This is a genomic window from Kitasatospora sp. NPDC101176 (assembly GCF_044768035.1).
GTDB lineage: Bacteria > Actinomycetota > Actinomycetes > Streptomycetales > Streptomycetaceae > Kitasatospora.
The window spans coordinates 52,142-107,370 of sequence record NZ_JBIWPA010000024.1 but is presented as its reverse complement, the minus strand read 5'-3'; the positions used below and the strand labels follow the sequence as shown (position 1 = coordinate 107,370).

The 55,229-nt window shown below is 73.3% G+C and carries 54 protein-coding genes and 2 pseudogenes (1 of these 56 cut by a window edge); 33 read left to right on the top strand and 23 right to left on the bottom strand.

The window, feature by feature from the left end:
- Positions 1-2,773, top strand: the 3' portion of a protein-coding gene (locus ACIRS1_RS27795) for an AAA family ATPase (protein ID WP_402844666.1). 8 nt of this gene lie to the left of the window's left edge; only the last 2,773 of its 2,781 coding nucleotides appear in the window; the start codon falls outside the window, past its left edge; the stop codon is at positions 2,771-2,773.
- A 192-nt stretch (positions 2,774-2,965) separates the two neighbouring features.
- On the opposite strand, the gene ACIRS1_RS27790 is transcribed toward ACIRS1_RS27795, so the two are convergent.
- Complete coding sequence (locus tag ACIRS1_RS27790) at positions 2,966-4,186, bottom strand: alpha/beta hydrolase family protein (protein ID WP_402844664.1); 1,221 nt, start codon at positions 4,184-4,186, stop codon at positions 2,966-2,968.
- A 105-nt stretch (positions 4,187-4,291) separates the two neighbouring features.
- Here ACIRS1_RS27790 and ACIRS1_RS27785 point away from each other — a divergent pair, with 105 nt between their 5' ends.
- From ACIRS1_RS27785 to ACIRS1_RS27770, 4 genes and pseudogenes are all read left to right on the top strand, one after another.
- Positions 4,292-4,879: a TetR/AcrR family transcriptional regulator gene (locus tag ACIRS1_RS27785; protein WP_402844723.1), complete on the top strand. Its 588-nt coding sequence runs from the start codon at positions 4,292-4,294 to the stop codon at positions 4,877-4,879.
- A gap of 137 nt (positions 4,880-5,016) precedes the next feature.
- A complete protein-coding gene (locus ACIRS1_RS27780; protein WP_402844662.1) occupies positions 5,017-5,667 on the top strand; it encodes a hypothetical protein in 651 nt (216 codons plus the stop codon).
- A gap of 207 nt (positions 5,668-5,874) precedes the next feature.
- A pseudogene (locus ACIRS1_RS27775) lies at positions 5,875-6,459 on the top strand (HD domain-containing protein); the annotation flags it as partial.
- A gap of 363 nt (positions 6,460-6,822) precedes the next feature.
- Positions 6,823-7,254, top strand: coding sequence for a hypothetical protein (locus ACIRS1_RS27770; RefSeq protein ID WP_402844660.1), 432 nt, complete (start codon positions 6,823-6,825; stop codon positions 7,252-7,254).
- Positions 7,255-7,367: 113 nt separating this feature from the next.
- Here the strand turns inward: ACIRS1_RS27770 and ACIRS1_RS27765 are convergent, their stop codons facing one another.
- Positions 7,368-8,069, bottom strand: a complete 702-nt coding sequence (locus tag ACIRS1_RS27765) for a FadR/GntR family transcriptional regulator (RefSeq protein WP_402844658.1) — start codon at positions 8,067-8,069, stop codon at positions 7,368-7,370.
- Between the two features lie 68 nt (positions 8,070-8,137).
- Here ACIRS1_RS27765 and ACIRS1_RS27760 point away from each other — a divergent pair, with 68 nt between their 5' ends.
- Complete coding sequence (locus ACIRS1_RS27760) at positions 8,138-9,007, top strand: alpha/beta fold hydrolase (RefSeq protein ID WP_402844656.1); 870 nt, start codon at positions 8,138-8,140, stop codon at positions 9,005-9,007.
- Between the two features lie 211 nt (positions 9,008-9,218).
- On the opposite strand, the gene ACIRS1_RS27755 is transcribed toward ACIRS1_RS27760, so the two are convergent.
- Complete coding sequence (locus tag ACIRS1_RS27755) at positions 9,219-9,602, bottom strand: winged helix-turn-helix transcriptional regulator (protein WP_402844654.1); 384 nt, start codon at positions 9,600-9,602, stop codon at positions 9,219-9,221.
- A gap of 112 nt (positions 9,603-9,714) precedes the next feature.
- Here ACIRS1_RS27755 and ACIRS1_RS27750 point away from each other — a divergent pair, with 112 nt between their 5' ends.
- Positions 9,715-10,563: an SDR family oxidoreductase gene (locus tag ACIRS1_RS27750; protein WP_402844652.1), complete on the top strand. Its 849-nt coding sequence runs from the start codon at positions 9,715-9,717 to the stop codon at positions 10,561-10,563.
- Positions 10,564-11,399: 836 nt separating this feature from the next.
- A complete protein-coding gene (locus ACIRS1_RS27745) occupies positions 11,400-13,655 on the top strand; it encodes a hypothetical protein (RefSeq protein ID WP_402844650.1) in 2,256 nt (751 codons plus the stop codon).
- A gap of 96 nt (positions 13,656-13,751) precedes the next feature.
- Here the strand turns inward: ACIRS1_RS27745 and ACIRS1_RS27740 are convergent, their stop codons facing one another.
- Positions 13,752-13,976: a hypothetical protein gene (locus ACIRS1_RS27740; RefSeq protein ID WP_396317146.1), complete on the bottom strand. Its 225-nt coding sequence runs from the start codon at positions 13,974-13,976 to the stop codon at positions 13,752-13,754.
- A gap of 238 nt (positions 13,977-14,214) precedes the next feature.
- Between ACIRS1_RS27740 and ACIRS1_RS27735 the strand changes: the two genes are divergently transcribed.
- On the top strand, positions 14,215-14,649 hold the full coding sequence (locus ACIRS1_RS27735) for a hypothetical protein (protein WP_402844648.1): 435 nt from the start codon (positions 14,215-14,217) through the stop codon (positions 14,647-14,649).
- Between the two features lie 158 nt (positions 14,650-14,807).
- On the opposite strand, the gene ACIRS1_RS27730 is transcribed toward ACIRS1_RS27735, so the two are convergent.
- Entirely contained in the window at positions 14,808-15,929 is a 1,122-nt protein-coding gene (locus ACIRS1_RS27730) for a fatty acid desaturase family protein (RefSeq protein ID WP_402844646.1), read from the bottom strand.
- Positions 15,930-15,936: 7 nt separating this feature from the next.
- Positions 15,937-17,004: a ferredoxin reductase gene (locus ACIRS1_RS27725; protein WP_402844643.1), complete on the bottom strand. Its 1,068-nt coding sequence runs from the start codon at positions 17,002-17,004 to the stop codon at positions 15,937-15,939.
- Between the two features lie 88 nt (positions 17,005-17,092).
- Between ACIRS1_RS27725 and ACIRS1_RS27720 the strand changes: the two genes are divergently transcribed.
- Positions 17,093-18,259 carry a helix-turn-helix domain-containing protein gene (locus ACIRS1_RS27720; protein ID WP_402844640.1) on the top strand — a complete coding sequence of 389 codons (1,167 nt, stop codon included), beginning with the start codon at positions 17,093-17,095 and terminating at the stop codon, positions 18,257-18,259.
- Between the two features lie 206 nt (positions 18,260-18,465).
- On the opposite strand, the gene ACIRS1_RS27715 is transcribed toward ACIRS1_RS27720, so the two are convergent.
- Positions 18,466-18,639 carry a CsbD family protein gene (locus ACIRS1_RS27715; RefSeq protein WP_396317143.1) on the bottom strand — a complete coding sequence of 58 codons (174 nt, stop codon included), beginning with the start codon at positions 18,637-18,639 and terminating at the stop codon, positions 18,466-18,468.
- A gap of 132 nt (positions 18,640-18,771) precedes the next feature.
- Here ACIRS1_RS27715 and ACIRS1_RS27710 point away from each other — a divergent pair, with 132 nt between their 5' ends.
- The gene (locus ACIRS1_RS27710; protein WP_396317175.1) at positions 18,772-18,942 is read left to right on the top strand and encodes a hydrophobic protein; all 171 of its coding nucleotides are present in this window, start codon (positions 18,772-18,774) and stop codon (positions 18,940-18,942) included.
- Positions 18,943-19,037: 95 nt separating this feature from the next.
- Here the strand turns inward: ACIRS1_RS27710 and ACIRS1_RS27705 are convergent, their stop codons facing one another.
- From ACIRS1_RS27705 to ACIRS1_RS27695, 3 genes are all read right to left on the bottom strand, one after another.
- Positions 19,038-20,027, bottom strand: coding sequence for a BtrH N-terminal domain-containing protein (locus tag ACIRS1_RS27705; RefSeq protein WP_402844637.1), 990 nt, complete (start codon positions 20,025-20,027; stop codon positions 19,038-19,040).
- Positions 20,024-20,827, bottom strand: coding sequence for a MerR family transcriptional regulator (locus tag ACIRS1_RS27700; RefSeq protein ID WP_402844634.1), 804 nt, complete (start codon positions 20,825-20,827; stop codon positions 20,024-20,026). Before ACIRS1_RS27700 ends, ACIRS1_RS27705 begins: the two co-directional genes overlap by 4 nt.
- Before the next feature lie 98 nt (positions 20,828-20,925).
- Positions 20,926-21,198, bottom strand: a complete 273-nt coding sequence (locus ACIRS1_RS27695; RefSeq protein ID WP_402844632.1) for a hypothetical protein — start codon at positions 21,196-21,198, stop codon at positions 20,926-20,928.
- A gap of 155 nt (positions 21,199-21,353) precedes the next feature.
- Here ACIRS1_RS27695 and ACIRS1_RS27690 point away from each other — a divergent pair, with 155 nt between their 5' ends.
- From ACIRS1_RS27690 to tgmC, 7 genes are all read left to right on the top strand, one after another.
- Entirely contained in the window at positions 21,354-22,574 is a 1,221-nt protein-coding gene (locus ACIRS1_RS27690; RefSeq protein ID WP_402844630.1) for a helix-turn-helix domain-containing protein, read from the top strand.
- 94 nt (positions 22,575-22,668) lie between these two features.
- Complete coding sequence (locus ACIRS1_RS27685) at positions 22,669-22,992, top strand: hypothetical protein (RefSeq protein ID WP_402844627.1); 324 nt, start codon at positions 22,669-22,671, stop codon at positions 22,990-22,992.
- Positions 22,989-23,246, top strand: coding sequence for a hypothetical protein (locus ACIRS1_RS27680; protein ID WP_402844624.1), 258 nt, complete (start codon positions 22,989-22,991; stop codon positions 23,244-23,246). The genes ACIRS1_RS27685 and ACIRS1_RS27680 overlap by 4 nt, the downstream gene beginning before the upstream one ends.
- Positions 23,243-23,575 carry a hypothetical protein gene (locus ACIRS1_RS27675; RefSeq protein WP_402844621.1) on the top strand — a complete coding sequence of 111 codons (333 nt, stop codon included), beginning with the start codon at positions 23,243-23,245 and terminating at the stop codon, positions 23,573-23,575. Before ACIRS1_RS27680 ends, ACIRS1_RS27675 begins: the two co-directional genes overlap by 4 nt.
- A gap of 233 nt (positions 23,576-23,808) precedes the next feature.
- Entirely contained in the window at positions 23,809-24,081 is a 273-nt protein-coding gene (tgmA, locus tag ACIRS1_RS27670; RefSeq protein ID WP_402844618.1) for a putative ATP-grasp-modified RiPP, read from the top strand.
- Positions 24,081-25,043, top strand: a complete 963-nt coding sequence (tgmB, locus tag ACIRS1_RS27665) for an ATP-grasp ribosomal peptide maturase (protein ID WP_402844615.1) — start codon at positions 24,081-24,083, stop codon at positions 25,041-25,043. Before tgmA ends, tgmB begins: the two co-directional genes overlap by 1 nt.
- Positions 25,040-26,182: an ATP-grasp peptide maturase system methyltransferase gene (tgmC, locus tag ACIRS1_RS27660; RefSeq protein ID WP_402844612.1), complete on the top strand. Its 1,143-nt coding sequence runs from the start codon at positions 25,040-25,042 to the stop codon at positions 26,180-26,182. Before tgmB ends, tgmC begins: the two co-directional genes overlap by 4 nt.
- A 132-nt stretch (positions 26,183-26,314) precedes the next feature.
- Here the strand turns inward: tgmC and ACIRS1_RS27655 are convergent.
- The 4 genes and pseudogenes from ACIRS1_RS27655 to ACIRS1_RS27640 form a co-directional block, all read right to left on the bottom strand.
- A pseudogene (locus tag ACIRS1_RS27655) lies at positions 26,315-26,593 on the bottom strand (VOC family protein); the annotation flags it as partial.
- 241 nt (positions 26,594-26,834) lie between these two features.
- Positions 26,835-27,773 carry a MerR family transcriptional regulator gene (locus ACIRS1_RS27650; RefSeq protein WP_402844609.1) on the bottom strand — a complete coding sequence of 313 codons (939 nt, stop codon included), beginning with the start codon at positions 27,771-27,773 and terminating at the stop codon, positions 26,835-26,837.
- Between the two features lie 137 nt (positions 27,774-27,910).
- The gene (locus ACIRS1_RS27645) at positions 27,911-29,221 is read right to left on the bottom strand and encodes a cation:proton antiporter (RefSeq protein ID WP_402844606.1); all 1,311 of its coding nucleotides are present in this window, start codon (positions 29,219-29,221) and stop codon (positions 27,911-27,913) included.
- A gap of 174 nt (positions 29,222-29,395) precedes the next feature.
- Positions 29,396-30,142 (bottom strand): hypothetical protein, encoded by a 747-nt coding sequence (locus ACIRS1_RS27640; RefSeq protein WP_402844604.1) that lies wholly within the window; start codon positions 30,140-30,142, stop codon positions 29,396-29,398.
- Positions 30,143-30,230: 88 nt separating this feature from the next.
- Here ACIRS1_RS27640 and ACIRS1_RS27635 point away from each other — a divergent pair, with 88 nt between their 5' ends.
- The 3 genes from ACIRS1_RS27635 (at position 30,231) to ACIRS1_RS27625 (ending at position 31,598) form a co-directional block, all read left to right on the top strand.
- Positions 30,231-30,740, top strand: coding sequence for a DinB family protein (locus ACIRS1_RS27635; protein WP_396317132.1), 510 nt, complete (start codon positions 30,231-30,233; stop codon positions 30,738-30,740).
- A gap of 178 nt (positions 30,741-30,918) precedes the next feature.
- Entirely contained in the window at positions 30,919-31,209 is a 291-nt protein-coding gene (locus ACIRS1_RS27630) for a hypothetical protein (protein ID WP_396317131.1), read from the top strand.
- Positions 31,206-31,598 carry a hypothetical protein gene (locus tag ACIRS1_RS27625; protein ID WP_402844600.1) on the top strand — a complete coding sequence of 131 codons (393 nt, stop codon included), beginning with the start codon at positions 31,206-31,208 and terminating at the stop codon, positions 31,596-31,598. The genes ACIRS1_RS27630 and ACIRS1_RS27625 overlap by 4 nt, the downstream gene beginning before the upstream one ends.
- Positions 31,599-31,653: 55 nt before the next feature.
- Here the strand turns inward: ACIRS1_RS27625 and ACIRS1_RS27620 are convergent, their stop codons facing one another.
- From ACIRS1_RS27620 to ACIRS1_RS27605, 4 genes are all read right to left on the bottom strand, one after another.
- Positions 31,654-32,016 carry a hypothetical protein gene (locus ACIRS1_RS27620; RefSeq protein WP_402844597.1) on the bottom strand — a complete coding sequence of 121 codons (363 nt, stop codon included), beginning with the start codon at positions 32,014-32,016 and terminating at the stop codon, positions 31,654-31,656.
- Positions 32,017-32,382: 366 nt separating this feature from the next.
- Positions 32,383-32,856: a DIP1984 family protein gene (locus ACIRS1_RS27615; protein WP_396317128.1), complete on the bottom strand. Its 474-nt coding sequence runs from the start codon at positions 32,854-32,856 to the stop codon at positions 32,383-32,385.
- Positions 32,857-32,968: 112 nt separating this feature from the next.
- A complete protein-coding gene (locus tag ACIRS1_RS27610) occupies positions 32,969-33,655 on the bottom strand; it encodes a hypothetical protein (protein WP_396317127.1) in 687 nt (228 codons plus the stop codon).
- A 102-nt stretch (positions 33,656-33,757) separates the two neighbouring features.
- A complete protein-coding gene (locus ACIRS1_RS27605) occupies positions 33,758-34,174 on the bottom strand; it encodes a hypothetical protein (RefSeq protein WP_402844595.1) in 417 nt (138 codons plus the stop codon).
- 107 nt (positions 34,175-34,281) lie between these two features.
- Here ACIRS1_RS27605 and ACIRS1_RS27600 point away from each other — a divergent pair, with 107 nt between their 5' ends.
- From ACIRS1_RS27600 to ACIRS1_RS27575, 6 genes are all read left to right on the top strand, one after another.
- On the top strand, positions 34,282-34,626 hold the full coding sequence (locus tag ACIRS1_RS27600) for a hypothetical protein (RefSeq protein ID WP_396317125.1): 345 nt from the start codon (positions 34,282-34,284) through the stop codon (positions 34,624-34,626).
- A 249-nt stretch (positions 34,627-34,875) separates the two neighbouring features.
- Complete coding sequence (locus ACIRS1_RS27595; RefSeq protein ID WP_396317124.1) at positions 34,876-35,325, top strand: nitroreductase family deazaflavin-dependent oxidoreductase; 450 nt, start codon at positions 34,876-34,878, stop codon at positions 35,323-35,325.
- Positions 35,326-35,480: 155 nt separating this feature from the next.
- A complete protein-coding gene (locus ACIRS1_RS27590; protein ID WP_360222004.1) occupies positions 35,481-36,122 on the top strand; it encodes a dihydrofolate reductase family protein in 642 nt (213 codons plus the stop codon).
- Positions 36,123-36,136: 14 nt separating this feature from the next.
- On the top strand, positions 36,137-36,979 hold the full coding sequence (locus ACIRS1_RS27585; protein ID WP_402844721.1) for an alpha/beta fold hydrolase: 843 nt from the start codon (positions 36,137-36,139) through the stop codon (positions 36,977-36,979).
- Between the two features lie 114 nt (positions 36,980-37,093).
- Entirely contained in the window at positions 37,094-37,777 is a 684-nt protein-coding gene (locus tag ACIRS1_RS27580) for a hemerythrin domain-containing protein (protein ID WP_402844591.1), read from the top strand.
- Positions 37,778-37,908: 131 nt separating this feature from the next.
- On the top strand, positions 37,909-38,856 hold the full coding sequence (locus ACIRS1_RS27575; RefSeq protein ID WP_402844588.1) for a TIGR03619 family F420-dependent LLM class oxidoreductase: 948 nt from the start codon (positions 37,909-37,911) through the stop codon (positions 38,854-38,856).
- 7 nt (positions 38,857-38,863) lie between these two features.
- Here ACIRS1_RS27575 and ACIRS1_RS27570 read toward each other — a convergent pair whose 3' ends face one another.
- The gene (locus tag ACIRS1_RS27570) at positions 38,864-42,277 is read right to left on the bottom strand and encodes a BTAD domain-containing putative transcriptional regulator (protein WP_402844585.1); all 3,414 of its coding nucleotides are present in this window, start codon (positions 42,275-42,277) and stop codon (positions 38,864-38,866) included.
- A 155-nt stretch (positions 42,278-42,432) separates the two neighbouring features.
- On the opposite strand from ACIRS1_RS27570, the gene ACIRS1_RS27565 reads away from it, so the two are divergent.
- Positions 42,433-42,726, top strand: coding sequence for a hypothetical protein (locus ACIRS1_RS27565; protein WP_402844582.1), 294 nt, complete (start codon positions 42,433-42,435; stop codon positions 42,724-42,726).
- Positions 42,727-43,045: 319 nt separating this feature from the next.
- Here ACIRS1_RS27565 and ACIRS1_RS27560 read toward each other — a convergent pair whose 3' ends face one another.
- The 4 genes from ACIRS1_RS27560 to ACIRS1_RS27545 all read right to left on the bottom strand — a co-directional run bounded on the left by ACIRS1_RS27560 (position 43,046) and on the right by ACIRS1_RS27545 (position 49,097).
- The gene (locus tag ACIRS1_RS27560) at positions 43,046-44,575 is read right to left on the bottom strand and encodes a glycosyltransferase family 39 protein (RefSeq protein ID WP_402844579.1); all 1,530 of its coding nucleotides are present in this window, start codon (positions 44,573-44,575) and stop codon (positions 43,046-43,048) included.
- Complete coding sequence (locus ACIRS1_RS27555) at positions 44,572-45,783, bottom strand: acyltransferase family protein (protein ID WP_402844577.1); 1,212 nt, start codon at positions 45,781-45,783, stop codon at positions 44,572-44,574. The genes ACIRS1_RS27560 and ACIRS1_RS27555 overlap by 4 nt, the downstream gene beginning before the upstream one ends.
- 456 nt (positions 45,784-46,239) lie before the next feature.
- A complete protein-coding gene (locus ACIRS1_RS27550) occupies positions 46,240-47,817 on the bottom strand; it encodes a hypothetical protein (RefSeq protein WP_402844575.1) in 1,578 nt (525 codons plus the stop codon).
- 188 nt (positions 47,818-48,005) lie between these two features.
- Positions 48,006-49,097 (bottom strand): hypothetical protein, encoded by a 1,092-nt coding sequence (locus ACIRS1_RS27545; protein ID WP_402844572.1) that lies wholly within the window; start codon positions 49,095-49,097, stop codon positions 48,006-48,008.
- A gap of 560 nt (positions 49,098-49,657) precedes the next feature.
- Between ACIRS1_RS27545 and ACIRS1_RS27540 the strand changes: the two genes are divergently transcribed.
- From ACIRS1_RS27540 to ACIRS1_RS27520, 5 genes are all read left to right on the top strand, one after another.
- Positions 49,658-52,036, top strand: a complete 2,379-nt coding sequence (locus ACIRS1_RS27540) for a hypothetical protein (protein ID WP_402844570.1) — start codon at positions 49,658-49,660, stop codon at positions 52,034-52,036.
- 115 nt (positions 52,037-52,151) lie between these two features.
- Complete coding sequence (locus ACIRS1_RS27535) at positions 52,152-52,421, top strand: hypothetical protein (protein WP_402844568.1); 270 nt, start codon at positions 52,152-52,154, stop codon at positions 52,419-52,421.
- Positions 52,422-52,514: 93 nt separating this feature from the next.
- Positions 52,515-52,784: a DUF1049 domain-containing protein gene (locus tag ACIRS1_RS27530; protein ID WP_402844566.1), complete on the top strand. Its 270-nt coding sequence runs from the start codon at positions 52,515-52,517 to the stop codon at positions 52,782-52,784.
- Positions 52,785-53,035: 251 nt separating this feature from the next.
- Positions 53,036-53,914, top strand: a complete 879-nt coding sequence (locus ACIRS1_RS27525) for a S1 family serine peptidase (RefSeq protein ID WP_402844563.1) — start codon at positions 53,036-53,038, stop codon at positions 53,912-53,914.
- Positions 53,915-54,699: 785 nt separating this feature from the next.
- Positions 54,700-55,098, top strand: coding sequence for a hypothetical protein (locus ACIRS1_RS27520; protein WP_402844560.1), 399 nt, complete (start codon positions 54,700-54,702; stop codon positions 55,096-55,098).
- The last annotated feature ends 131 nt before the right edge of the window (positions 55,099-55,229 follow it).

Genomic DNA, 55,229 nt, shown 5'->3' with positions numbered 1-55,229 from the left:
GGCGGACACGCCCTTGATCGGCCGGGAGCACGAACTGGCCCTGCTGCACTCGTTCGTGACCGCCCCCGAAGGGCGGGCCCTGGTACTGCGCGGCGAGGCGGGCGTGGGCAAGAGCGCACTGGTCGACCGCGCGGCCCGCACGGCGGCCGAGGCGGACCACGCACTGGTGCGGGCCACCGGGGTCGAGGCCGAGTCGGAGCTGCCGTTCGCCGGCCTGCACCAGTGCCTCCACCCCCTGCTCGACCGCACCGCCAGCCTCGACCCGCGCCAACGCACCGCCCTGGACGTGGTGTTCGGCGGCGGCAGCGGTGCGCCGCCGTCCGTGCTCTCCCTCGGCATCGCCGTGCTGGACCTGCTGGCACTCGCCGCCGAACGGCCGCTGACGCTGCTGATCGACGACGGCCAGTGGCTGGACGACGCCAGCGTCGAGGTGTGCGGATTCGTGGCACGCCGGCTGGCGGACCTCCCGGTGAAGATGCTGATCGCCCTGCGCTCCGAGGTGCGCTGCGCCTTCGACCACGCCCGGCTCCCCGAACTGCCGGTCGAGGCCCTGGCGGAGGAGGCCGCCGGGCGCCTGCTGGAGCTGCGCCACCCCCGGCTCGACGCCCGGGTGCGGCGGGCCGCCCTGGAGCACGCCCGGGGCAACCCGCTGGCCCTGCACGAGCTGCCGCCCTACCTGACCGCGCCCGACCTCGCCGGTGACCTGCTCGCCACCCCCGGGGTACCGCTGCCCCGGCGCCTCCAGCAGCTGTACGGCACGCGGATCGAGCGCCTGGCCCCCGCCGTCCGGGCGGAGCTGCTCCGCGGCGCCCTCGACGGCGCCGCGGCCGGCCGGCTCCGGGGCCGCGTCCACGCCACGCGGTACCGGATGCGCGGGGTCGAACCGGCCGTCGAGTCGGGGCTGCTCGACGTCGACACGGCCCTCGGTGACTTCGTCTTCCGCCACCCCCTGGTGCGCTCCGCCGTCATCCAGCTGGCCACGCCCGACGAGCGCCGGTCCGCCCACGCCGAACTGTCCCGGGTGCACCGGGCCGACACCGAGCGGCACGCGGGCCACCTGGCCGCCGCGGTCGTCGACCCGGACGAGGCAGTGGCCGCGGTGCTGGAGGCGGCGGCCGACTCCGCGACCCGGCGCGGTGGCGCGGCAGCCGCCGTGGCCTGGCTGACCCGCGCGGCGGAGCTGAGCGAGCGGCCCGCGGACCGCTCCCGGCGCCTCGGTGACGCGGCCTACCTCGCCGGGCAGGCCGCGCTGCTGGACGAGGCGCAGCGGCTGCTCCACCGCTCGGACCCGGAGCCCGGCCCGGCCGGTTCGCTGGCCGCCGTCCTCACCTCCGCGCACGCGGACTTCGTCCGGGCCGGAGCGGTCCGGCCGGCCTTCCAACGGCTGGCGGCGGCGGTCGAGCGGTGGTCGGACGGCGGCACTCAGGGGGAGGCAGGCGACGGGGCCACCCTGGCCCGGGCGGCCGACACGCTGGTCACCATGGCCCACTACGCGGGCGACCCCGCCCTGTGGCAGCGCGTCGAGCGGATCCTCGACGCGCTCGGCGACCGGGTGCATCCGCTGACGGCGCTGTACCGGGACGCGAGCGCCGTGGCGCGCAGCGGTGCGGGGCTGCGCGAACGTCTGGAGCGGGCGTTCGCCGCCGAGGCGCACCTCGCGCCGTGGGACCTGGCCCGGCTGGGTGTCTGTGCCTCCCACGTCGACGCGCTGGGCCAGTACCGCGTCCAGCTGCGGCACGCCGTCGAGCGGGAGCGGGAGGAGGGCGCGGTGTCGAGCGTGATGACCATGCTGCGGATGCTGATGCTCGACCAGATGTACTCCGGCGAGTGGGCGGAGGCGGAGCGTACCGGGCAGCAGGCGCTGGAGCTGTGCACCGCGCACGGTCACGTCCTGCTCGCCTACCACACCCGGGCGGTGCTGGGGCAGTTGGCGGCCCGGCGGGGGCGGCTGGGTGCCGCGCGGGAGCTGCAGTCCGCGGTGGACGCCTGGGCCCGTCCGCGCGGGGTGGGTCTGCTCACCCAGATCACGGAGGCGATCGCCACCGGGGTGGCGCTCACCGAGGGGGACTTCGAGGCGGCCTACCTGTACGCGATCGGGATGACGCCCCCGGGCAGCTTCGAGCACCACGCCCACCAGATCGCCCCGCGCGCGTTGCTGGAGCTGGTGGAGGCGGCGCTGTACAGCGGCCGCCGGGAGCAGGCGCGGCGGCACGCCCTGGCGGCGTGCGAGGCCGGGCTGCCGGAGGCGTCGCCCCGGTTGGCCCTGTCCGCCTACGGCGGCCTGGCGATGACCGCGGAGGATGCGGCGGAGGCGGCGGCGATGTACGCGCGCGTCGAGGCGCACCCGGCGGCCGGGGACTTCCCCTTCGAGGTGGCTCGCGTCCGCCTGGCCTACGGCATCACGCTGCGGCGGCTGAGGGAGCCGCGGGCGGCCGGGCAGGCGCTGACGCTGGCCGTCGGGACGTTCGACCGGCTCGGCTGCACGGCGTGGGCGGACCGGGCCCGCGCCGAACTCCGGGCCGGCGGCCGGCCTGCGGCCCCGTCGGGCCCGTCGGCCCCGGACGCCGCGGCGCTGACCTGGCAGGAGCGGCGGATCGCCGAACTCGCCGCGACCGGGCTGACGAACAAGGAGATCGGCGAGCGGATCCGATTGTCCCCGCGGACGGTCAGTTCGCACCTCTACCGGGTCTTCCCCAAGCTCGGGGTCACCTCCCGCGCCGCCCTGCGCGACGCGCTGGGCGGCACTCCGGGCGGCGGCACCGGGCGGGGGTGAGGCGGCAGCCGTTCGCGCTCTCCGACGGGCTGAGCAACCCCCGCACCAGACGTTGCGCCGGTCTCTCTCCCGCCCGCCGAACGGCGGACACCCCGGCGCTCGAGCACGTGGCACGTCGGCGCACCCGCGCCGCCCTGCCCACGGGGAAGGGCCGTCGACGTCGTGTCGACGGTCCTTCCCCGGGCCGGCCCGTCACCAGGTGGTGTTGAGGGTGTCGTCGAGCCAGTCGTAGATGCGGGTTTGGGTGAGGCGCATGGCGCCGGGGTGGCAGTGGGCGCCGGCGCCTTCGTCGTTGGTGAAGTGCATGTGGGTCTTGGGGCAGGTGAGGTGGTCGTAGAGCTGTTCGGGCTGGCCGTGGAAGAACATGTCGTCTTCGGCGTCGCAGACGAGGGTGGGGCACTGGATCTGTTCGGCGATGCCGTCGGCGAGGGTGTAGTCGAGGTAGGAGGCGTTGAAGGCGCGGGGGGTGTCGACGCCCATGACGTACATGCCGTGGTTGATGGCCCAGCGGGAGATGGGGTCGGTGGCCATGAGCCGCTGGAGGGCGGCGTCGAGTTCGGGGGCGGACTCGGCGCGCAGGAGGTGTTCGGCTTCTTCGCGGGTGCCGGGGATGTTGCGGGTGGTGGTCTGGCCGAGGTCGTAGAGGCCGTCGACGGCGATGAGGGCGGCGAGGCGGTGTTCGAAGGCGGCGGCGCGGGGGGCGAGGATGCCGCCCATGCTGATGCCGAGCAGGGCGATGCGGTCGTCGTCGACGTCGGGCAGGGTCTGGGCGTAGTCGACGACGGGGGTGACGACGTTCTCCCAGTCGGGGCGGAAGGGCAGGTTCTGGTGGTGGCGGGGGCCGGGCATGCCGGGGCCGTCGAAGGTGAGGACGGTGTAGCCGCGCTCGACGCCGGCCATGGCGCCGAAGTAGTGGAGTTCCTCGGCGGTGCCGTCGAAGCCGTTGTGCATGATGAGGGTGGGGCGGGGGGTGGCGGTGTCGTCGACGCGGTAGAGGTAGCCGGGCAGGGTGGTGTCCTCGTAGGGGATCTGGACGGGTTCGATGATCGGGGTGAACAGGGCGGCGGCGGCGCGGAAGGTGTCGACGCTGCGGTCGTAGGCGTGGTCGTGGCGCGGGTCGCAGGGGTGGCCGTGGAGGAAGAACTCGGCGGAGCGGTAGTAGTTGGAGGCGCGCAGGAAGCCGTCGCGGGCGCTGACCCGGTGGCCGGCGGCCAGGGACTTCTCGGCCTGGCCGGCGACGCGGTCGGCGGTGGCCATCCACTCGGTGTACCAGCTGCCGTAGTCGCCCTCGGTGATGCGCTCGGCGGTGGAGACGACCTCGCCGAAGTCCGCGCCGCCGTAGGCGATGTGGCTCATCGAGCGCAGGGTCTCGTACCAGAACTGGATGTTGTTCGGGAACAGCAGGGGCTTCATGGGGGTCTCCTCGATCCGGAAGCACACATTTGTGCTTGCGAGGAAGACTGTAGACCCTCCGGGCAGCAGGAAGCAAACATCTGTGCTTACGATGTGGGGGTGACGATGAAAGAACCGACCACACGCATCCGCAGGAGCCCCGAACAGGTCCGTGCGGCCGTCCACCAGGCGGTCCTCGACCTGCTCTGCGACCCGGAGGGAGAAGACCTCACCATCCCCGCGATCGCCCAGCGCGCCGGCGTCAACCACACCAGCGTCTACCGGCGCTGGGGCAGCCTCGACGCACTCCTGGCCGACATGGTGACCACCCGCCTCGAACGCGACTCACCCCTGAAGGACACCGGCAGCCTGCGCGGGGACCTCCTCGCCTGGGCCGAAGCCAGCGTCAGGAGCATCCGCACCCCCCAGGGACGCGCTCTCGTGCGCGCCGTCATCCTGTCCATGCCGAACCACCCCCAGGACCAGACCGAGCGGACGCAGCACTTCCAGCGCCGCGTGCGCTCCATCGAACAGATCCGCCAGCGGGCCATCGCCCGGGGCGAGGACCCGCCGCCCGTGGAGCAGATCCTCGACCAGCTCATCGCACCGTTCTACGTCCGGACGATCTTCGGCATCGACCTGCCGGACACCGGCTACCCCGAGCTCCTCGTCGACCGACTGCTCGGCCCCGCGGGCGCACCGGGCACGGACTGAGCCCGGCCCACCGGGCCCGGGCCCACCCTCCCCCACCCACCGGACCCGTGGTCGGCGACCGCCCCGTCGTCGCCGACCACGGGTCCCCACCACCAGCACCCCCGGCGCTGTCGGTGCGGCGTGGGAGGGTGCCGCCCATGGACGAGAGCATGCACGGAGCAGCACTGATCGACCGGGTGATCGCCCGGGTCGGGCAGGACGGCTGGCCCACCACGGACGCGCCGGACATCACCGCGCCGGTGCCGCTCGCGCCCGGGGCGATCGAGCGCCTGCGGCTGGCCGGGGGCCGGCCGCTGCCGCCGAGCCTGCGCCGGTGGCTCGCCTTCGACAGTTCCTGGCTGAGCGCGCTCGGCTGGTACGACGACGAGCACGCGCCCGCCTTCGAAGGCCGCACGCTCGGCGGGACGGCCGAGTGGATGTACGGCCCCGGCGACGCCATGGCCGGCATGTTCGCCGACTTCGAGGCGCTGCTGCCCTCCCCGTGCCTCCCCCTCGTCGGCGGCAGCGACTCCCGCCGCCTGCTCTACCTGGGCCGGCCCGACTCCACCGGCGAGTACCCCGTCCTCGTCATCGACACCGACGACCTGCCCTACGTCGCCGTCACGTACCCCGGCCTCGACGTCTACCTCGCCGACCTCGCCGGCGTGATCGACCTGGACTTCGACACCTACACGGGCCTCATGGACCACCCCGAGTACGGCCCCCGGATGCAGGAGCACGCCGCGAACACTCGGCTCGGCCCCGACGGCCTCGAACTCCAGGACCTCGACTGGGGCGCCGAGGCTTGAAACGTCCTGACAGGAGGATGCGGAGGCGCGGGGTTCCCGGTCATGGCAGGTCCTTTCCGCACGGCCTCCCCCGAGACGGAACCTGCAGCCAGCCGGGGTTGTTCCCGCGGGCCGACTCCCGGGAACAACCCCGGCTGGTGGGGAGCGGCCGCCTCCCGCCCCTCGCTGGCCGAACCACCCGTGGAGTGCGACGGCTAGCCTGTCGCGGTGACGACCTCGCGAGTACTGTCGATCGCCCTCCGGGACACCGACCGGCCCCCGCTGCGCCCGCTGCCGATCGCAGCAGCCGAACTGCTCCACGACCTCGACGCTCCGCCACGCCTGGTCGCCCATCTGCGCGCGGTCCACGACGTTGCGGGGCAACTCCTCGAATGGATCGCTGCACGCGGCTTCGATCTGGGCATCGATCCGCAGGCCGTTCTCTTCGGAGCCGCCACCCACGACATCGGCAAGGTGCTGCACCCCGCCGAACTGTCCGCTCCCGGTGCGCAGCACGAGGAGGCCGGCCGCGAGCTGCTCATGGCCCGCGGAGTCGGTCCCGTCCTGGCGCGATTCGCCGGGACGCACGCCGCCTGGACGGCCGCGGAGGCCGGGACGGAAGACCTCCTGGTCAGCCTCGCCGACAAGATCTGGAAGAACCAGCGGGTCCCCGAGCTCGAGGACCTGGTCGTCGCCAGGCTCGCAGTGGCGAGCGGGAGGTCGGTCTGGGAGGAGTTCCTCGATCTGGACACCCTGCTCGCCCGCATCGGTGACCAGGCCGACGGACGCCTGGCCTTCCAGATGTCCCACCCCACGGCCGGGAACGGCCATCGACTGCCGGACTTCCCGGGCGCGTTGGCGACATGGTTCGCCGCGCAGGACGCGGTGTTCCGCGCGCGTGGGATCACCGCCGAACTGGGGCGCTCCCCGGAGGACGGCCGGCCCAAGAAGAGCGCGTGGCTGACCGTCGAGGCCGGGAACCGGATCGTCCAGATCACCGTCTGGAACAGCGGCGAGGCCGAACTCGACTACGCGGACCTCGGCAGTGAGAACCACCGTCCTGAGCACCGGGATCTCGAAACCGGCCGGGAACTCCATGATCTCCTCAGGTCCGCGCTCGACTGGGTCGCGCCCGGCACGGACGGCTGATCACGACACATGGGGAGGCCCGGGGGCATGGAACTGACGACACGCGACAAACGCTGGCTGGCCGCCGTGGGGCTGGTCGGGGCCGGGATCGCGGTGTGCTACCTCGGGTGGGGCGACGAGGCCGACTACCCGCTGCCCTACACGCGGCGCGACGCCTCCGTCCTCGGCCGCATCGCGCTCGAGGACCCTTCCACGAGGAACACCGCCGTCGCGGCGGACGACCGCACGATCACGATGGACGTCGCCTGGAGCGGCTGCGACTACAAGCCCGACCTGGTGGTCCGGGAGACCGACGGGCAGGTCACGCTGCTGCTCAGGCGCCGCGACGCCTCCGGCCCGAACATCGGCTGCGAGGACGGCGGCATCGCCCGGCTCAAGGCCGTCCTGCACCGGCCCCTCGGCACCCGCGCCCTGAACGACGCACTCACCGGAAAGCCCGTCCCGCACGCCCACGCCTGACTGTCGGCCACGCACCCACCCGCCGAAATGAGCCGCAGGACAGCACAAGCCACCGTCGAGACCACGAGCGGAGGGCTTCTGGCCTCCAGCGTCAGAACCCCCGGCCCGACCTCCTAAGCCGTGTGCGTCGTCCTCGCCGCCTCCGCCCCGAGCAGGTCGATCATGGCGTCGAGGGGCTTGGCCGCCTCCGCCGCCGCCAGGGCCGGATCACCGGAGCGGATCGCCTCGTACAGGCCCCGGTGCAGGTGGACCGGCGGTCGGGGCAGGTCCTCGAGGACGTTCGCGCGCCGCAGGCTCTCGGCCACCGCACTGACCAGCCCCTGGTACAGCTCGATCAGGACGACGTTGTGCGAGGCCTCCAGCACCGCGCGGTGGAAGGCGACCCCGGCGGCGACCCGGTCGACCTCCCCCTCCCCCTCGCCGGCGCCGTGGAGCCGGTGCCAGGCGTCGGCGAGCCGGTCGAGGTCCTCGGGCGTGCGGCGTTCGGCCGCCGCCCGCGCCGCTTCCACCTCCAGGGCCCGACGCGCGGCGAGGATCTCGCGCAGGTCCACCGCGCCGAAGCGCCGCCGCAGGATGCCTTCCGTGTCGGTGCGCGCCCGCACGTAGACGCCGTCCCCGTGCCGGATCTCCAGCACGCCGGCGTGGGCGAGCGCCCGGACCGCCTCGCGCATCGTGTTCCTGGCCACGCCGAGGAGTTCCATCAGCACCGGCTCCGGCGGAATGCGTTCGCCCACCTTCCAGCGTCCGGCGGCGATCTCCGCCAGCACGGTCTCCGCGATCCGCTCGACGCGCGAGCTCGACCCGACCTTCACCATCCACTCCCCGAGATCACTAGAGGGTCAATGATTGACGCTCTGACAGGCGACATGATTCCCTTCCCGGCATGGATCTCGCAACCCGGGCAACTCCCCCGGCCACCACCACCGTTCACCGCGCCGGGTGTCTCCGGACCGGCGGCGCCGAGCTGAGCTGGCACGCGGACCAGGCCACGACGCCGGTGGTGTTCGTCCACGGCTCCTTCGACGACCACACCAGCTGGGACGGCGTCGTCCCGCTGCTCCCGCCCGGCGTCACGGCCGTCCGCTACGACCGCCGTGGCCACTCCGGCAGCGGCGCGCCGGGCCGGAGCGTCATCCACGAGCACGTCGGCGACCTGGTCTCGGTGATCACCGAGGTCTCCGGCGGCAGCGCCCACGTGGTCGGCCACTCCTACGGCGCCCTCGTCTCGCTCATGGCCGCCGCCCGCCACCCGGAGCTGGTCCGCGGCGTGCTGGTCCACGAGCCGCCCGCCTTCCCCCTGCTCACCGGCGACCCGGTCGGCGAACCGATGCGCGACGCGGCCCGGACCCACGTCGTCACGGTGGCCGAGCACATCGAGGCGGGCCGCACCGAGGAGGCCGTCGCCCTCTTCGCGGAGCAGGTCGCCTTCGGCGAGCGCTGGCGGGACCTGTTCGACGAACCGCAGCGCGCCATGCTCGCGGCCAACGCCCATACGTTCCTGGACCAGTTCCGCGACCCCGACCACTACGCGCTGGACCTCACCGCACTGGCCGCGAGCCCCGTCCCGATCACCCTCACCGTGGGCACCGACGGCCCGCCCGCCGTGCGCCGGATCACCGAGCTCCTCGCCCGACGGCTGCCCGCCGCCACCGTCCACACCATCACCGGCGCCGGCCACGCACCCCACCTCAGCCACCCCGCCGAATTCGCGGCCGCCCTCACCCACCACCTGGACCGCACCCGCGGGGCCTGATCCTGCAGCCCCCAACGAGCGGGGCGATGGACGTGCATGCGAGCACCGCGACCGACAGCCGGGCGACCAGCACCGCCACGCCTGTTCGAACGGACGCGCTTCGGTATCCCACGGCCCCGACCCCCCAAGGTTGAACACGTTCAAATCCATCCTGCAGCTCCGGACCACAGGGTCCGGGGCCATCCGGGGGGCGTCCCAGCGGGCGTCCCGACTAGGGCTCGGCCCGCGAGGCGGCGGGCGGGGGCAGGCGGCGGGTGATCCGGTCGAACAGGTCGAGGAGCGGTTCGCCGACGTCCCGGCCGAAGTCGGTGAGTCCGTAGGTGACCTGGGGCGGCGTCGTGGGCTCGACCTTCCGCCACAGCAGGCCGTCCTGGACCAGCGCGCGCAGCGTCTGGGCGAGCATCTTCTCGCTGATGCCGCGGATGCCGTCGCGCAGTTCGTGGAAGCGCAGGTCGTCGGACTGCAGTGCGATCAGCACCCAGACGCCCCACCGGCTGGTCACGTGGTCGACCGTGTCGCGTGCGGCGCAGTCGGTGTGAAACACCTCATACCGCTTGGCGGTGTCACCGCGTCCTGGCTGCAGACCTTCCGTCATGTCCGGAGCTTACCTTCAGGTATGTCCTTACGATCGGTAAGCCCCTCGTCCTAGCGTCAGCGTCGGCATCAACACCGCAGAGCAACACGGACGTTCGAGCGAGGAGCAGATCATGATCGTGGTGACCGGGGCCACCGGCAACATCGGCCGGCCGCTGACGCAGGCGCTGGCCGCGGCGGGGAAGCCGGTGACGGCGGTGTCGCGGCACGCGGCGGCCGTGCCGGACGGCGTCCGGCACGTGGTGGCCGACCTGGCCGGGCCGTCCGGGCCGGACGCCCTGGAACCCGCGCTCGCCGGGGCGCAGGCGCTGTTCCTGCTGCTCTCGGGGGACCTGCACGGCCCCGGGACGGCCCCGGCCGACCTCGTCGGACGGGCGGTGGCGGCCGGGGTCCGACGGATCGTCCTGCTCTCCACGCAGGGCGTGTCCACCAGGCCGTTCGGCCCGACCAGGGTGGCGATGAAGGCGCTGGAGGACGTGGTCCGGGAGTCCGCCCCGGAGTGGGCGGTCCTGCGACCGGGCGGCTTCGCCTCCAACGTGCTCTGGTGGGCCGAGTCCGTCCGGACGCGGCGGACGGTCGTGGCACCGTTCGGCGACGTCGGCGCGCCCGTCGTCGACCCGGCGGACATCGCCGATGTCGCGGCGGCGTGCCTGCTGGAGGAGGAGCACAACGGCGGCGTGTACGACCTGACCGGCCCGGGGGTGATCACCCCGCGCCAGCAGGCGCAGGCCCTGGCCGCCGCCCTGGGCGCGCCCCTGCGCTTCCACGAACTCACCCGCGACGAGGCCCGGACGGCGATGGCCCGCACCATGCCGGTGGAGCTGGCCGACGACACCCTCGACATCCTCGGCGCCCCGACCGAGGCCGAACAGCGGGTGAGCCCGGCCGTCGAGCAGGTGCTCGGCCGCCCGCCGCGCCCCTTCGCCGCCTGGGCCGCCCGCAACGCCGCCGCCTTCCGCTGAGCACGGCGCGAGGGCGCCGGTCCGGTTGGCACGGGGCTCCCGGCCCGCCACCTCGTCACCCGGGCACGGATTCGTCACGTACTGCGGCCGCTCTGCGGCCCTGCCCACCGCTGGGCGCGGCCGCCATGGCTTGTGGCACGGCCGCCGCGCCCGGCATCAGGCCTGCCACGGCCGCCGCAGCACCCGATCGGGACTCCCGTTCGCCCGGGACTCCCGTTCGACCGGGACTCCCGTTCGACCGGCGCCCCTCAAGGTCGGAACGACGCCAGCCGCTCAGGGCCGGTCGACGGCGCCATCGGCGTGCTCCTCGAGGAATGCGCCCGCAGGGGCCGCGGCTTCCTCCGCGGTCGCGCAGCAGGCCCCATCGCCGGCCGCACCGGATATGCCGTCGGCGCCCTTGCCCGTCCAGTTCCAGCTGCAGGACAGCGTCTGGACCAGTTCGGCCGTCCCGCCGACGATGCCAAGGCTGCCCGGACGCGCCACCGGGGGCGCCGGGCGGGTGACGGCGTCGGGCCACTTCTCCGGTCACCGACCGGCGGGTGGTCACCGGCAGAACCGACCACTCGACGACCCGACCGCTGAAACAGCTGGTCAGACGGGGTTTCAGGCAGGCTCCTCGAAGTCGTCGAAAAAGTTTCGATCTCACCTGCAACCCCCACGGGCCCCGCACGTCTATGTGAGTGAGCGGCGGGGAAGCCCGCCGCGGCGGACCGCAGGCACACGGGGAGCACGGACTCCCGGGCCTCGGATCCTGCCACCGCACTCATCGCAACCCATCGAGCAGCGACACACGTCTGCCGATGAAAACACCCCGGGGGGTATTCAGAATGTCCATTGTGCGCGCACGTCGTTCCCGCTCCGCCGTCCTCACCGCCGCCACCCTCGGCGCGCTGCTCGCCACCGGCGCCGTGGTGGCCTCCCCGGCCGCCTACGCCGCCGACGCCCCGGCCCCGGCCGTGAGCACCACCGCCACCCCTGCCGTCACCGCCGCTGCCCCGACCGCGGCCGCCCCGACCACGAAGCCGACGGCCGCCACCCCGGCCCCCACCGCCACCACCACCCCCGCCGCGAAGCCGACGGCCAAGGCCGCCGCCAAGGCCACCACCGACGACAAGCCGTCGCTGACCGTCACCCCGCCGGCGTCGGTCGGCCGCGGCGGCCAGCCGGTCGAGTTCACCGAGACCGTCACCAACCCGGGCAGCACCGCGGCCACCTACAAGCTGAAGATCACCACCAGCGGCGCGGGCCCCGTCTCGGTGAACGCCATCAAGGTCGACTACCGCGACGCGGACGGCACCTGGAAGCCCGTCACCGACACGGTCCCCGGCCTGACCGTCGCCGCCGGCGCCACCACGACGATCCGGCTGCGCCTGACCACCGAGCTCGCGACCTACTGGTCCAACACCGACTCCACCGTCACGCTCCGCTCCGCAGTGCTCGACGAGGCCGGTGCCGTCCTGGCCGAGAGCACCAAGGAGGTCGCGGCCAGGGCCATCACCCTGCAGGTCCAGAACGCGCCGACCACCGCCGTCGCCGGCGGCGACCCGGTCGAGTTCGACGTCGCCATCGCCAACCGCAGCGCCTCCGCCTACACCAACGTCGACAAGGTCATCGAGGCCGACCAGCACACCACCCTCCAGGTCCGGAAGGCCGACGGCAGCTGGCAGAACATCACCGGCGTCCCCGGCAGCAACCCGACCGTCGCCGACCGGGTCACCTACCACCTCTCCGACGACCGGACCATGGCACCGGGCGAGACCTTCACCAAGCACGTCCGGCTCGCCTTCACCGCCGACGCCCCGACCGGCACCGGCTACATCCACCCGTGGGCGAAGCTCGACATCGGCAGCGGCTACTCCCCCGTCACCGTCGGCCCCCAGTACCTCCTGATCAACGTCGTCAGCGCAGCGCCCACCCTGTCGCTCCAGGCACCCGCCTCGATCGGCAACGCCGGCGGGCCGGTCGAGTTCACCCAGACGGTCACCAACCCGGGCAACACCCAGGCGACCTACAACCTGGAGTTCGACGCCAGCAACCAGTACGCCCGCGGCGAGGGCCGCATCGCCATGGACCTCCTCGACGACGAGGGCGCCTGGAAGCCGGTGCTGACGACCTTCCGGCAGCAGAACGACGGGTTCCACTTCAAGGGCGGATACGCCCGTGTGACCGTCCCCGCGGGCGCGACGAAGACGTTCCGGCTGCGCCTGTCCGCTCCCGTCAACAACGACTGGGCCGGCGCGAGCGGCACCATCAAGCTCTCCTCCTCCGTCCTCGAGCAGACGGGGCAGTACACCGTCGCCGAGAGCACCGCGGAGGTCGCCCTGAAGGCCCTCGACGTATCGGTCAGGAACGCCCCCGCCACCGCCGTCACCGACGGCGACCCGGTCGAGTTCGACGTGACCGTGGCCAACGCCAGCGCCTCCCGCTACGACAACGTCCGCCCCGCCGTACTGGCGGACCGGAACAGCGCGCTCCAGGTCCAGCAGGCGGACGGCAGCTGGCAGAACGTCTTCGGTGTGCCCAGCCGCCAGAACGGCGGCCCGGTCACCTACTACCTCACCGAGGACCGGGACCTGGCGGCCGGCGCCTCCGTCACCCGGCACGTCCGCCTCGCCTTCACCTCCCTCGCCCCCGTCGGCACCACCCACGTCGACGCGGAGGTCGTCTTCGAGGGCGGGCAGGGCGCACCCGCGAGCGTCGGCCCGCGGAGCTTCTCGCTCGACCTCACCGCGGGCTTCCCCACGGACGACTCCGGCAGCACGGCCGACTCCGGCGCAGGCGGCACTGTCGGCGCTGCCGGCAACAGCGGCAACAGCGGCAACAGCACCGTCGCCGCGGCCGGTCTGACCAGCGCCTCCGACACGAAGTCCGACACGGGCTCCGCCGGCGGCACGGTCGGCGGGTCCGGCTCCAACGGGACCACCGAGACCGCCGGGACCACCGGGGCCGCGGCCTCCTCCGACACGATCCAGACGGCCGCCGGCGAGCTCGCCCGCACCGGCTCGGACGGCACGCTGAAGGTCTCGCTGGGCGCGGCCTCGCTGCTCGCCGGCGGCATCGCGCTCATCGCCCGCCGCCGACGCAGCGCCTGACCCTCGGGACACGGGCGCACCGCCCCGGGCCCGGCCCCTCCGTCCGGTCTCTCACCGCCCGTCCCGGCGGCGAGGGACCGGGAGAGGGGCCGGGCCCTACCTGCGGTACCGTTCCAGCTCGTCGACGGTCAGACCGTGGGTGCTGTGCATGGCGATCGAGCTGTAGGAGGAGCGGGCGGCCCGCAGGCGGGCCGTGCGCTCCTGTTCGACCAACAGCCCTTCGACGGTCTCGGTCCGGCCGTCGGGCCGCCGGTGCAGGTAGACCGCGAGGCCGGTCACGATGACGGCGAGGCTCGCGAACAAGGCGATCAGCGTGGCCATGGCCACCCCCTCGGGGAGCTGTTCAGCTGCCTGGACGTCCGGCTGTCGAAGCCGCCGAACAATCGGTACGTACCCGCACGGTCGGGTGGTCGAACCTCAGGGGCGCCGCTCCGTGGCCCTTCGGACACGGTGCGCAGCGTGCCGGCCCGGCTCCCGGCACACGGGCTGCCCGGGGCCGCCGGCGTGAGGAAAGGCCCTGGTCACGAGCCTTCCGGTCGCCCCTGAGAGGATCTGCGCCATGACAAGCACCATCCGCCGCTCCGCGGGCACCAGAACCCTCTCCGACACCCTGCTCTCACTGTTCGGCATCCGGCGGCTGAGCACGGAGAAGGACCTGGCCGACCTCCGGGCGGGCACCACCCTGCAGGTGTTCTGTTCGAGCCCGACGCTGGGCACGGTCAGGATGCTGTCGGTCGGCAAGGGCCGCACCGTCCCGCACACGGCCTCCGGCCACCTCTACCTGGCGGCCGACCGGGTGACCTGGCGCAACCGGCGCACCGGCGAGGACGTCGCCCTGACGGGTCCGTTCCGCCTGTCGCCGTCGGAGCAGAAGTCCCCGCTCCCGAAGATGGCGCGCCTGGACCTGGCGGCGGGCGACGCGCAGCACGTGATCGTGATCCCCAAGGCCGACACCGCCCTGGTCACGCAGGTGCTGGAGGCGGCCGGCCGGTAGCGCGGCGCCGGCACCGCCGGGGTCCCCCTCGGCACGGGTGCCGAACGGCCCCGCGGCCGGTCTCGGCAGCGGGGCCGTTCGGTATGGGACGTGCCGACCGTTCCGCCTCGGCCCAGCGGCCGGGCGGCCCAACGGCCGGGAGGTCGGGAGGTCGGGAATCAGACCGCGACGAGCTCCCGCTCGCGCTGCGGCGTCCCGGCCGCGGGCTGCTTCCTGTTCGGCAGGGAGAGCCGGAAGACCTTGTGCCACGCGGAGAGCACCTGCTTGGGCAGCGGCCCGGTGACGTACTCCAGCTCGTACTTCTCGAACAGTGCGCGCACCTTCACCGCGACCTCGGCGTACCGGTTGCTCGGCAGGTCCGGGAACAGGTGGTGCTCGATCTGGTGCGACAGGTTGCCGGTCATGAAGTGCATGGCCCTGCTGCCGCTGATGTTCGCCGAGCCCATCATCTGGCGCAGGTACCACTGGCCGCGCGTCTCGCCCTCGATCGACCGGCGCTCGAAGACCTTGACGCCCTCCGGGAAGTGCCCGCACATGATCACCGAGTGGGACCAGATGTTGCGGACCAGGTTCGCGGTGAACGTGGCGGCGAGCGTGGTGGGGAACGACGGGCCCGACAGCAGCGGGTGGATCACGTAGTCCTTGAGCACCTGCTTGCGGATCTTGCGGCCCACGGCCCTGGCCCGCGCGCGGAACTCCGGGTTCCTGCGGCGGCGCTTGCTCAGGTTCTTGCCGAGCTCCAGGTCGTACGCCGCGATGCCGTACTCGAAGAAGCAGGCGTTGAGGAAGTTCCACAGCGGCTGGCCGAGGTGGAAGGGGTGCCACTTCTGGTCCTCGTCGACGCGCATGATGCCGTAGCCGAGGTCGTTGTCCTTGCCGATCACGTTGGTGTAGGTGTGGTGCAGCTCGTTGTGCGAGTGCTTCCACTGGTCGGACGGCGAGACGTGGTCCCACTCCCAGGTGGTGGAGTGGATCTTCGGGTCCCGCATCCAGTCCCACTGGCCGTGCAGGACGTTGTGGCCGATCTCCATGTTGTCCATGATCTTCGCCACGGACAGGCCTGCGGTGCCGATCAGCCAGGCGGGCGGGAAGATCGAGAACAGCAGGACGCCCCGGCTGGCCATTTCGAGCTTGCGCTGCGCCGAGATGACCTTGCGGATGTAGGCGGCGTCCTTCTCGCCGCGGTCGGCGATCACCTCGTCGCGGATCGCGTCCAGCTCGCGGCCGAGCTCCTCGATCTGCTCCGCGCTCAGGTGGGCGGTGGGGTCGATGGCGGTCAAGGTGCTCCTACCGTTCGATGTCGCAGGCACCCGCTGCCGCGGACACGCAGGTCTGGATGAGGACGCCCGGCTCGGCCTCGGTGATCTCGCCGGTGCGCAGGTCGCGGACGGCGCCCGCCTTGAGCGGCGTGACGCAGCCGAAGCAGACGCCCATGCGGCACCCGGAGGGCATGAGCACGCCGGCCTCCTCGCCGACGTCCAGCAGCGGCGTGGCGCCGTCTGCCTCGACGGTCCTGCCGGTGGCGCTGAACGTGACCTCACCGCCGTCACTGCCGTCGCCCACGACGACGGAGGCGGCGGGGCGGAAGCGTTCGGTGTGCAGGCGCTCCCGGACGCCGTGCTCGCTCCAGCGCTCCTCCGCGGCGTCGAGCAGGCCCGCGGGCCCGCAGGCCCAGGTCTCGCGCTCGGCCCAGTCGGGCACGAGCTCGTCGAGCCGGGCGATGTCGAGCCGGCCGTCGGTGCCGGTGTGCACCTCGGTGAGGCGCAGCTTCCCGTCCGCGACCAGGCCGTGCAGTTCGTCGCGGAAGATCACGTCGTGCGGCTGCGGCGCGCAGTGGACCATGACGACGTCGTCGAACTCGGCGTCGCGCAGCATGCCCATCACGGGCGTGATGCCGCTGCCCGCCGTCAGGTAGAGCACCTTGGCGGGCCTGGTCGGCGGCAGCACGAAGTCACCGGCCGGCTGGTCGAGCTGGATCAGGGTGCCCGGCGCCGCCCTGCGGACCAGGTGGTTGCTGACCTTGCCGCCCGGGATCGCCTTCACGGTGATGGTGACGCGGCCGTCCCGCCGGTTCGTCGGCGAGGTGATCGAGTAGGAACGCCACAGGCGCCTCCCGTCGACGTCGACCCCGATGCGCACGTACTGGCCGGCCGTGTGGCCGCGCCAGCCCCGTCCCGGCCTGATCACGACGGTCGCGCAGTCACCCGTCTCGGGGTGCACGGCTTCGATGCGCCCCCGCAGGTCGGCGCCGGCCCGCAGCGGGCTGACCAGGTCGAGGTAGTCCGACGGCAGCAGCGGCGTCGTGACCATCTCCAGCAGTTTCCACGCCCTGCTGCGGAGGGCTGTACTCGTCATGGTTCCCAGCTTGCTGCGCCTCAGGGCGTAAAGTCCTGACCGTAGGACGTAAATCTGTTCGGCCGAATTGTTCGCAGGGAACAAGAACGTGAGCCATGCCATCCGGAGGGCCAGTGGACTGGCCCTGGACGAGACGACGGTCACCGCGCTGCGGGCCACGCTGAGGAGCACCGCCGACGAGGTCGTCCAGGCGATCATCGACGAGGTCCCTTCGTACGCCAACGCCCTGTCGGGCCGCATGGGCGCCACCATCCGCCGGGCCGTCCGCACCGCCCTCGGGAACTACCTGGACCTCGCGAGCGGGAACGCCACGGGCGGCGACGCCGGTGACGCGGCCTACGAACTGGGCCGCGGCGAGGTGCGCGACGGCCGTTCGATGGACGCCCTGCTCAGCGCCTACCGGGTCGGCGCCCGGGTGGCCTGGCGGTGCCTGGCAGCGGGTGCCGTACCGGCCGGTCTGCCCGCCGCCGAGGTCGCCAAGTTCGCCGAGCTGACCTTCGCCTACATCGACGAGCTCTCCGCCGCGAGCGCGGCGGGCCACGCCGACGAACTGGCCGCCCGGGGCCGGGCCCAGGAGCGCCATCTGGAACACCTGGCCCGCGACCTGCTCGCCGGCGCGGGCCCGGACGTGCTGCTGGCCTCCGTCCAGCGGGCCGGGTGGCAGCCTCCGGTCTCGCTGACGGCGGTCCTGCTGCCCGCCGCCCAGACCCGGCCCGCCTACCGCGTGCTCGACCCGGGCACCCTCGTCCTCGACGACCTGCCGGACGCCACTGGTGTGCTGCTCGTCCCCGACGCCGACCGGCCGCACCTCCTGCGGCAGCTGACCGACCGCACCGCCGTGGTCGGCCCGGCCCGGCCGTGGGCCCGGGCGTCCGCCTCGTACGCACGGGCCGTACGCGCGCGCTCCCTCTCCCCCGACATCCGCGACACCGAGGACCACCTGCCCGAGCTGGTGCTGAGCGCCGACGCGGACGCGTTCGCGGACCTGCGCGCCCGGGCCCTCGCACCGCTGCGGACCCTGCCCGCCGCGACCGCGGCGCGGCTGGAGGAGACCCTGCGGGCGTGGCTGCTGCACCAGGGCCGGCGGGACGAGGTGGCGGCGGCGCTGTTCGTCCACCCCCAGACCGTCCGGTACCGGATGTCGCAGCTGCGGGGGCTGTTCCCGGATCTCGCCTCGCCGCACCGGGTCCTCGAACTGACGCTGGCGGTGGGCCTCGGGGCCCCGGAGGCCGCCGGGGCCGGGCCGGCGGGGTGATGCGGGCGGCCCGGTCGGCCGCTCCCCCGCCCGTCGGCGGCCGGACGGCGGACACCGCGCCACCTGCCCTGGGCGAGACCCTGCTCTCCGGGTGAGGTCGCGGTTGTCGCGGCGGAGACGCCGCCGGGGTCTTCGGGCCGGAACGTGGTGCGGTGCGGGACCGTCCGGTGACGGGCCCGCACCACGGGGTACGACAGGCGTCGGGGTCAGTGCTTGAGGGCGTCCTTGACGTGCTCGCCAGCCTGCTTGATGTCGCCCTTGACCTGGTCGGCCTTGCCCTCGGCCTCCAGCCGCTCGTTGCCCGTGAGCTTGCCCGCGCCTTCCTTGGCCACGCCCTTGATCTTCTCCCCGACGTTCCCGATCTTGTCACCCGTGCTCATGACGCCCTCCTCGGTACGGCTGCTTCGTGGTCGTTGCAACGACCCGGGTGCCCCGGCATGTGCGAAACATGCCGGTGAATATGTCGCCGCCGGCGGGGCAGTTGCGTGGCCACACTCACTCTGGAGGTCACCGTGGTCCCCCTTCTGCTGGTCCTGCTCCTGGCCCTGATCCTCTTCGGCGCGGGCTTCGCCCTGAAGGTCCTCTGGTGGGCAGCCGTCGTCGTCCTGGTGATCTGGCTCGTCGGCTTCGTCGCCCGCGGCACGCACCCCTCCGGCAGCCGCCACCGCTGGTACCGCTGGTGAGCCACGCCCCTGCGGCTCCGGCCACGGCGAACGCGGCCCGCGCCGCTCGGACGCACCGAGCCGGCGTGGGCCGCTGACGCGGCACGCCCGGGACCTCATGCCTCCAGGCGGATCAGCGCCCGCATGGCCTCGCGCTCCACGCGCGCGAGGTCGTCGAGGACCGAGCCGGCCTCGGCCAGGCACCGGGCGTCGCCCGACTCGCCGGCCTCCTCGATCAGTGCCGCCGTCCGCGTCCACAGGACGGCCGCCTCGGCGTACAGCGCGTGGCCGGTGCGCAGGTGGACGCTGTCGAGCAGGCCGGTGCACTCGGCGAGGAAGTCGCGGTAGAGGTTGCGGAACAGGGCGCCGCCGGTGCCGGCCCGCTCCATCAGCAGAGCGGCCCGCGGCAGGTCCCGCCGGGGGTCGTCGGTGCGCTGGAGCCAGGTGCGGACCAGCTTGCCGGCCTTCTCGATGCCGCGGTGACCGAGGTTGGCGATGGGCGGGTCGAGGAAGGCGCCGGCGCAGGCGGTGATGGCGGGGACGATCCGTGCGTGCGGGGCGGGCAGGTCCCGCACGACGGTGAGGGTGAAGGAGCGGTGCCGGGCGGTCATCGGGCCGCGCTCGGCCCGGGCCCGGGCGAGGCTGCTCAGGCCGCAGGAGACGGCTCCGCCCTGCTGGTCGGTGTCCACCAGGTGGGCGTCGTGGTCGTCGTAGCCGTACATGGCGACGACGTGGCCGCCGAAGTGGACCTTCGTGTCGAAGTAGTCCAGGTGGTAGCTGTCGAGCTGGAGTCCGACGGGGCGGCCGGAGTCGACGGCGGACGCCACGTTCCGCCACGCCCTGCGCGGCGAGGTCGTCTCCTGCACCAGGAGGTCCAGCCCGAGTCCGGCGGCCAGGTTCCTGGTGAGGTCGAACGGCCTGACCCGTCCCCCGAGGAACGGGAAGTCCGCGTTCCTGGCGTCCCAGTAGACGAACGACAGGCCGGAGCCGAGGCCGAACAGCATCGGCTCGGACAGGTCGACTCCCTGGTGCCGCAGCAGCACCCCCAGGGCCGACGACTCGCAGTGCTGCGTACCGCGGGCGTCGATGCCCGCGACCGTGGTCATGCGCCCTCCTGGACGGGGACGACCAGCCGGGTCGTCAGTTCTTCCTCCGGTGCTTCCGCCGGGCCGACGAGATACGCCTCGCGCACGGGCGCCTGCGGGCGCAGCCCGCGCTCGTGGACGGCGGCGAGGAGCGCGTTGTAGGCCAGCCGCAGGTGCGCGTAGGGCCCGGTGTGCGTGGTCTCGGCGACGAGTCCGCCGGGCAGCACCACGATGTCCAGGCCGGGCACGGTTTCCCCGCGCGGAACCTGTGCTCCGACGGCGATCTCCACCCGCTCGTCCAGGTCCAGCGGGTACAGCCCCCACAGCGGCGGCTCCCACGCGGCCGCCGCCCCGCCGAGCGCGGGCAGCAGCCGGCCCACGCACTCCCCGACCCCGGCCCCGATCCCGGCAGGGGCGCAGGTCGCCCGCAGCACCGCCAGCCGCCGCTCCGGCTCCGTGCCCACGGTCACCTCGTAGTCGGGCAGACCGCCCTGCGCCAGCCGCTCCAGGGTCTTCAGCCGGGCCTGGTCCCTGCCGATCCGCTCGGCCAGCCGGTCCCGCTCGGCGCGCAGGATCCGCGCCCGGTGCTCCGGCCCGGCGGCCAGGGCCCGGGCGATCACGGCCAGGGGAAGGTCCATCTCGCGCAGCAGGGCGATGGTCAGGGCGTCACGGGCCTGTTCGGGCGCGTAGTAGCGGTAGCCGGAGCCCGCGTCCACGTGGACGGGAGCCAGCAGCCCTGTGTCGTCGTAGTGCCGTAGTTGCTTCACGCTGAGGCGGCACAGGCGCGCGAAGCGCCCGATGGTGAGGAGTTCGTCTCGCACGCCGCCATCGTGGACCCTCCCACGGGGGGAGGGTCCAGCGCCGGGGTCGACGGGCCCGGGCGGGCGGGGCTCGACGGGCGGGCGGCGTCCGGGAGGGGTCAGCGCGTGACGTGGAACTCGTTCCCGCCGGCGTCCAGGAACTCGCCCGGCTCCCGGTCGGGGTGGCCGACCTCCGGGCGGAGCCTGTTCCGCCGGACCTTCGGCGCCGCGGGCGGCCCGATCACCAACGAGACCGTGCTGGTGGGCCTGCGGCGCAGCCGGGTGCCCCAGTCGTGGGACTCGACCGACTGCCAGCGCGGGCCGGGGACGCCCGGGTCGCCGCTGCCGTCCCGCGCGCTGTTCTCGCCGAGCCCGATTGGCGAGAGTCCCACCGTCCGTGAACGCCCCCGTCCCTTCCGCCCTCGTCGGGTGGTTGGGGCGGGGGCCTTCTTGCGTTCCCGCTTGCTGCCCTGCCGTCACTCGCCCCTCCCCACGTGCTCGGTTCGAGCCGGTGTTAGCCCGGCAGCGCTGGTCCTACTCTTACCCCATGGCTATGGCTGTCGATCCGGCGCTGTCCGTTGGTCAGCGCATCAAGCTTTTCAGGGAGCGCGCGGGCAAGTCCCGTGCCGTGCTGGCCGGGCTGGTAGGCCGTTCAGAAGGATGGTTGAAGGCAGTTGAGAACGGCCGCCTCCTACCGCCGAGGCTGCCCATGCTCGTCAAGATCGCAGAACACTTGGGCATCGAAGACCTGTCGGCCCTGACGGGGGACGTGTCGATGCCCCGAGCATTGTTCTCTGGGGCGGAGCATCCGGCGCTGTCGGTGGTCCGGCGGGCCGTTGACTCGGCGCCGCTGGGCCTGGCGGATGGCCCGGTCCCGAGCGTCAATCACGTTGCGGCTCAGGTGGCTGCGGCTTGGCAAGCTCGGGACTCCCGGGGCGACCACCGTACGGCTCTTGGGGACCTGCTCCCGGCGCTGGTATCGGCTGCCTCGGCCGCCGCATCGCACCCTGACTGCCCGGATCGTCGGCGCGCTGAGGTGCTGTATGCCTCGGCTCTGAATCTTGTCCAGATGTTCGCCGCCTACCAGGGGGATGGAAACCTGGTCTGGCGCGTGGCCGAGCGCTCCTTGGCGACCGCCCGAGCGTCCGGTGATGCCGTCGCCGTTGCGCAGGCTTGTTGGTTCCTGGTGGAGGCTTTCCGGAAGTCTGGGCAATGGGACAGCGCCCAGACGCTCACGGAGGAGGCTCTGCGGCTGCTGGGACCGGCCCGGGGTGATTCTCCGCCGCTTGCTGCGGCATGGGCAGATATGGCGTTCCACGCGGCCATTACGCACGCTCGCGCGGGAGAGTCGGGCGAGGCTTGGGGCTGGTTCGATCGAGCCGAGGAGGTCGCCAGGACCCTTCCGGCTGACTTCTGGCACTCGCCAACCTCCGCATCTGCACGGGTAGTCCCGGTGCACGCTGTGACAGTCGCTGTTGAGCTGCGACAGGCCGGTACCGCCTTGCGGTGGGCTGACCGGCTGGCACCGGCAGAGCTTCCTGCACGGCCGAGGCGGGCACGGCACTTGATCGAGGTCGCACGGGCATACGCCCTGCGGGGCGAACCGGATTGGGTGGCGTCGCTGCTCACCGACGCAGTGGAGGCAGCGCCCGATACTGCCCGGTGGAACCACGAAACCCATGACTTGGTACGGGGCCTGCTGGACGGCCCGCCGTCTGTTCGACCCGCCGCCCGTGACCTTGCAACCGCTACCGGACTTGCCGCCTGACTGATAGTTAGGGGCACAAACTGTGCCTCTCGGCCGCCTTGAGTGCCCGTACCGTCCATGGGATGTGACGGGCATTCAGCAGTTTGGAGGCCGAATGAGCAGCTTGCCGACCAGGGAACTCCCCTCGGTGCTGACGCACACGGACTGCCAGGAGACGAACCGGATCGTTACGCGGTTCGGGAGCTGGAAGTTTCGCCCGGATGACCCTCGGGCCGTTCCGGCGCGCTACGTCCTGTCCTGCGTGTCCGAGGACGAGGACGGCACCATGTGCGGCGAGACGTCCCGGCCGAGTGCGGACGTGGGGGCCGTGGCGGAGTGGGCGCGCACCCACACGTGGCTCAACCAGGACCACCGGTCGTACAGCCTGGACGCCGCCTCGGTCCCGATGGTGCTGGTACCCGAGGAGGAACCGGCGTGAGCCGCACGACCCTTGCTGCCTGCGCCCTGACCGTGGCGGTCGCCCTCGGGCCCGCCGCTTTGCTGGTCGCCCTCGCCAAGCTCGACCCGCAGGACGGGCGCCGTTGGGTCTGGTGGTTCTTCGCCCCGGCCGTCGCCATGCTCGGCATCGTCTACGGCGGGGACTGGGAAATGTGGTGGCGCCGAAGACGTGCCGCCCGACGGTCCCGGTTGCGGGTCACGGTTCGCCATGTCCGTCCCGGAGACCCGCCGTGACCCTCGCGGCCGAGGCGCTGCCCACGCTGGCCGAGATCGGCGCGGGACGCCTGCCGGAACCGCCCGAGGAGAACGACGGGAACCCGTGGGCCGCCGGGGACTGCTGGCTCTACTGCGGGCGCACCTCGGTCCGCGTGCTCTGGCTCGGCCCGGTGACCGCAGCCGGCGGAGTCTCGGCCGGGCTGCTTGCCTGCGGCGACTGCATATCGATCCTGCACAGCAAGGCAGTTGCCGCGATGGCCAAGCGGGACAAGTCGGCGACCGAGCGCACCCACCGCGCTCGGCATGCCTGGCCCCGGTCGAGATGGGGCACCACCGCTCGGCAGTAGTCCGACCGCTCGGCTCCCGGCGGTGCCTGCGCTGGGAAGGGTCAACACCCCCGCCGGGACGGGGCCCAACTCCCGCTCCGGGAAGATCAACCCCCCAAGCCCGGAGCGGGGCACGGCCACCCCGACCAGTTCGGCCCTGGACAGGGCGACTCGGCCGAGGTGGGATAGGCAACTCGGCTTCACGGTCGAGGTGTTGAACTTCGATGTTCGCAGGAGACGGAGGTACAGCACAGATGACGCAGACGCCCGCACCGTGGGGCACCCAGCGGATGGGGCCGTACGCAGCGACCATCACCGTTCCGCAGTACACGCCCGTGATCGACCCCGAAACCCAGATTGCGGTGATCGTGGACGAGCACGGCCGGACGGTCGAGTTGGGCGGCCACGGCACCAGCACGAGCGGCCTGACGCCCACCACGACCACCCCGGGTGACGGGTCTGGCCCGGGTGGCGCGACCGACGCGGACAGCACCGAGTCGTACGACCAGGACCAGAGTTCCGGCTGATGCGTGACAGCAGGTCGGTACTGGTGCTGACCAACTCCTACGACGTGACTGCGGACGTGGTGCTGCGGCTTCTCGCCGAGCGCGGGGTTCCCGTGGTCCGTCTCGACCCCGGCACCGACCTGCACGCGGGTGCCTCGCTGACCGCCACGTACCGTACGGGCGACCAGCGGGGCACCCTGCGCACGGCGAGCCGGGAGATCGACACCACACGGATTCGCTCCGTGTGGGTGCGCAGGCCATCGCCTTACGAGGGACCGCCGGAGATGACCGGCCAAGACCGCCGGTTCGCCGCAGAACAGGCCCTGTGGGGCGCGGGGGGCATCCTCGCGTCGCTGCCTGGCGCGCACTACGTCAATCACCCCTGGAACAACCGGGCCGCCGAGTTCAAACCCGCGCAGCTATCGACCGCGCAGCGCTGCGGGTTCCTGGTGCCCAGCACAGTGATCACCGACGACCCGCACGAGGCGCGGACGTTCGCCACACATCAGTCCGGCGGAGTGGTCTACAAACCCGTGTGGAACACGCCCTACCGCGTGGACGGCCACCCACACAGCGTGTGGGTCCGGGAGGTGCGCGCGGCCGAGATCACCGACACCGTGTCCGTCTGTCCCCACATGTTCCAAGCCAAGGTAGCCAAGGCGTTCGACGTGCGGGTGACCGCCGTGGGCGACCGACTGTTCGGGGTCCGGATCGACAGTCCCGATCTCGACTGGCGTTACCGTCAAGACCTGATGACGTGCACACCGATCGAGGTACCCGCGCCGGTCACACGTGCGGTCGCGGCCTATCTCGCCGAACTCCGTTTGCATTACGGGGCGTTCGACTTCGCTGTGACCCCTGCGGGTGACTGGTACTTCCTTGAGTGCAACCCGAACGGCCAATGGGCGTGGCAGCCGGCGCAGACCACCGCCGCCATCGCGCAAGCTCTAACCGACCAACTGGAGAAAGGCCCCGACACGTGAGCGCATCGGCTCAGCTTCGCAGCGCCCTGGCGGACAGGCTCGCCGAGGACGGCACCCTGACCGAACCCGAGTGGCGCAGCGCGGCCACCATGGTTCCCCGCGAGCTGTTCACGGGGTCCTACTTCCTGCCGGTGGCGGGCAGCGTCCCCACCAGTTACCGGCCTGTCCGGGAGGGCGATCCAGGGTGGCTGGAGGGCGTGTACTCCGACGAGACGCTGATCACCCAACTCGACGGCCGGATCAGGCCCGACGACGTGGCCGAGGACGCCGTGACCGGCGCCCCGTCGTCGTCGTCCACCCTGCCGTCGCTGGTGCTGCGGATGTGGCAGCAGCTCGGCGCGGAAGCCGGTCAACGGGTGTTGGAGATCGGCACCGGAACCGGGTACTCGACCGCCCTCGGCGCGCACCGCCTCGGGGACGCCAACCTGACCAGCATCGAGTACGACCCGGTGGTCGGCGGGGCCGCTGCGACGGCGCTCAAGGCGGCCGGGTTCGCGCCCCGGCTGATCATCGGTGACGGGCTGCGCGGCGACCCGCAAGGCGGGCCGTACGACAGGCTTATTGCGACGTGCTCGGTCCGGTACATTCCCCTGCCCTGGCTGCACCAGGTGAAGCCAGGCGGGAAGATCCTGGCCACGCTCTCCGGGTGGAGCTACGCCAACGCCCTTGCGCTGCTCGACGTGACCGGCCCCGGTGAGGCCACGGGGCGGTTCCTGCCCGGGTACACCAGTTTCATGATCGCCCGGCCGCACGACCGGCCGCCCCGCCCGACCCTGGCCCTGCTGCCCGGGGAGGAGCGTCCGAGCCAGATCGACCCCGCGAAGCTCGACGACTGGACCGGCGGTTGGGTCGCGCAGCTCGCGGCGCCCTCGGCCGAACGCATGGGGGCGGGGGCGGAACAGATCCTCTGGGACGTGTCCACCGGTTCGCAGGCTCGGACGAGGCCCAACCCTGACGGTGGGTGGACCGTTGTCCAGCGTGGTCCCGTCCGTCTGTGGGATCGGGTGGAACGGGCGGTGCAGCGCTGGCAGGCTGCCAACGAGCCGCACCAGGAACGGTTCGGGATCACGGTCTCGGCTGCCGGTCAGCGGGTGTGGCTCGGCGCCGAGGACGGCCCCGGGTGGGACCTGCCGATCTGACGCACGCGGGCCCGTGGGTCAAGGCCGTGCACCGCCCTGGCGGGTGGTCAGACATCAAGACGTCCCGTTCGGCCAAGCGCCGGGCGGGGCTCTGTCGTTGGTGCTGACCTGCGGCTAAGCTGCACAGAACTGGTAGTCACGTGTGTTGGGGTCGGCCAGCACGTCCCACGGGACGTCCCCCTGGCCGATGTCGGCCCGTGTCGCCCCGAGGGCGAGCAGGCGCGCGACCTCGGCCTCCCAGTCCGGGCCCCGGGCGAGGTCGAGGTGGAGCAGGTTCTTGTGCGCCGTCTTCGGCTTCGGGGTCGGGACGACGCACAGCCGCAGGCCGTCCGTGCGGCCCTGCGTCGCCTCCTGCCGGAAGCGGTCCATGCGCGCGACGTCCAGCGCGTCGATCACGATCCCGGTCAACATCCCGTCCCCCACCGTCGAATCCGTTGTCCGTTCGGGTGCCTGCCGGTTGCGTGGCGCCCCGGCGCCGGCGACCGGCAGACTACTGCGCGGCCGGTGGCCCGCACCGGCGCGAGGGAGCCGGTGGGCTGCCCACCGGTACCCGGGTCCGAGGACGGCGTCCTCGTCGGGCGCCCCCGGGCCGTCGCGACGTGATCGGAGCCGCGAAGGCCCGGGGACGGCGGGGCGGCGGGCCGGCGCTGGACTACGGCCCGGTGCGGGCGCGCAGGGCGTGCGTGAACCAGGTGAACACCGGTGCCAGGCTGGGCGGGACGGGCCATCCGTTGATGACGGCCAGCAAGTGCCAGTAGCGCTCCGTGCGGGGATCGCCGGCGATCTCCAGGCGGGTCAGCAGCCAGTGGCGCAGCTCCGCGTCGTCGGCGCGGCCGAAGGTCTGCGCGTAGCGGGCGGTCAGCGCGTCGACGACGGGTACGGCCTCGGCCGAGGCCGGGGCGATGCCGGCGTCGAGCGCGCGGCCGACGCCGTCGCGGACGGCCTCGGTGAGGTCGTGGTGCAGCCCGGTGGCATCGCCGCGGGCGCGTTCGGCCGCCTGGTACTCGGCCATGCGGCGCACGGCGGCACGGAAGCCGGGATCCTGGGTGAGCTCGGCGAGTTCCACCCAGGCCTCGACCTGTTCGGGTTCGGGATCGTCCGGCAGTTCGGGCATGGCCGCGCGCAGCATGTCGACGAGGTCGGCGTTGGCGTCGAGCCCGCCGAAGGCCTCGTCGATGAAGTCGGTGACCAGGCGTCGGCGTTCGTGGTCGGAGAGCTTGGCGAGCTTGTGCATGAGGTCCGTTTCCTCGGGAGTGGAGCCCCGCTTGGCCACCGCGCGCAGGACGGCGCGGCGCAGTCGGAGGGTGCGGATCTGCACCTCCAGGGCATCGGCGTGGATGGCGGCGACCTCGGGCACCGAGACCTCCCGGTCCACGACCTGGCGGATGAGGGCGAGGTCGAGTCCCAGGTCGCGCAGGGTGCGCACCAGGTCCAGGCGGGCGAGCGCGTCGATGTCGTAGAGCCGGTAGCCGGCCGGGCTGCGGTCCGTCGGCGGCACGACTCCGGTGTCGGAGTAGAACCGGATGGTCTTGACCGTCAGCCCGGTCCGCCGGGCCAGGTCACCGATCGTGAAGAGCGTGTCGCCGTCCATGCCCGTAACTCTCCCGTCTCCCCCTGCGGGAGACTCAAGCCCGGGCGGTGACGGTCGCGGTACGGCTTCGCGACCCGGGTCCTGCGGGTGCTGGTGCGGGTGCTGGTGCTGGTGCTCGTGCTCGTGCTGGTGCCGGGTCAGCTCAGGCGCCGGCGGGCGGGGTGGGCGGGCCCGGTCGCTTCTGGCGGGACCAGGGCCTCGCGGAGTTCGGGGGTGCGGGCCTTCTCCGCCCGGTACCAGGTGCCGTAGCGGGCGGCGAGGAACGGGGCCGACATGCCGTGGGCGACCACGCTGAGGCCGACGGTGGCCGCGGCGACGAGACCGAGCCGGTGGATGCCGGGCACGTGCTCCTCGACCACGAGGAGCCCGAAGACCACGGAGGCCAGGCCGCGCGGCCCGAACCAGCCGATGTAGGCCGCGGTGGGCCACCGGAAGCCCGTGCCGGCGAGCGCGAGGACCACCGGCACCATCCGCACGACCGTCAGGCTGAGCACCGCGTACGTGACGACCCGCCAGTCCAGCTCTTCCAGGGCCGGGCCGAGCAGCACCGCGCCGAAGACCAGGAAGCTCAGCGTCGCGAGCAGCCCGCCCAGGTACTCGGTCAGGTCGGCGGCCCGCCCGCCGGATCCGTCCGCGGGGAGCGGCGGGGCCTGGCGCAGTCCGAGGGCGAACGCGAAGCCGGCCGTCCAGGCGGCGATGAACCCGCTGCCGTCCGCCGCCGTCGCCACCGTGTAGGCGCCGACGGCGACGGCCAGGACGAACACCTGCCGCCACTCGCCGGTCACCCAGCCCCGGGCCTGTGACCAGGGCAGCAGCCGCCCGCCCGTCAGGCCGACGGCCAGGCCCACGGCGGTGCTGAGCAGCAGGGTCCGCCAGAGGACCCCGTCCGCCCCCTCCGCGGAGGTGGCCGTGCCGGGGATCGCGGCGAGGAACAGGACGAAGAACGGCAGCACCAGCCCGTCGTTCAGGCCGCTCTCGACGTTCAGGCCCTCCCGGACGAGCGGCGGCACCGCGGGGCTGGTCATGGCAGCCTTGCCGAGCGCCGCGTCGGTGGGCGCGAGGATCGCGGCGAGCAGCGCGAGCTCCCCGCCGGTGAGGCCTGGCAGCAGGGGCCAGGCCAGCAGCCAGCCGGCCCCGATCGTGAGCGGCAGGCCGAGGGCCAGCAGGCGCAGCGGCAGGAAGCCTCCGGTGCGCAGGTCCCGCCGGCGCACGGTCATCGCGTCGGCGAAGAGGACCAGGGTCAGCGCGGCCTCGACCAGCGTGCGCACCGCGCCGGCGTCGCGTTCCGGGTGGATGACGTCCAGGCCGGCGGGGCCGATGAGCACGCCGAGGCCGGTGAACAGCATCGGCGCCGACAGGGGTGTCGAGGCGAGTCTGCGGGAGAAGAGCCCGTAGCCGCCGGTGACGGCCGCCACGGCCGCCGCGGTCCAGGCGCCGCCGCCGCTCATCGAAGCCGTCCTCTCCGCAGGGCCGGTGGCCGGCCGCACCCCGAGGGATCGGGATGGGCTGGTCGGATCGTCATTGTCGCGTGGGAGGGTGCGCGATCACGGCGGGACATGCCGCCCGGGGGGCGCGCGTGGGGACGCCCGGCCGGGCGGCCGCCCGTCAGAAGGCCGTCGCCGTCACGAAGCCGTCGGCTGCGGGCTCATCGCCCGCTCGTACAGCTTCTCCCGCCCCCGCTTGAGCAGTTCGGCGGCCTTCTTGCGCGCCGCCTCCTCCGCCTTGTCGAGCGCGCCCGGGTAGTCGGCGGACATGCCCGAGCCGGCGCCGTAGTCGACGTCGACCGCCAGGTTCAGGTTCCCGTCGCAGAAAGCCGACTTGAAGCTCAGTTGGTCGACCGGCCCGGGGACGGTGTCGGTGAGCGGGTGCCGGACCGAGGACTGGTAGCCCTCCTGGCCGAGGCCCCCGCCGTCGTTCATCGCGAACTTGCGCGTCTCGGTGGGCTTGGGCCCGCCGAGCGGGGACTTGGCGATGTCCGCCTCGACCTCCATCCAGTGGCAGCCGCGGGCCGCCTCGAAGACCGTCGCGTCGATGGTCACCCGCCAGTCCTCCGTCGCCGGGCCGCCGTCGTAGCTGCAGCTGAGCGTCGAGGACGGGTCGTCCGCGATCCCCTCGCTCGTCACCGGTATCGAGCTCCTCAGCTGCCCCGGCAGACCGGGATCGCCCACCGCCGCGCAGAGGTCGCCGACCGTGCGGTACCAGCCGACCTCCTTCGCCTTGCCGGCACTACTGCTGCTGCCACTGCCGGCGGTGGCACTGGCGCCACTGCCTGCGGTGCCGCCACCGCCACCGCAGGCGGTGAGGAACACGAGGCCGGCAGCCACGAGGGCGGCCGCGCCGGTACGGGAGGTTCGATTTCGACTCGTCACCGCGCCAGGCTAGTGCCGGATCATGCGACGCCCGCCCCGGGGTGACGCCCCGTCCGTCGCCGACCGCGGAGCCTGCGATCATCGACCGATGAACGCCATCGACCGCCCCATGCCGCCGCTGAACGCCGACGAGCGCACGACGCTCGAGAGCTGGCTCGACTTCCACCGCACCACCCTGGCCATGAAGTGCGAGGGGCTGGACGACGAGCAGGCCGCCACGGCCTCCGTGCCGCCGTCCGGCTTCACGCTGACCGGGCTGGTCCAGCACATGGCGGAGGTGGAGCGGAACTGGTTCCGTCGCGTGTTCGCCGGGGAGCAGGCTCCGCCCATCCACCCGAAGGCCGACCCGGACGGCCCCGACGGTGGCTTCGAGGTCGCTGAGGGCACCGCCCTGAGCGACGCCCTCGCCGTCTGGCACGCGGAGATCGCCCGCGCCCGTGCGCACTGCGCCGAGCACGCCCTGACCGACACGGGCCGCTTCATGGAGCAGGACGTCAGCCTTCGCTGGATCTACGTCCACATGATCGAGGAGTACGCCCGCCACAACGGCCACGCCGACCTGGTCCGCGAACGCGTCGACGGCGCCACCGGCGTGTAGCGCCGGGCCCGGCCGACAACTGCGTGGGCCGAGTTCTCCGAGTTTGACCAGGCCGAGGACCGACACCACACTCAGGTCGCCGCCGCGGCCCCGGCCACGTCCAGCCCAGGCGACAGTGCGGTTGACCGGGCCCGCCAATCGGTACACCATTGGTACACCAGCGGTGTACGATCGTAGTATGGCTGATGCGACGATCAAGGTTTCCCCTGAGACGCGTGACCGGCTCGCCGCTCTCGCGGCGGCCAGCGGCACCACGATCGGCGCCCAAGTGGCCCGGCTGGTGGAGGCGCAGCCCACCGCAGAGCAGATCGCGGAGCGCGTTGCCGAGGGCCGTCGGCTGCTGCGGGAGCACTTCGGGATGACGCTCTCCGACACGGAGCTGGACGAGGGCCCGAACCTGCTGCAGCGGGTCTACGACATCGCTGCGGCCGATGCCCGTGCGAAGGTCGCCCCGAGGCGCAGCGCGTGATCATTCTGGATTCGAGCGCCCTGTCCGCGCTGGCCGCCGGCCACCCGCGTCTGGACCGGATCGTGGACTCCGCGATGCAGAGCCCGTTCCAGCATCTGCTGGTACCGGTGCTCTGCCTGGTGGAGGCCGAGATCAAGGACGAGGGTGCCGCGCAGGCGGTGCTGGCGCTGCCCTCTCTGGAGTTCGAGCCGTTGGACGCGAGCACCGCCATGGTGGTGGCGGCGATGGTCCGCGACGGGTACGGGGGCCAGGACGTGGCGCACGCGATCGCCACGAGTCTGCCCACCCCGGTGCGTCCGCAGCAGCACCTGATCCTTACGGCCGATCCGGAGCTCTATCCGCCCGGGATCGTCGCCGTCGACATCGACGACCCCCGTCTGGAGCCGTAGGGGAGAGCGCGCGGCCTCGCCGACGAGGTCGTGCCGCCTTGCTGAACGGAGCCGGCTACTCCAGTACCCGGAAGGACGTGCCCGCGGAGTCGGCGTAGGTGAGCCAGGCCGCGCCCGCGCTGTGGACGTGCAGGTCGACGGTGACCTCGTCGTCGTCCCAGCGGCCGGACTCCGAGATCGCGAGGCCGATCAGCGCGAGGGTGCCGGCCTGGTCCCGTAGCTCGGACTGCTCGCGGCTCTCCTCGCCGGGGCCGCCCGAGGGCTCCTCGTCGCGTTCCCAGGCGTCCACGGCGGCCCGGGCCAGGTCCCCGGGCAGTCGCACGGTGACCCGGCCGACCTGGAGGTGGACGTGTTCCCCGACCGCCGCCAGCACCGTCGCGTCTTCCCTGTACCGCTCGTACTGCTCCTGATCGACCACGGCGCGAGGCTAGCCGGGCGGGCGGAACCGTCTCCACCGGATTTGCCCGCCGGGCCCCTGTGGGCGGGCACCCGGGGCCTGACGGCACGTCGGCCCCCGGGTGGAGTGGGTGCGAGGGCCGTGCGGTGTGCACGGCCCTCGCACCCGGGTGTGGGCGCCCCGTTCCCGCCCTCGTCGTCCGGATCTGCACATGGTGGTGAGCTGTGCGGCGTGTGCCGTCACCTGTGCGCGGTGCTGAGCTGCACTGTTGGTGGGGAATCGAACCCCTGCGTTGCTCTTCACGCGCCAGGACCGGTTTGACCGCCGGCCTCGGTGTGTGCACGCCTCCGTGGCGACTACCTGCTGTCCCACACCCGGTCTGCGGGGTCAGTCCTCGACCAGGTCGATCTCCCAGTTGGTGCGCTGGATCAGGGTGTCCACCTCGCGGATCTCCTTGGCGAGGAGGTCCGCCCGGGCGCGGAGTTCGGCGACCGGCAGGGCGGAGAGGATCCTGAGTTCGGACCGCAACTGCCGTACGGCACCGCGCTGGTCGCGTCCGGAGGCGGCGTCGGCGGCCGCGGTGAGCACCGAGTGGCGCAGCCGCAGGACGTCCCGGCGGGCGAGGGCGTCGGTCAGCGTGCCGCCGCCTTCGACGAGCGTGGTGGAGTTGGTCCGGTTGATCAGGCGGATCAGCCGTTCCAGCTCGTCCAGTACCTCCCCGGCCTGGGCCAGGACCTCGGCCGCGTTCTCGGCCGGCTCCTCGCCCTCCTGGTAGCGGGCGCTGCCGACGACGCGCGAGCGCAACTGCTCCACCTGCCGCACCGCGGCCGCGCGCTGTGCGAGCGCTTCAGCCAGTTTCACCGCGTCATCCACCCTCTGCGTGCCGTTGATCGTCCGGCAAGTATGCACGTCGGCGCCGGTGGCACGGATCGCCGGGGCCCGCCCCCTCGGTGGGCTGCGGTGCGTCCTTTCGTCAGGGGGTGGTGGCGGTCGCCGCGACCTCCCCGGTCAGGCCTGCGCGGGTCAGCGCGCGGGCGATGGCCGGCCCGTCCAGCGGGTCGTCGTCGGCGTTGGTCGGGGCCAGCCGTTCCAGCAGCCGGTGCGGGTCCAGCCGGTAGGCCTCCGCGTCGGCCAGGAGGCCCTGCGCGTCCGGCCCGTCGGCCGTGTCGGCCGTGTCGTCCAGGTGGTCCGTCAGTTCGCCCAGGACTTCGCCGCGGTCGATGAAGGAGCTCATGCCGCAGTCCAGGCCGTCGTCGCGGAGGCCGTCCGGGTACGGTGCCCGGGCCCAGGCGCCGTTCTCGTACCAGTAGACGCAGCCGATCTCGTACGACTGGATCAGGTCCCGCAGTTCCTCGTGGGGCAGCCACTCGGGGCCGCCCGCCAGCACGTCGATCGCCGGCTCGTGCCACTTGACGCCGCTCGACTCGTCCTCGCCGTAGAGCACGAACCGGCCGTCGCCCCGCTGGGACATGACCCACCAGGTGCAGCCGCAGTCGTCCCAGTGCAGGCCCTTGTCATCGATCCACCGGCCGGTGCGGTGGCGCGGCGGGCGTTCCTCGTCCGCGGTGGTCGCCTGGAGGGCGGCGAGCAGCGCCCAGCGCGCCCACAGCTCCTCGGCCGGCGGGAGGTCCTGCGGCAGTCCCGGCCGGTGAACGGTCATGTGTGCCCCCGTGCGTGCGTTCCGATGGTGCTCGCCGCAACCGTACTGTCCACGACCGACAGGGCCGGCACGGGGCCCGGGGGCGGCAGGGGCCCGTCCGGGTCAGTACCCCTCGCGGACCTCGAAGACGCCGCTGTCCCAGGACACGGAGGGCTCGTCGGCCTCGCTCGGCCAGTCGCTCTGCAGGTGGCGGCGGCCGTGGCCGAGGGCCCCGACCCGGTGCGGGCCCAACCGCCCCGCCGCCAGGTCGTCCGCCTCGGCGTCGGTGATCGGCAGCACCGTGCGGTACTGCGCGTCCTGTGAGGCGGCCCAGTCCACGTACTCGGTGAAGACGCTCACGAAGGCCTGCGAACAGAGGGCGCAGCGCTGGACGGAGACGATGAAGTGCGAGTCGTCCCGGATCATCGTCTCGACCCGGACCCCGGTGTGGCTCCGGTGGTGCGCCCGCGCCACCTCGGCGTCCTCGGCGCAGCACGCCGCGCACCCGAAGCCCGCGGACTGCGTCGCGTCGTCCCCCATGGTCGCGCCCCCTTCGGCCGTGGCGCCACATGCTACTCGGGCGGGGGCCGGGAGATCCGGCGGCCCGGGGGGTGCCGTGACGGCCCGGGGCACGCCAGACTGGCGCCATGCTGATCTCCGCCCGGCGTGACCGGCCCCTGCTGAGGTTCTGGACGACGACCCGCGCCGACTTCTACGCCGACGACCGGACGGCCCGGTGGACCGCGCGGGCGGCCTGGCTGCTGGTGACCGCGTCGCTGTGGCTGGTGCTGATGTTCACGGTGGTGTTCGGGGCGACGGTCGCCGGCGCACCGACGGGTGTGGTGCTCGTGCTGATGGTGGGTCTGGGCTTCACGGTGCCGGTCGTCTCGATGCTCGCCGTCACGTCCGGGCCGCACGGCCGGATGGGGGCGCCGCTGCTGACCGCGCTGGTCATGGCAGGCGCCGTGGTGCTCTGCTTCTGGCGGAGCTGACCCGGGCCGCCCGGCGCCCCGGTCCCCGGCCGCGCCCGGACATGCGCGGGGCCCGGACACGCGCGGGGCCGTGCGGGAGCGCTCCGCGCCCGGGGGCGGCCGATATGCTCCCCCAGCTGGGAGGTGCCTGCGGCAGGAGTGGGGGGCACGGGCCTCGACGATCCGCGTTCGCACTGGTCGGAGGCACCGTGCAGGCCACCTGGCCACGGCGGGACACCGCACTTCATGACGTGACGACGGGGTGATGCGATGCCTCTCGAAGGCGAGTACGAGCCGAGTCCGGCGCAGTGGGTGCGCGAGCAGGTCGAGCTGTACGAGGGTTCGGGCGGCACGCAGGGGCTGACGCTCCGGGACACGGGCCTGCCCGTCGTCATCCTCACCACGCGCGGCGCGAGGAGCGGCAGGATCCGCAAGACCCCGGTGATGCGCGTGGAGCACGAGGGGCGGTACGCGGCCGTGGCCTCGAAGGGCGGCTCCCCGCACCACCCACTCTGGTACTTCAACGTCACGTCCGACCCGCACGTGGAGCTCCAGGACGGGCCCGTGCGCCAGGACATGACGGCCCGGGAGGTCACCGGGCAGGAGAAGGCCGAGTGGTGGGAGCGCGCGGTCGCCGCGTACCCGCCGTACGCCGAGTACCAGCAGAAGACCGACCGGGAGATCCCCGTCTTCGTGCTGGAGCCCGCCGCGCGCGGGTAGGAGCGCCTGCGCGGGGCTACAAGGGTGGGGCCCGACGCCCCCGGAGAGCGGGTCGCGGCACACTTCGGGAACCGGTCCGCGGCGCGGCGATGAGTTTTCCGGCTCCGGCAGGTCTACATCTCGACGGGGTAGACCGACGCACCGGGAGTACAGACATGGGCCTCATCCAGATCGAAATGTTCGCGACCCTCGACCTCGTCGGGCAGGCGCCCGGCGGGCCGGACGAGGACCCGGCGGGGTTCCCGTTCGGCGGCTGGCAGGCACCCCTGCTGAACGAGACCACCGGGGCGCAGATCCTCGCCGCGTACGAGGGCACCGACGCCCTCCTGCTCGGCCGGCGGACGTACGACATCTTCGCCTCCTACTGGCCGCACCAGAAGGACGGCGAGATCGCCGAGCTCTTCAACCGCGTCCCGAAGTACGTGGCCTCCCGCGGCACGCCCGAGCTGCCGTGGGCCGGGTCCGTGCAGCTCGGCCCGGACCTGGCCGCCGCGGTGCGGGAGATCCGGGAGCGGCACGAGAACGTGAAGGTCGTCGGGAGCCTGGACCTGGTGCAGTCCCTGCTGCGGGAGAAGCTCTTCGACCGCCTCGACCTCTGGGTGCACCCGATCGTGCTCGGCGTCGGGAAGAAGGTGTTCGACGGGGGCGCGGTGCCCACGAACGTCACGCTCCTCGAACCGCCGGTGGCCGGCCCGCAGGGCACCGTGTACCTGCGCTACGGGCTCGCCGACGGCACGCCCGGGACGGGCGACATGAGCCTGCCCGACCGCGGTCTCGGGTCCGACGAGGGCAGGTGATCGCGATGACCACGATGACCACCGTCGACGTCGACGGGACCGCCCTGGGCGTCGAGTCCTTCGGTGACCACGACGCGCCGCTCGTCCTGCTCGCGGGCGGGCCGACGATGCTCTCCTGGCCCGACGCGCTCTGTGAGCGCCTGGCCGCCGGCGGGCGCCGGGCGGTGCGCTACGACCTGCGGGACAGCGGGGAGTCCACGACGGCGGACCCTCAGGCACCCGCCTACACCCTGCGCGACCTGGCCGCCGACGCCGCGGCCCTGGCCGGCGCGCTCGGCGGGGCGCCCGCGCACCTCGGGGGGATCGGCGTCGGCGGGATGGTCGCCCAGGTGGCCGTGCTCGACCACCCGGGCGCGTTCCGCGCGCTCACCCTGGTCGGCACCCGCCCGGTCGCCCCGGGCCCGCCCGACGACGACCTGCCCGACCACGACGGGGAGACGATGGGCCGGCTGTTCGCGCGCCCGGCGCCCGACTGGGCCGACCGCGCGGCGGTGGCGGAGTTCGCCGCCGCTGGCGCGCAGGTCCTCGGCGACGACCCCGCCGCCGCCCGGGCCGTCGCCGCACGCGTCTGGGACCGCACGCCCGGCACCGCTCCCCCGGTCCAGCTGGCCAACCAGCTGGGCGTGGTGTTCTCCCGGCTGGACTGCACGCCCCGCTGGCGCGAGCGCCTGCCCGGCGTCGCGGTCCCGACCCTCGTCGTCCACGGGCGCCGCGACCGGTTCTTCCCCGTCGGCAACGGCGAGGCGCTCGCGCGCGAGATCCCCGGGGCCCGGCTGCTCGTCCTCGACGAGGCCGCCACCGCGCTCCCCGCCGCGGCGGTCGGCGAGGTCACCGGGGCGATGCTCGAGCTCGGATAGCGGACGGCGGGGTACGGGGTACGGCGGCGGGGTACGGCGGACGACGGCGGGGGACGGCGGGGCGAGCAAGTCGGCTGCAAGTGGCCTGCAACGGGGCTTCGGAGACTGGATGTCATGACTTCGAGCAACGACTCCCACTCCCCCCTCCACCCCTACACCCGCGAGATGGCGATGATCCACCAGGTGTTCCGCCGCGAGTCGCGCCTGCTGGCCGAACTCGTCCAGGACGTGCGGCCCGGCGACACCGAACGCGCCCGGGTCCTCGCCGAGCACTGGCGGCTGTACTCCATCGGCCTGCACGCCCACCACACCGGCGAGGACGAGATGCTCTGGCCGGTCCTGCTGCCCCACCTGGACCTCGACGCCGAGCAGGTGCTGGCGATGGAGGCGCAGCACCGGGAGCTCTCCGACGGGATCGCCGAGGTCCGGCGGCTGGTGGAGCGGTGGCAGGGGCGGGCCCTGGCCGAGGACCGCGACGAGCTCACCGAGGCGCTGCGCAGGCACCACCGGCAGCTGTGCGCCCACCTCGACGAGGAGGAGCGGGAGGTGATGCCGCTGGTCGCGCTCCACGTGAACGAGGAGCAGTGGCACGCCGTGGGCGAGCGGGGCCTCGCCGAGACGCCCCGGAACCGGCTGATGATCGCCCTGGGGGCCATCCTGGAGGACACCTCGCCCGCGGAGCGCCGGGAGTTCCTCGCGCGGCTGCCCGTCCCGGCGCGGGTGCTGTGGAAGCTGCTCGGGCAGCGGCAGTACCGCCGGGAGACCGACCGGGTCCGCGGTCCGCGCGCGGCCGCCTGACGCGTCCCGCCGTCCGGCCGCCCCCGGCCGCCCCTGTCCGCCTGCCCCGGGGGCCGGCGCCGACGGCCCGGTGTCAGTGGCCCGGCGCCGACGGCCCGCCCCCGCCCGTACCGATCGAGGAAGCGTCACCGATGCGCATCGGATTCTCCGTCCCCCAGTTCGGCCCGTTCGCCGATCCCGACCGCACCGCCGCGATGTGCGCGGCGCTCGAGGAGCTGGGCTGCCACAGCCTCTGGGTGGCCGACCGGCTGCTCGCTCCGCTCACCCCGCCCGACGGCTACCCGGGCGGCCGGGCGATGCCCGCCCGGTACGCCACCCACCTCGACCCGCTGCTCACCCTGGGGGTGGCGGCCGCGGCGACCGGGCGGGTGCGGCTGGGCAGCAGCACGCTCAACGCCCTGTGGCAGCCGCCCGTCGTGCTCGCCCGCGCCCTGACGACGCTCGACCTGATCAGCCACGGACGCCTGGACGTGGGGCTCGGGCTGGGCTGGATGCGCGAGGAGTACGAGGCCGCGGGGGTGCCCTGGCGGGGGCGCGGCGCACGGCTGGAGGAGACCCTGGACGTCCTCGACGCGGTCTGGTGCTCGGACCCGGTCGTCCACACCGGCGCGCTGTGGACCGTCCCCGGGTCGACCGTCCTGCCCAAGCCCGTCCAGGGCCCGCGGCCGCCGGTCCTGCTGGGCGGGTTCACCCCGCCCGCCCTGGAGCGGGTCGGCCGGCGCGCGGACGGCTGGCTGTCCGCCTCGATGCCGCTGCCGTACTTCCACGGCCTGTGGGCGGTGGCCGCCGAGGCGGCGGAGCGGGCGGGGCGGGACCCGGCCGGGCTGCGCCGGGTGTTGCGGGTGAACCCCGAGGTCACCGCCGTCGAGGCGGGGCCGGAGGAGACCCACCACCGGGGGACGGTGCGCCAGATCTGCGACCACCTGCGGGGGATGTGCGAGACGGAGACCGACGAGGTGCTGGTGGACCTCCAGCTCACCACCGACTCGCCCGGGGAGTTCCTCGACCTGGCGGCGGCGTTCCTGGCCGAACTGGCCGAACCCGCCGTCTCCTCCCCGGCCCGGCAGGCCCTGTCCTGAGGGGTCGCTACGCGGGCTCCGGGGGCAGCCCGGCCAGGGCCGTGCGGGCGGCGTCCGCCCAGTGCGCGGAGTCCCAGGCGGCCGCCACCCGCGCGGCCTCGCGGTAGTGGTGCCGGGCCTGCTCCGGGCGGCCCAGGAAGCCGGCCAGGTCGCCCAGGGTCTGGGCGACGGGCCGGAAGACCAGGCTGAGGCTGCCGGCGCCGCCGGCGAGCCCCTGGAGGGGCAGCAGGTCCCGGTAGACCTCGGCGGCGGCCTCCCGGTCGTCGAAGGCGACGGCGGCCGCGCCCCGCAGCCCCGCGAGCACGGGGTAGGCGAAGTCGCGGCGCAGCGGCACCCGCCGGCCGAAGACCTCCCGGGCCTGGTCGGGGCGGCCCGCGGCCAGCAGCGCGAGGGCGGTGAGGGCCTCGTTGTGCGGCTGGTACTGCTCCCACACCGCCAGCAGCACGGGCAGCACCTCGGCGAGCCGGCCCTGCTGCAGCCGGATGCACCCGACGGCCAGGCCCGCCAGGCCGCTGAGGTCCACCGCCCCGCGCTCGCGCAGCTCGGCGACGGCCGCGCCCAGGGCCTGCTCGGCCTCGTCGAAGCGCCCCCGGGCCATGGCGAGCATCGGGTGGCGCAGCCGGGCCACCGCGTACGCGCCCTGGAGCCCGTACGTGCGGGCGATCCCGTCGGCCCGCTGCAGGCAGCGTTCCATCTCCGCCGGGTCGTTGCGGGTGGCGGCGATCCGGGCGGCGGTGTAGGCGCTCATCCAGGAGTACTCGGGGCTCTCCTGGGCGGCGGCGACCTCGGCGAGTTCCGCGTAGAGCTCCTGGTAGGCGTCGGGTTCGAGTTCGCCGTCGACCCGGCGCAGCAGGGAGGTGAGCGTCAGGCCGCGCAGGCGGGGGTCGTCCAGGCCGCGGGCGAGTTCGACGGCCCGGCGCGCGACGGCCACGGCCCGGGGGTCGGTGTCGTCGAGCGCGTCGGCGAGCTGGTCGAGGAGCAGGCACCGCTGCCGGTCGGTCGGTTCCGGGCCGCGCAGCAGCGCGTCGAGTTCCGCGACGGCCTCCGGGTCGGACGCGGCGTAGGCGCGCACGCGCCACGGCGTCGGTTCGGTCCACGTCGTGTAGGCGGCGGTCAGCAGGTCGGCGCGGCCCTGGGTGCGGGCGACCTGGACGGCCTGCTGTTGTGCCTCGCGGGCGGGTACCACGGCTCCCATCCGGATCCGGCAGTCGACCAGCTGGCCCAGCAGCAGCACCCGCACCAGGGCGGCGTCCTGGTCGGCGAAGGCGGCCGGGTGGTCGGCGAGGATTGCGAGGGCCGCGTTCAGGAGGGCCTCGGCGTTCTGCGGGGCGTAGCGGCGCACCGCCTGTTCGCCGGCCAGTCGGGCGTGGTGGACGGCGGGCGCGGCGTCGGCGGTCACCACCGGGGCCGCCTGCAGGAGGTGGTGGGCGGTGGCGGCGACGTCGTCCGAGCCGAGGGCGATCAGGCCCCGGCCCAGTCGGGAGTGCATCCGGGCCAGCCGCAGGCGCGTGAGGTCGGCCTCCAGGGCGTCCCTGACGAGGGCGTGGCTGAACCGGACCGTGCCCGGGCGCGGCTCGGTGAGCAGTCCTGCGGTGACTCCCGCGTCCAGGGCGTCGAGGAGTTGCTCGGGGTCGCTGTCCGCGGCCTGCAGGAGCAGGGCGACCTGGGCCTCTCGGCCGGCGACGGCGGCCAGCCGCAGTCCGGCGGTGACGGTCGGGGCGAGCAGGGCGAGCCGGCGCCGCAGGACGTCCTGGACTCCCTGCGGGACGCGGGCCAGCGCCTGCTGCTCGCCCTCGCCGGCCAGCAGGAGCGAGCTCTCGTGCAGGTGGAAGGGGTTCCCGCCGGCCCGTTCGGCCAGGGCCGCCGCGGCCCGTTCGCTCATGCCGGTCGCGGTGCGGTGCAGCAGTTCCTTCGCCTGGGCGTCCGACAGTCCGCCGAGCGCCATGCGCACGGGTGAGCAGGCGGCCAGGCGTGCCAGGGCGCCGGTGAGGTCGCCCTCGCCGGTGCGGTAGGAGCCCACCAGGAGCAGCGGTACGTCGCGCAGGTGCTCGGCGCAGAGCAGGAAGAGCTCGACGCTCTCCCGGTCGCCCCGGTGCAGGTCGTCCAGCACGATCAGCAGGGGCCGCCGCCGGGCCGTGTCGCGGAGCCAGCCGAGCAGCGCCCGGTGCAGGCGGAAGCGGCGGGCCGGGCTGCCGTCCGGCTGCCCGGTGTCGTCCGTGCCGCCCGGGGCCAGGAGCGGAGCGAGTTCGTCGGCGTACCGGCCCGGTGGCGCGGCCTGGGCCAGGCCCGGGAGCATGTCGAACCAGGCCCGGCCGGGCGGGGCGCCCTCGGTCTCCGGGCACTGCCCGGACGCGGCCAGCCAGCCCTGCCGGGGCAGTTGGCGCACGGCCGCGTCCAGGAGGCTCGACTTGCCGATGCCGGGTTCGCCGGAGACCAGGACCACCTGGGCCCGGCCGCGGCGGGCCCGGTCGGCCGCGGCGGCGAGCCCGGCCAGTTCGCCGTCGCGGCCCAGGAGCCGGTCCGGCGTGAGGGCGGTCGGCGTGAGGGTGGTGGACGTCGGAGCGGTCGGCGTGAGGGAGCCGGCGCTCGCCGGCGGATCGTCCACCGCGGTGGGGGCTTCCGCGGGTACGGCGGGTACGGCGGGTTCCCCGGTCGCCAGCCGCAGGACGTCCAGGCGCTGATGCAGGAGGGCCTGTTCCAGTTCCAGGAGCGCGGGGCCGGGGTCGACACCGAGTTCGTCCCCGAGGGTGCGCCGGGCCCGGCGCAGCGCGGCCAGGGCGTCGCCCCGGCGGTCGCGGGCCCACAGCGCCAGGGCCAGCAGCCGCCAGCCCTCCTCGTGCAGCGGCTGTTCCCGCGTCAGCGCGAGCGTGTCGGTGAGGGCCTGCGCGGCCTGTCCGCTGCCCAGCCGGGCCGCGGCGAGCCGCTCGCGGGCGGTGCGGTGCACCTCCTCCAGACGCGCGCGTTCACCGGCGGTCCAGGGCTCGTCCAGGAACTCCGCGTACGGCTGGCCGCCCCACGAGGCGAGCGCCTCGGCCAGGCCCTCGGCGGCGGGACGTGCAGGCGTGCCGGCCCCCGCGCACTGCGCGACCCGCTGCTCGAACACCCAGGCGTCCACCGCGTCCCGCGGCACGGCGAGGGCGTAGCCGTAGGGCGCGCTGACCAGGATCCGGGCGGGTGTCCGGGGCGCCCGTTGCGGTTCGAGGACGCGCCGCAGCCGTGCGACGTAGGCGTGCAGCGAGGTCTGTGCGCTCGAGGGGACGCGGGTCGGCCACAACCGCTCGATCATCTGCTCCGTGGGCACGACGGCCCCACCGGCGAGCAGCAGTTGGACCAGGACCATCCGGGCGAGCCGGCCACCCGTGTCGACCGGGCGGCCGTCGACCTCGACCCGGAACGAGCCGAGCACCTTCAATGTGATCATGACCGGACCATCGTAACGGCGCGCCGCGACCCGACGGACCCGGGACGTCCGGCAGCCCCGGAGCCCCGGACCGCCCCGCGGGCATGTCGATCTCCTCCCGCGGGGATACCGCGGGTGCCTCGCTCCTCGAGTTCCCCCTGGGGAAAGGGACTTCCATGCCGCTCGGCAACGCGTTCAACAAGGCCTTCTGCAACGGACACGACTGGGGCTACTGGGAGCAGTACGACGGCAGCTTCACGCTCTACGGGATCGTCCTGGGCGCCAGGGGAACCCCCGAGGCGGAGCACTGCCTCTGGTTCAGACGCTGCCGCAAGTGCCGCGGCCGCGAGACCGAACTGCGCCACAGCTGGGGCCCCCTGGAGTTCATCAACGAGGACCTCGGCGTGGACTCCGGCAAACGGTACGACGGGTACCGGTGCACCTGGTGCAGGGCCACCAAGCCGGCGTGACGTGACGGCACACGCCCACGCCACCTGCTCAGCCGTCTGCGCGTCCCGGGCCGAGATGAGCCCGGTCAGTCGGCGACGGATCGTCGCATCGAGCAGCTCGCGGTGCCGTGGGCCAGCGGCACCTCGCCGCTGGCGGCGGCCCCGCCGACCGGGGTGTGGAAGGACAGCAGCTGTCGTGCCCGACAGCAACGCGTCGAGCGCTCGGCCCTTCTTGCCCGGAGGGACCAGACCGCCGACCGTCGTCAGGGCGATCCCCAGGAATCCCGCGTCCGCGAGCGGCGGTGAGAGGCGCCGGCCGGGCCGGGGATGGCAAAAGACGCTACGCCTTGGCTGGCTTGCGCTCCAGCAGGGTGACCGTCAGTCCTCGGACGGAGTCGGTCTTCGCCCGGGTGAACTCCGAGGTCAGCACCTTGACCTCGTCGTCGGGCAGCTGCTTGTACGGGTCGTCTGGCGAGCCGTAGGTGACCACCCAGATCCGGTCGACGCCGGCCGCGCAGGCGGCGGGCAGGACGCACTCGTCGGCGTACAGGTCCTGCTTCGCCGCCGCGCTGCGCTGGACGAAGACGTCCCTGGGGTGGATGTCCCGCGGCAGGTAGTACTCCAGCGCGTGGTCGAGCATCATGTACGCCGCGCCGCCGCGGACCGGCACGATGCCGTCGCCCGGCCGGTAGCCGTCGGCGATGATCCGGGCCGCGCCCTTCGGGTCCGACCAGTCGTGCGAGGTCGCGGTGCGCACCGCCTGCTGGTCCTGCAGGCCCAGCAGGGCGGTGCCGGCCAGGCCGACCGCGATCAGCGCCCGCGGTCGCAGCGCGGTCAGGCCGGCGCCGGCGAGCACGGCCCAGGCGGGCAGGGTGAAGAGCAGGTAGCGGTCCAGGAAGTACGAGGTCTGCGCCTGCGAGATCGCCCAGATCAGGACGAGCGGAACGCCGGCGACCAGGCCGATCTCCAGTGCCGGCCGGCGGCCCCGGGGCCAGGCCGCGGGCAGTGCGCACAGGCCGAGCATGCAGCCGCTGACCAGCGCCGAGCCGAACATGCCGTGCCAGGTCTCGACGAAGTCCTGCAGGTTCGGGGAGTGCAGCCAGGAGATCTGCCGTCCGGCCTGTCGGCGCCCGAGCACGATCACCGGGACCAACGCCAGCAGTGCGACCGGGACCGAGACCGAGAAGGCGATCAGCAGCCGGTGGCGGCGCCACCGCCACCAGCGCATCAGCACGACGACCGCGTGCGGCACCAGCACGGTCAACGCGACCACGTGGAACAACCCGACGGACACGACCGCCAGTGCGTACGGCAGCCAGCGCGGCGCGGTCGGGCGCTCCAGGGCGCGCAGCAGCAGCCACGTCGCCGCGGCCACCGACATCACGGCGAAGGCGTAGCCGCGCCCCTCCTGGGCGAACCGCGAGACGCTGGGGAGGACCGCGAAGAGCATCCCGCCGAAGAAGCCGGGCCAGGTGCCGAAGAGTTTGCGCCCGGCCAGCACCACCAAGGCCGCGGCCGCCGCCATCGCCAGTGCGGACGGCAGCCGGAAGAGCGTCGGTGAGTCGCCGAAGCCCGAGATCCAGAAGTGCATCAGCAGGTAGTAGGTGCCGGAGACGGCGTCGACGTGCTGCAGCATGTCCAGCAGCCCGCCGGTACTGCGGGTGGCCGCGCTCCAGGTGGCCACCTCGTCGCGCCACAGCTCCGGGCGCCAGCTGCCCCGGACGCCGAGTGCCAGCGTCACCAGCGCGGGCCAGAGCCAGACGGTGCGGGCGACGAAGGCCGCACCGCCGGCGGCCGGAGCCTGCCGGACGGCTTCGCGCTCCACGCTCCCGGCTGCCGTCTCGGTCTCGGCCGCGGCGCGCACGGTCATGGCCGGCCTCCCCCGGGTCGGCCCGGGGCCGGCGGCTGGGCGGAACGCCGGATCTCCCGGAAGGAGGCGTCGAGCATGCGCCTCATCCGTGGGGCCAGAGGGCGCTCGACGAACCGGTGCACCAGGTGGGCGAGCACCAGCATGACCGCGAGGACCAGGAAGAACGTCGGGTACGGCGCCAGGTGGGGACGGAGCCGGGTGATGATCTCGAATCCGATCTCCTGGTGCAGCAGGTAGAGCGGGTAGGTGAGCGCACCGGCGGCGGTCAGCCACTTCCAGCGCACCCGGTCGAGCCGGCCGAGCGCGACGGCGGCGACCAGGACGTAGGAGGCCGTCACGTACGCCATGGTCAGGTACCAGGACAGGTGGTGGTGGGTGTCGTACTCGTAACCGCCGATGATCCCGCGCATCCGGTCCTGCGCCATCAGGTAGCCGTAGCCCACCAGGCTCCAGAGCAGGAGGTTCGGTCCGAACCGGTGCATCAGGAAGAACGCGACGCCGGCGATGAAGTACCAGCAGTAGTCGGGCTGGACGAGGAGGCCGAGCAGCGGGAGGTCCGCCGAGGGCGCGATGGTGCCCAGGAAGGCCCAGACGCCCAGGAAGGCGACCACCCGCCGGTAGGTCAGGCCCCAGCACAGCAGCACGCCGAACAGCACGTAGAAGCGCAGCTCCGCCCAGAGCGACCAGTACACCGGGTCGATGTCGTCCACGCCCAGCGGCGTGTTGGCCATCGTCAGATTGGTCAGGATCCGGCTCGGGGTCGGACGGGGGGTGTGGCCGCACCAGACCGCCGGGAGGATCCAGAGCACGGCGGAGGTGGCCAGCACCGCGAACCAGTAGGCCGGGAAGAGCCGGACCACCCGCGAGGTCACGAAGTCCCCGAGCGGGCGGCCCCAGCACGACAGGCAGATCACGAAGCCGCTGATCAGGAAGAACAGCTGCACACCGGTCCAGCTGTAGGCGCCGATCAGGTGTCCGAGCGGCATCAGCCCGGCGGTGTCGCCGTGCCAGACCCCGGGGAGGCTCCGGGAACCGAGCCAGTGCCAGCAGAGCACGCCGAGGGCGGCCATCAGGCGCATGCCGTCGAGCGCGTACAGGCGCGGGCGCCCGGCGCTTGCGGACTCGGGCGGCACCACGCCGGGCACGCCCGCCCGGGTGCACCGGGGATCGCCCGGCTGCTCTCGCGGAGCTACGGTCGTCGGTGACATCAGGTCAGTGATCCTCGGGTCGGGGACTCAGCCGTCCCCGCGGGACCAGGTCGGGGCTCACCCGGGAGAATTCCGGTTCATCCATCCTCGCCGTCGACGCCCGTTCCCGCGATCACCGATCGGGCAGACGAGGAGGCAGACCTGCGGACCGGCCGCCGGCATCGCCGGTCAACTGCGGACAGGGCGCGGCCAGCGGGCACGGAGCCGCCGTCCGCCGCGCAACGGCAGGCCAGACGCCGCTTATGGCGGGGTCGTGAAGATCTCTAGCATGCCCGCAGCGGCCTCGGAGAGCGCCGGAGAGGGGCGAACCCGCCTCCCCGGCACCTCCCGACTCTCTGCCGGGCGAACCGTTCCGCCCGGGCCACGCCCAACCTCGCCTTCGCGGCCCTGGCCGGGTGGGGCCGCCCCCTTTCGGTGCCCGGCCTCGGTGTACGGCCGGGAGAGCACGTCGCGGCGTTACTCGGAGGCGCCGCTGAGGGGCTTGCCGCTGCCGTCGAAGCGGTCGGTGTCCTTGACGAGCTTCTCGTCACCGTAGGTGAACCAGTACTCGAAGTCGGGCCCCGAGAGCTGCTTCGTGATCGTCCAGGAACCGTTCGGCTGGCGGTTCATCCTGAAGTCCTGCTGCTTCTCGGACCCGCCCTTCACGACCCAGTGCACGTCGACCAGCGTGGTGCCCTTCGTGTCGGCCGGGTCGAAGGTGAAGGCGACGGTGTCGCCGTCCTTCTTGGCGATGCTCTGCCTGAACGGACCGCAGGTCGGGTCCGGGCTGGTCGAGGTCGTGACCTTCACCTGGCCGGCGGGGTTCGGGAAGTCGGCGGTGGCGTTCTTGATCCGGTACGTACTGTCACCCACCTTCAGGGTGTAGTCCCCGGTGACCTGCTTCATCGGAAGCTCGGCCACCAGCTTCCCGGTGCTTCCCGGCGGAATGTCCCGGGTGTTCTTCCCCTTGAACTCGTACCCCGTCTGCCAGACGCCGCCCACGGCCGCCTTGACCTTGTTCCCCAGATAGGTGAGGTTGCCCTTCCCGTCGTCGAACGGCACCGATCCTGACTGGTTGTAGCGGGCGGTGTGGTTCCAGTCGACCGAGTCCGTCACGGGATCGGTCCCGCAGTTCTTCTTCTCATCCGAGACCGGAACCTCCACAGCGGGCCCGTCGCCCGTCTTCGTGGCCTTGTAATCGCAGCTCGCGTTCAGACCCTCCTGGCAGAGGGCACCGATGAGCCGGTTCTGCGTGGCGCTGTCCGTGACGTTGACGTCCTCGGGCTTCTCGTGAATCACCTTCATCGTGGTTCCCTCGGGGTCGCACCGGGTCTGGGGGTTGCCGCTGGTCACCTTGCAGGCCACCTGGGGGTCCTTGTGCGGGCCCTGGGCCCTGAGCGTGATCTTCAGCTTCCTGTCCTTGCCACCGGTCTTGCCGGGGAATGTGAACGTGGCACTCGTCCAGTTGTCGACGCCCTGCTTCTCGGAGACCGCGGCGCTCATGGATGCCCCCGGACGGATGGTGGAAGACGACGGAAGGACGATGCCCTTCCCCTCCTCCACGTCTCCCAGGGTCATGTCGTCACCCGTGAGGTTCTGGATGGTGAACGGCCTGGTTCCCGGGTCGAGGACCCGGACCGTGGTCCCGGAGACGTCACACCAGACCTTCGTGCCGTTGTCCGGCTGACAGGAGGCCTGGGGTTCGCCGTGCGGCCCCTGCGACCTGAGGGTCACCTGGATTCCCTGCGCCGTGCCCCCGGAGCCCAGCGCGAACATCACGTGCGCCCAGTTGTCGAGGCCCTCCCTCTCGACGACTTTCGCACCCCTGGCGTCACGGGACTTGATCGGCGTCTTGTCATCGAACACGAGGCCCTTCCCGTCGTCCCTGCCCTTCGGGGTCATGTCCACGGACGTGAGGTTCTCGATCGTGAACCCCCGGTAGGAATCGGCCGGATTTCCGGAACCGGCCGGCGAGGCCGCGAACGCCTCGGGCGATATCACGAGAGCCGCGGTCAGCGAGGCGGAACCGAGGATCGCCGCGTTCCTGAGTTTCACGTCGAGGTCACCTGTCTGCGAGTACGTCGTCTGGAACGGCCACGCTACGGGTCCTGTTGATCTAGATCGTGCACGAGAGGGCGCGGCGGAGGGGAGCCTCCGCCGGGCCTTTCGGGCACGCCCTCGCGCAGTCCGGCCTCAGGTCACACGCACCTCGTACCGCTGACGTTCGAAGGCGGGCGGTTCGCTCAGCAGTCCCACCACCAGGCGACCGCGGGGATCCGCAGAGGAGCGGTGTCGATCGGCGCCGTGGGTGACGTCACGACCGTCGGCATCGCGACGCGCCTGGCCACGGGATCGTCCGGGTTGTTGGGGTCCGCGTAGCGCTCGGTGGTCAGGTGCCATCCGAGGCTCCCGCGCACCCACGCGCACAGACCGTCGACGTAGCGGCCGAGCGCGGGCCCGGCGTCGCGGCGCACCTGTTCGCTCAGCCCGGCCATCCGGTACATGGCCGCGTCGTGCATGGCGACGGCCCGGCGGGCGGCGTCGTCCAGCGTGCAGCCCAGCTCGTGGGCCAGCACCGGGACGAGGTTCTGGATCCCGGGGAACCCGAAGTGCTGCGCCCGGAAGGCTTCCTTGTTGTACGAGACGATGTCGTTGCACCAGCCGACCAGGGCGGCGGCGATGTCCTGCAGTGCGTGGACGCGCGGCTCGTGGACTTCCTCCGCGGTCAGGACGTATCCGCCGGCGACCTCGATGAAGGCGAGGGCGGAGAGCGTGGCGCTGCTCTTCTGCCACATCATGATGTAGTCGTTCACGCTCGCCGTCCTGCCGCTCTCGCGGATGGCCGCCTCCCAGACCAGGCCGGTGAAGTAGTCCTGCACCTGGTCCACCCAGCGGTAGACCTGGGCCGGGGTCGCGTGGGAGGCCAGTTCCCGCCGGATGTCCAGCAGGGACATCGCCCATCGGTCGTCCCGGAGCATCGGCACACTGGGCGTCTCCAGCATGCGCGCCATCCGGGTCAGGTAGATGGCCAGACCACCCGGGGAGGCGCCTCCGAGCCGCTCGTCGCAGACGGCGTCGTCGAAGGCGAACAGCCAGTTGCAGTAGTTCGTCGCGATCTGGAGCGGGCCCGGCAGGCCGTCCGGCACGCCCCAGCCCACGAACCGGCCGACGTGCGCCCGCCGGAAGTACTCCAGCCGGCGCCCGGCGGCGGCCAGGGCGAACCGCTCCATCCACTCCGCCCCACCCTGGTCGATCTGGTCCGTGACGGGCGAGGTACGGAACGGGAACGGGCAGTACAGCGCCGGAACGGCCACGGGCCTGTACGCGGAGTTCATGACGTGGAGCACCTCCTGAGGGCCGGGACGACCGGCAGGAGAGGGATACCCCGATGCCCTGCCCGGCCACGCCGGTGCCCGTGAACGGTCGTCAGGACCAGCGAGCCTGCCGACGACCGGAGCCGGGTCGTCGACGGGGCGGGTGACCCACGGCCACGGGGGACGGCCGAGGACGATCGACGGCGAGGCGGACGTGGCTCCGGGTGGAAGTCGCGGCACGGGAAAGGCCTGAATCCGGCACTCGGGGAATCGATAGTGCACTGACCCAAATGGTCTCTTCATGTTTTAGTCCGACTAATTCTCGGCAACGCATGTCCCGCTGTCTGTCAGTGGATCAGAAAGGCGGATGGACGTTTCCTCGACGCAGGAACAGATCCCACCCGGCCCGTCAGCCGTCCTGGCACCACACGGTGAAACCCCGCATCCACCGTGCACCCAGGACGGCCGGCCCCTGTGCCGCCCCGCCACCACGACGGACACGAGCCCCTCGTACCCCGGCCGCCCCGGCCCGCCCACCCCCTTCCCGAACCGATCCCCCGAAAGAAAGGCGAACAGGACACATGGCGCACGCCAGCCGACCTTCCCCGCAGCGCTCACTCGTCGCGGCCGCCACAGGCCTGGTACTCGCAGTCAGCGGCGCGGGAGCCACGCTCGCCCTCGCCCAGAGCGCCCACGCCGAGGCCCATGCGCCCGCCGCCACTGCCAGGGCCACGCGAGCCGACTGCCCTTCCGTCCCCCTGTGGGCGAACACCGGCGGCGCGACCCACACCCTCATCGAGTACGACACCACCGGCACCGTCCTGTTCAGCACCCCGCTCACCCGTGACTACGGCGACATCGCCTTCAGCCCCGACGGGTCGAAGCTGTACGGCATCAACTTCCCCGCCGCACCCATGCTGTTCACGATCGACCCGGCCACCGGAGCCGAGAGCGCCCCCGTCCCGGTGACCGGGCCCCTCTCGACCGCGACGTCCGTCAACGGCCTGACGGCCGCCGCCGACGGCACGCTGATCGTCGGGGCGTTCAGCACCAACCAGATCTTCCGGCTCGACCCGGTCACCGGCTCCAGCACTCCGGCCCCCTACGCGTTCCCCCCGGGGATCGTCTCCGCGGGCGACTTCCTGACCCTCACCGACGGCGACGTCCTCGCGTTCGGCACCCCGGACGGCGCCTCCGGTACCCCCTCGTCTGTGTTCCGGATCCACCCGGACAACTCCGTCACCCAGATCGGAACCGTCCCGCAGACCTTCGGCGCCGCGCAGTCGGGCGGCAAGGTCTACGCCTTCGGATCGGACGGGACGATCAACCGGCTCGACAGCGTCCCGACCGCCGCCTCGACGTCCCCCCTGCCGGTGACGGCCGTCGCCGCCACCGGATCCGGCTTCTACGGAGCCACCGCCCCGCAGGACTCCGGCAGTTGCGCCACCCCCGCCTACACCATCGCCAAGGGCGCCTCGCCCGCGGGCCCGGTCGACGAGGGCGCCACGGTCACCTACACCGTGAACGTGACGAACACCGGCACCGTCGCGGCGAACGCCGACTTCACCGACGACCTCAGCGCCGTCCTCGACGACGCCACCCTGGTCCCCGGGTCCGTCACCGCGACCACCGGCAACGCCTCCGTGACCGGCAACACCCTCACCTACACCGGCCTCCTCGGCCCGGGCGGCACCGCGACCGTCAGCTACAAGGTCACCGTCAACACCCCCGACAGCGGCAACGGCTCACTCACGAACACCGCCACCGCGACCGGTCAGGGCGGCACCTGCGCCACGCAGGGCGGCTGCACCACCACCGTCGCCGTCACCCCGCCCACCCGCGGCGTCACCGTCGTGAAGTCCGTCACCGAGCAGGACTTCACCGCCCCCGGACAGGTCCTGCACTACAGCTACCTGGTGACCAACACCGGCTCCCAGCCGCTGGCGGACGTCTCGGTCACCGACCAGGGCCCCGGCACCCCGACCGTGACCTGCCTCGCGGCGACCCTCGCGGCGGGCGGGTCCACCACCTGCACCGCCACGTACACCACCACCGCCGCGGACGTGCACGCCGGGAAGGTCGTCGACACGGCGACGGCCACCGGCACCGCCCCGGGCGGCAGCACCGTCACCGGCACCAGCAACCAGGTCACCGTCCCCTACGCCGGACTCACGATCGTGAAGGCGGCCGAGGAGACGGCGTTCTCGGCCGCCGGACAGACCGTCCACTACACGTTCACGGTCACCAACTCCGGCACCACATCCATCGCCGACCTGCACGTCGACGACGCCGGACCCGGAACCCCCCAGGTGACCTGCCCCGTCGCCAGCCTGGAGGCCGGTGCCTCGACCACCTGCACCGCCGAATACACCGTGACCGCCGACGACGTCAGAGCCGGCCGGATCACCGACCACGCGACCGCCACCGCCACCACCCCGGGCGGCAGCACCGTGACCGCCGGCAGCAACACCGTGACCGTCCCGGCGTGCAAGCCCTGCCAGGACCACGACCACGGCCACGACCACGACCACGGGGACGACTGCGACGACGACCACGCGGGCGGCCACTCCGGTGGCCATCCCGGTGGCCACGCGGGCGGCCACTCCGGTCCGCCCGAGCACAGCGACCTCCCGTGGAGCCACGGCCACAGCAGCCTCCCCGGCCGGCCCGACCACGGCGCCCCCTCGTGGATGCCCGGTGGCAGCGGCTTCCCCGGGATGCCCCACCACGACGGCGGGCAGACGTCCGTCGAGCCGGTCCACTTCACGATGGGCGGCAGCAGCGCCGACAGCCTGTCCTCCTCGGGCCCCCACGACACCCTTGCCGACGCCGGCACCGGCACCACCGGCGCCCTCGGCCTCGGCGCCCTGCTCTCCCTGGGACTCGGCGCCCTGCTGACCCACCGCAGCCGCGCCCGCCGGGGCAGCGGCAGCGGCAGCGGCAGCGGCAGCGGCAGCTGAACGATCCTGCACTGCTGCGGCGACGAGCCCCCGGGCCCGTCGCCGCAGCGGACGGCAGCCGCTGAAGCGAACTCCGCCGCGGTCAGTGCGGATTCAGCCGGGATGGCGGCCTGCGGTGCCCGGCCCCCTCGGGCAGCGGTACGGCGTGCAGCTGGGCGACCGGCGGCCGCGGACCGGCGAGCAGGTCGTCGTCACCCTGGATCCCGACGGCTGGGTCGATCCCCGGCTGGGGCCGCCTCCCGGACCGCCCGACACCACCGCACGGACGGTCGCCCCGGCCGCCGTCGCGACCGGCGCCCTCGGCCTCGGCACCCACCTCACCGGGCTGCTCGAAGCCCTCCTCGCCCGGAGACGCCGCCCGCCCGAGGACGCGGTCCCCGCGTGACCGGCGGCCGCGGCGAGCCGGACGGACGGGCCCCGGGCCCGTCCGTCGACACCTCATGGGGACGAATCGAGCGGATCGCACGATACTGAAGCCATGGCGCAGAACGCCCACACGCACCACGAGCCGTCGCGTCTCACGGTCAAGGGCCGCGAGGTACGACTGCGCACCATCGCCATGGGCGTCATCGCCGTCCTGGCCGTCTGGTTCATCGCGGTCAACACCGCCTCCGTGACCATCACCCTGTGGGTCGCCGACGTCACCCTGCCGCTCTGGGTCGTCCTGACCGTCACGATCCTCGTCGGCATGCTCATCGGCACCTTCCTGACCCGCCGCCGGGCCGCCCGCAGAGCAGCCCGTCCGTGATCCCGGGGCCCGTACGCCGACATCCGCCCCGGGCCTGACCGGCGGGACGCCGCGGGCGGCGAGGACTGCGCAGTCGGCGGACGGATCCACGGTGGCCTCCCACGCGGTCGTCCCACACGGGCCGGTCCGGGCCACGCCGCCGGACGCCGCGGCCGACGACGCGCGCCGCCTTCCTGCCGGCCTCGCCGTTCCGACGGATCCGCTCGTCACCCGGACGACCGCCCCCACACGCACGTCGCCGTCGTGACTGGTTGTATCGCATCGACACCCCCGGCAGCGGCAGGCTGCACGACCAGCTGGAGCTCAGAGTGCGCCGGTTCCCCCTCCGACCGAGTGCGCGCCGCGGCCTTGGCGTCGCAGCCGCCGTCACCGGGCTGGTTCTGTGCGGGCACCTCCAGACCGCTCTGGCGGTCACCGGGGGCAGCCCGGCCGGTCCCGGCCAGGATCTGGAGAACGTCGCCTTCCTCCATCCCGACGGCAGCCTGGCCTGCGAGGGGTCCATCATCAGCGCGACCGCCGTCGTCACCTCGGCCGCCTGCGTCGACGGCGAGCACGGACCGGTTCTCGCCTTCCGCTACGGCTCCCACGACGACCGGGCGGGCGGGCACATCGCCCTGATCGCCGACCGGCTGGTCCACCCCGACTACGACCCCGGGACCCACGACAGCGACATCGCCGTGGTGCGCCCCGCCGTGCCGCTGGCCCTGGACGATCACGCCCGCCCCATCCGGCTGCCACGGCCAGGGGACGCCCCCGCAACGGGCATCACCGCCGAGATCTCCGGCTGGGGCGCACCCACCCCGCGGGGAGACACCCCCGAGTTGCGCACCGCCACGGTCCCGATCGTCGGCGAGACCACCTGCCGCGACTCCTACGGCGACGACGGCATCACCGGCAGAATGATCTGCGCCGGCCTCAAGGAGGGCGGCGCAGAGAGCTGCCAAGGGGATTCGGGCGGCCCGCTGGCCACCGGTGACGGCTCCGGAGGGCAGGTCCTGACCGGCATCACCTCCTGGGGGTACGGCTGTGCCCGCCCCGACTTCTACGGCCACACGGAAGCGGCGCCCGCCCACTACGGCGTGTACACCAGGGTCTCCGAGTTCACCGACTGGATCGCGAAGGTGTCGTAGCCCGCTCTCCATCCCACCGACGTCCCGCGCGGGCGGGACCGCCGCCCACCCTCCTCGCACTGGCCGACGTGTTCGACGTGTCCGCCGCGGCCCGGTCCGCACTTCGTTGGTGCCCCGACCCGGAGGCGGACGACCAGTGGTGGCGGGAGGTCGAGAACTCGCCGCGCGCCGCGGCCATCACCCACGAACTCGGCCGGGAGATCGCCCCCGGCCACCCGCTCCACGGAACCCCGCTCACCGCGTGGCTGGAGTGCGGCGCCTGCGGCGACGTCCTCGTACGCCTCGACGACGAGCACGCTCTGGCCGGCAGGGCCCCGTACCGGGCTGCGGTCGTCCGCCCGACCTGGTCCCGGAGCCCCGAAGCCCCGAAGCCCCGCCGTGGCCCGCCGTGGCCCGCCGTGGCCCGCCGTGGCCCGCCACCGCCGTCTTCGACCGGGCTCTCGACGCGCTCGACCGCCTCGAGGCCTGCCACCGAACCGCCCGAGACGGGGAGTAGACCGCCACCGCGCGCCCGCCCGGCCTCCGGAGTGTGACCGGACGGCGGGCTGGGCGGCAGGACACGATGCCAGACGAACCCGGCGCACCGGTCGGGAGGCCGGCGCTCCCACTCCTCGGTGGGCCAGGGCCTGGCGCCGTGGTGACGCACGGACGAACCGTCACGACCGGTTCTCACAGGAGCGTGTGGCGTGCAGTCAGATGACGGATGCGGCGCGTGTGACGGCCACGGGACAGTGGGGGTGAGCCGGGGGCGGACGCCCCGGACCGCACCTCTTGGAGTTGTCACCATGAAGAAGATGCCGGGCAAGCTGGCGAGGACGGCCGGAGTCCTGGGCCTGGCCGTGGCCGCAGCGGGCGCCCTGTCGGTCTCCCCCGCCGCGGCGGGCACCGCCGCCACGGCCGGCTGCACCAAGTACTACAAGCTCGACAACGTGCAGGTCCAGGTGGACAACTGCTCGGACGGCTGGGTCTGGATCTACACCGGCGACGGCACCTACTACACGGGCAGCGTGCGCATCACGGACAACTTCGGCAACGACCGCGGGGAGCAGCGGGCGGACCGCGGCAAGTCCAACGCGACCAAGTACCTGCAGGTCAAGAGCATCAAGATCTGCGGCACCAAGTACCTGGGCTGGGCCCCGCCGCGGCCGTGGTGGACCGACTGCACCAACGAGATCTACGTGTGACCGTCCGGTCGTGATCCCGGGGGCGGGGGGGGGGGGCGGGGGGGGGCCGGGGGGGCGGGGGGGGGGGCGGCGGGGGGGCCCCCCCCCCCGGGGGGCGGGGGGGGGGGGGGGGGGGCGGGCGCCCGCCCCCC

Coding starts and splice junctions, on each gene's coding strand:
- ACIRS1_RS27790 (WP_402844664.1), bottom strand. CDS start 4,186: ATGAAGCCCCTGCTGTTCCCGAACAACATCCAGTTCTGGTACGAGACC.
- ACIRS1_RS27785 (WP_402844723.1), top strand. CDS start 4,292: ATGAAAGAACCGACCACACGCATCCGCAGGAGCCCCGAACAGGTCCGT.
- ACIRS1_RS27780 (WP_402844662.1), top strand. CDS start 5,017: ATGGACGAGAGCATGCACGGAGCAGCACTGATCGACCGGGTGATCGCC.
- ACIRS1_RS27770 (WP_402844660.1), top strand. CDS start 6,823: ATGGAACTGACGACACGCGACAAACGCTGGCTGGCCGCCGTGGGGCTG.
- ACIRS1_RS27765 (WP_402844658.1), bottom strand. CDS start 8,069: ATGGTGAAGGTCGGGTCGAGCTCGCGCGTCGAGCGGATCGCGGAGACC.
- ACIRS1_RS27760 (WP_402844656.1), top strand. CDS start 8,138: ATGGATCTCGCAACCCGGGCAACTCCCCCGGCCACCACCACCGTTCAC.
- ACIRS1_RS27755 (WP_402844654.1), bottom strand. CDS start 9,602: ATGACGGAAGGTCTGCAGCCAGGACGCGGTGACACCGCCAAGCGGTAT.
- ACIRS1_RS27750 (WP_402844652.1), top strand. CDS start 9,715: ATGATCGTGGTGACCGGGGCCACCGGCAACATCGGCCGGCCGCTGACG.
- ACIRS1_RS27740 (WP_396317146.1), bottom strand. CDS start 13,976: ATGGCCACGCTGATCGCCTTGTTCGCGAGCCTCGCCGTCATCGTGACC.
- ACIRS1_RS27735 (WP_402844648.1), top strand. CDS start 14,215: ATGACAAGCACCATCCGCCGCTCCGCGGGCACCAGAACCCTCTCCGAC.
- ACIRS1_RS27725 (WP_402844643.1), bottom strand. CDS start 17,004: ATGACGAGTACAGCCCTCCGCAGCAGGGCGTGGAAACTGCTGGAGATG.
- ACIRS1_RS27715 (WP_396317143.1), bottom strand. CDS start 18,639: ATGAGCACGGGTGACAAGATCGGGAACGTCGGGGAGAAGATCAAGGGC.
- ACIRS1_RS27705 (WP_402844637.1), bottom strand. CDS start 20,027: ATGACCACGGTCGCGGGCATCGACGCCCGCGGTACGCAGCACTGCGAG.
- ACIRS1_RS27690 (WP_402844630.1), top strand. CDS start 21,354: ATGGCTATGGCTGTCGATCCGGCGCTGTCCGTTGGTCAGCGCATCAAG.
- ACIRS1_RS27685 (WP_402844627.1), top strand. CDS start 22,669: ATGAGCAGCTTGCCGACCAGGGAACTCCCCTCGGTGCTGACGCACACG.
- tgmA (WP_402844618.1), top strand. CDS start 23,809: ATGACGCAGACGCCCGCACCGTGGGGCACCCAGCGGATGGGGCCGTAC.
- tgmB (WP_402844615.1), top strand. CDS start 24,081: ATGCGTGACAGCAGGTCGGTACTGGTGCTGACCAACTCCTACGACGTG.
- ACIRS1_RS27650 (WP_402844609.1), bottom strand. CDS start 27,773: ATGGACGGCGACACGCTCTTCACGATCGGTGACCTGGCCCGGCGGACC.
- ACIRS1_RS27645 (WP_402844606.1), bottom strand. CDS start 29,221: ATGAGCGGCGGCGGCGCCTGGACCGCGGCGGCCGTGGCGGCCGTCACC.
- ACIRS1_RS27635 (WP_396317132.1), top strand. CDS start 30,231: ATGAACGCCATCGACCGCCCCATGCCGCCGCTGAACGCCGACGAGCGC.
- ACIRS1_RS27630 (WP_396317131.1), top strand. CDS start 30,919: ATGGCTGATGCGACGATCAAGGTTTCCCCTGAGACGCGTGACCGGCTC.
- ACIRS1_RS27610 (WP_396317127.1), bottom strand. CDS start 33,655: ATGACCGTTCACCGGCCGGGACTGCCGCAGGACCTCCCGCCGGCCGAG.
- ACIRS1_RS27605 (WP_402844595.1), bottom strand. CDS start 34,174: ATGGGGGACGACGCGACGCAGTCCGCGGGCTTCGGGTGCGCGGCGTGC.
- ACIRS1_RS27600 (WP_396317125.1), top strand. CDS start 34,282: ATGCTGATCTCCGCCCGGCGTGACCGGCCCCTGCTGAGGTTCTGGACG.
- ACIRS1_RS27595 (WP_396317124.1), top strand. CDS start 34,876: ATGCCTCTCGAAGGCGAGTACGAGCCGAGTCCGGCGCAGTGGGTGCGC.
- ACIRS1_RS27590 (WP_360222004.1), top strand. CDS start 35,481: ATGGGCCTCATCCAGATCGAAATGTTCGCGACCCTCGACCTCGTCGGG.
- ACIRS1_RS27585 (WP_402844721.1), top strand. CDS start 36,137: ATGACCACCGTCGACGTCGACGGGACCGCCCTGGGCGTCGAGTCCTTC.
- ACIRS1_RS27580 (WP_402844591.1), top strand. CDS start 37,094: ATGACTTCGAGCAACGACTCCCACTCCCCCCTCCACCCCTACACCCGC.
- ACIRS1_RS27575 (WP_402844588.1), top strand. CDS start 37,909: ATGCGCATCGGATTCTCCGTCCCCCAGTTCGGCCCGTTCGCCGATCCC.
- ACIRS1_RS27570 (WP_402844585.1), bottom strand. CDS start 42,277: ATGATCACATTGAAGGTGCTCGGCTCGTTCCGGGTCGAGGTCGACGGC.
- ACIRS1_RS27565 (WP_402844582.1), top strand. CDS start 42,433: ATGCCGCTCGGCAACGCGTTCAACAAGGCCTTCTGCAACGGACACGAC.
- ACIRS1_RS27560 (WP_402844579.1), bottom strand. CDS start 44,575: ATGACCGTGCGCGCCGCGGCCGAGACCGAGACGGCAGCCGGGAGCGTG.
- ACIRS1_RS27555 (WP_402844577.1), bottom strand. CDS start 45,783: ATGTCACCGACGACCGTAGCTCCGCGAGAGCAGCCGGGCGATCCCCGG.
- ACIRS1_RS27545 (WP_402844572.1), bottom strand. CDS start 49,097: ATGAACTCCGCGTACAGGCCCGTGGCCGTTCCGGCGCTGTACTGCCCG.
- ACIRS1_RS27540 (WP_402844570.1), top strand. CDS start 49,658: ATGGCGCACGCCAGCCGACCTTCCCCGCAGCGCTCACTCGTCGCGGCC.
- ACIRS1_RS27530 (WP_402844566.1), top strand. CDS start 52,515: ATGGCGCAGAACGCCCACACGCACCACGAGCCGTCGCGTCTCACGGTC.
- ACIRS1_RS27520 (WP_402844560.1), top strand. CDS start 54,700: ATGAAGAAGATGCCGGGCAAGCTGGCGAGGACGGCCGGAGTCCTGGGC.